This window comes from Rhodococcus sp. DMU2021, from assembly GCF_019641445.1.
Lineage (GTDB): Bacteria > Actinomycetota > Actinomycetes > Mycobacteriales > Mycobacteriaceae > Rhodococcus > Rhodococcus pyridinivorans.
Window position 1 is genome coordinate 57,361 of record NZ_JAIFKB010000007.1, and the last position, 56,610, is coordinate 113,970.

Annotated in this window: 55 protein-coding genes and 1 pseudogene (2 of these 56 cut by a window edge); 29 read left to right on the top strand and 27 right to left on the bottom strand. The window is 68.0% G+C overall.

Features of this window, described 5'->3' with window-relative positions:
- The 4 genes from K3M35_RS12375 to K3M35_RS12390 all read right to left on the bottom strand — a co-directional run.
- On the bottom strand, positions 1–492 hold the 5' end (the start) of the coding sequence (locus K3M35_RS12375; RefSeq protein ID WP_308257073.1) for a GMC oxidoreductase. Its footprint begins 870 nt before the window's first position; 492 of the gene's 1,362 nt are visible here — the first part of the coding sequence; its start codon is at positions 490–492; the stop codon falls past the left edge of the window.
- Positions 493–588: 96 nt separating this feature from the next.
- Entirely contained in the window at positions 589–1,473 is an 885-nt protein-coding gene (locus K3M35_RS12380) for a metal ABC transporter permease (protein ID WP_006550474.1), read from the bottom strand.
- Complete coding sequence (locus tag K3M35_RS12385) at positions 1,470–2,333, bottom strand: metal ABC transporter ATP-binding protein (RefSeq protein ID WP_006550472.1); 864 nt, start codon at positions 2,331–2,333, stop codon at positions 1,470–1,472. Before K3M35_RS12385 ends, K3M35_RS12380 begins: the two co-directional genes overlap by 4 nt.
- Before the next feature lie 26 nt (positions 2,334–2,359).
- Positions 2,360–3,421 (bottom strand): metal ABC transporter solute-binding protein, Zn/Mn family, encoded by a 1,062-nt coding sequence (locus K3M35_RS12390; RefSeq protein ID WP_033096921.1) that lies wholly within the window; start codon positions 3,419–3,421, stop codon positions 2,360–2,362.
- Positions 3,422–3,590: 169 nt separating this feature from the next.
- Between K3M35_RS12390 and K3M35_RS12395 the strand changes: the two genes are divergently transcribed.
- Entirely contained in the window at positions 3,591–4,697 is a 1,107-nt protein-coding gene (locus K3M35_RS12395; RefSeq protein WP_071936215.1) for a LacI family DNA-binding transcriptional regulator, read from the top strand.
- Positions 4,698–4,718: 21 nt separating this feature from the next.
- Here K3M35_RS12395 and otsB read toward each other — a convergent pair whose 3' ends face one another.
- Entirely contained in the window at positions 4,719–7,295 is a 2,577-nt protein-coding gene (otsB, locus tag K3M35_RS12400) for a trehalose-phosphatase (RefSeq protein ID WP_039583886.1), read from the bottom strand.
- A gap of 161 nt (positions 7,296–7,456) precedes the next feature.
- Positions 7,457–8,116, bottom strand: a complete 660-nt coding sequence (gene kstR / locus K3M35_RS12405; protein WP_006550468.1) for a cholesterol catabolism transcriptional regulator KstR — start codon at positions 8,114–8,116, stop codon at positions 7,457–7,459.
- Positions 8,117–8,205: 89 nt separating this feature from the next.
- Here kstR and K3M35_RS12410 point away from each other — a divergent pair, with 89 nt between their 5' ends.
- The 10 genes from K3M35_RS12410 to K3M35_RS12455 all read left to right on the top strand — a co-directional run bounded on the left by K3M35_RS12410 (position 8,206) and on the right by K3M35_RS12455 (position 19,526).
- Complete coding sequence (locus K3M35_RS12410; protein WP_220666482.1) at positions 8,206–10,353, top strand: acyl-CoA dehydrogenase; 2,148 nt, start codon at positions 8,206–8,208, stop codon at positions 10,351–10,353.
- Positions 10,354–10,420: 67 nt separating this feature from the next.
- On the top strand, positions 10,421–11,464 hold the full coding sequence (locus K3M35_RS12415; protein WP_220666483.1) for an acyl-CoA dehydrogenase family protein: 1,044 nt from the start codon (positions 10,421–10,423) through the stop codon (positions 11,462–11,464).
- Entirely contained in the window at positions 11,449–12,600 is a 1,152-nt protein-coding gene (locus K3M35_RS12420; protein ID WP_220666484.1) for an acyl-CoA dehydrogenase family protein, read from the top strand. Before K3M35_RS12415 ends, K3M35_RS12420 begins: the two co-directional genes overlap by 16 nt.
- Positions 12,601–12,629: 29 nt before the next feature.
- Positions 12,630–13,649 (top strand): bifunctional MaoC family dehydratase N-terminal/OB-fold nucleic acid binding domain-containing protein, encoded by a 1,020-nt coding sequence (locus K3M35_RS12425; protein WP_006550464.1) that lies wholly within the window; start codon positions 12,630–12,632, stop codon positions 13,647–13,649.
- Positions 13,646–14,050 carry a MaoC family dehydratase gene (locus K3M35_RS12430; protein ID WP_220666485.1) on the top strand — a complete coding sequence of 135 codons (405 nt, stop codon included), beginning with the start codon at positions 13,646–13,648 and terminating at the stop codon, positions 14,048–14,050. The genes K3M35_RS12425 and K3M35_RS12430 overlap by 4 nt, the downstream gene beginning before the upstream one ends.
- Positions 14,047–15,216 (top strand): lipid-transfer protein, encoded by a 1,170-nt coding sequence (locus tag K3M35_RS12435; RefSeq protein WP_220666486.1) that lies wholly within the window; start codon positions 14,047–14,049, stop codon positions 15,214–15,216. The genes K3M35_RS12430 and K3M35_RS12435 overlap by 4 nt, the downstream gene beginning before the upstream one ends.
- Positions 15,217–15,295: 79 nt before the next feature.
- On the top strand, positions 15,296–16,702 hold the full coding sequence (locus tag K3M35_RS12440; protein ID WP_006550461.1) for a DUF2252 domain-containing protein: 1,407 nt from the start codon (positions 15,296–15,298) through the stop codon (positions 16,700–16,702).
- 115 nt (positions 16,703–16,817) lie between these two features.
- Positions 16,818–17,654 (top strand): mycofactocin-coupled SDR family oxidoreductase, encoded by an 837-nt coding sequence (locus K3M35_RS12445; RefSeq protein ID WP_197481867.1) that lies wholly within the window; start codon positions 16,818–16,820, stop codon positions 17,652–17,654.
- Positions 17,655–17,748: 94 nt separating this feature from the next.
- On the top strand, positions 17,749–18,726 hold the full coding sequence (locus K3M35_RS12450) for an ATP-binding cassette domain-containing protein (RefSeq protein ID WP_071936221.1): 978 nt from the start codon (positions 17,749–17,751) through the stop codon (positions 18,724–18,726).
- An 11-nt stretch (positions 18,727–18,737) separates the two neighbouring features.
- Positions 18,738–19,526: an ABC transporter permease gene (locus K3M35_RS12455; RefSeq protein ID WP_170318477.1), complete on the top strand. Its 789-nt coding sequence runs from the start codon at positions 18,738–18,740 to the stop codon at positions 19,524–19,526.
- Between the two features lie 27 nt (positions 19,527–19,553).
- On the opposite strand, the gene K3M35_RS12460 is transcribed toward K3M35_RS12455, so the two are convergent.
- The 7 genes from K3M35_RS12460 to K3M35_RS12490 form a co-directional block, all read right to left on the bottom strand.
- Positions 19,554–20,168: a flavodoxin family protein gene (locus K3M35_RS12460; protein ID WP_019290163.1), complete on the bottom strand. Its 615-nt coding sequence runs from the start codon at positions 20,166–20,168 to the stop codon at positions 19,554–19,556.
- Positions 20,169–20,218: 50 nt separating this feature from the next.
- Entirely contained in the window at positions 20,219–21,277 is a 1,059-nt protein-coding gene (locus K3M35_RS12465; protein ID WP_231413001.1) for a S9 family peptidase, read from the bottom strand.
- Positions 21,278–21,338: 61 nt separating this feature from the next.
- Entirely contained in the window at positions 21,339–23,084 is a 1,746-nt protein-coding gene (locus K3M35_RS12470) for a cholesterol oxidase substrate-binding domain-containing protein (RefSeq protein WP_024102878.1), read from the bottom strand.
- 34 nt (positions 23,085–23,118) lie between these two features.
- The gene (locus K3M35_RS12475; protein ID WP_220666487.1) at positions 23,119–23,979 is read right to left on the bottom strand and encodes a MaoC/PaaZ C-terminal domain-containing protein; all 861 of its coding nucleotides are present in this window, start codon (positions 23,977–23,979) and stop codon (positions 23,119–23,121) included.
- A 41-nt stretch (positions 23,980–24,020) separates the two neighbouring features.
- Positions 24,021–25,733 carry a 3-oxosteroid 1-dehydrogenase gene (kstD, locus tag K3M35_RS12480; protein ID WP_220666488.1) on the bottom strand — a complete coding sequence of 571 codons (1,713 nt, stop codon included), beginning with the start codon at positions 25,731–25,733 and terminating at the stop codon, positions 24,021–24,023.
- Between the two features lie 178 nt (positions 25,734–25,911).
- Entirely contained in the window at positions 25,912–26,274 is a 363-nt protein-coding gene (locus tag K3M35_RS12485; protein ID WP_220666489.1) for a hypothetical protein, read from the bottom strand.
- Positions 26,275–26,276: 2 nt separating this feature from the next.
- Positions 26,277–27,425: a Rieske 2Fe-2S domain-containing protein gene (locus K3M35_RS12490; protein WP_006550451.1), complete on the bottom strand. Its 1,149-nt coding sequence runs from the start codon at positions 27,423–27,425 to the stop codon at positions 26,277–26,279.
- A 191-nt stretch (positions 27,426–27,616) separates the two neighbouring features.
- On the opposite strand from K3M35_RS12490, the gene hsaA reads away from it, so the two are divergent.
- From hsaA to hsaB, 4 genes are read left to right on the top strand one after another with little or no spacing between them, the layout of a single operon-like run.
- Positions 27,617–28,792, top strand: a complete 1,176-nt coding sequence (gene hsaA, locus K3M35_RS12495; RefSeq protein WP_006550450.1) for a 3-hydroxy-9,10-secoandrosta-1,3,5(10)-triene-9,17-dione monooxygenase oxygenase subunit — start codon at positions 27,617–27,619, stop codon at positions 28,790–28,792.
- Between the two features lie 8 nt (positions 28,793–28,800).
- Positions 28,801–29,676: a 4,5:9,10-diseco-3-hydroxy-5,9,17-trioxoandrosta-1(10),2-diene-4-oate hydrolase gene (gene hsaD / locus K3M35_RS12500; RefSeq protein ID WP_064061707.1), complete on the top strand. Its 876-nt coding sequence runs from the start codon at positions 28,801–28,803 to the stop codon at positions 29,674–29,676.
- Positions 29,677–30,576, top strand: coding sequence for an iron-dependent extradiol dioxygenase HsaC (hsaC, locus tag K3M35_RS12505; RefSeq protein WP_019290158.1), 900 nt, complete (start codon positions 29,677–29,679; stop codon positions 30,574–30,576).
- Positions 30,576–31,163: a 3-hydroxy-9,10-secoandrosta-1,3,5(10)-triene-9,17-dione monooxygenase reductase subunit gene (hsaB, locus tag K3M35_RS12510; RefSeq protein ID WP_016693305.1), complete on the top strand. Its 588-nt coding sequence runs from the start codon at positions 30,576–30,578 to the stop codon at positions 31,161–31,163. The genes hsaC and hsaB overlap by 1 nt, the downstream gene beginning before the upstream one ends.
- Before the next feature lie 90 nt (positions 31,164–31,253).
- Here the strand turns inward: hsaB and K3M35_RS12515 are convergent, their stop codons facing one another.
- Positions 31,254–32,201 carry a PRC-barrel domain-containing protein gene (locus K3M35_RS12515; protein ID WP_220666490.1) on the bottom strand — a complete coding sequence of 316 codons (948 nt, stop codon included), beginning with the start codon at positions 32,199–32,201 and terminating at the stop codon, positions 31,254–31,256.
- Positions 32,202–32,382: 181 nt separating this feature from the next.
- Between K3M35_RS12515 and K3M35_RS12520 the strand changes: the two genes are divergently transcribed.
- Positions 32,383–33,624: an aspartate aminotransferase family protein gene (locus K3M35_RS12520; RefSeq protein WP_220666491.1), complete on the top strand. Its 1,242-nt coding sequence runs from the start codon at positions 32,383–32,385 to the stop codon at positions 33,622–33,624.
- Positions 33,625–33,646: 22 nt separating this feature from the next.
- Entirely contained in the window at positions 33,647–34,141 is a 495-nt protein-coding gene (locus tag K3M35_RS12525; protein WP_019290153.1) for a DUF3830 family protein, read from the top strand.
- A gap of 65 nt (positions 34,142–34,206) precedes the next feature.
- Here K3M35_RS12525 and K3M35_RS12530 read toward each other — a convergent pair whose 3' ends face one another.
- The gene (locus K3M35_RS12530; protein WP_220666492.1) at positions 34,207–35,577 is read right to left on the bottom strand and encodes an amidase; all 1,371 of its coding nucleotides are present in this window, start codon (positions 35,575–35,577) and stop codon (positions 34,207–34,209) included.
- A gap of 32 nt (positions 35,578–35,609) precedes the next feature.
- Complete coding sequence (locus K3M35_RS12535; RefSeq protein ID WP_050993520.1) at positions 35,610–36,524, bottom strand: D-2-hydroxyacid dehydrogenase; 915 nt, start codon at positions 36,522–36,524, stop codon at positions 35,610–35,612.
- A 140-nt stretch (positions 36,525–36,664) separates the two neighbouring features.
- Between K3M35_RS12535 and K3M35_RS12540 the strand changes: the two genes are divergently transcribed.
- From K3M35_RS12540 to K3M35_RS12550, 3 genes are read left to right on the top strand one after another with little or no spacing between them, the layout of a single operon-like run.
- Entirely contained in the window at positions 36,665–37,405 is a 741-nt protein-coding gene (locus K3M35_RS12540; protein WP_006550441.1) for an Asp/Glu/hydantoin racemase, read from the top strand.
- Positions 37,406–38,146 carry a hypothetical protein gene (locus K3M35_RS12545; protein WP_006550440.1) on the top strand — a complete coding sequence of 247 codons (741 nt, stop codon included), beginning with the start codon at positions 37,406–37,408 and terminating at the stop codon, positions 38,144–38,146.
- Entirely contained in the window at positions 38,133–38,828 is a 696-nt protein-coding gene (locus tag K3M35_RS12550; RefSeq protein WP_033096905.1) for a GntR family transcriptional regulator, read from the top strand. The genes K3M35_RS12545 and K3M35_RS12550 overlap by 14 nt, the downstream gene beginning before the upstream one ends.
- A 6-nt stretch (positions 38,829–38,834) precedes the next feature.
- Here the strand turns inward: K3M35_RS12550 and K3M35_RS12555 are convergent, their stop codons facing one another.
- On the bottom strand, positions 38,835–39,440 hold the full coding sequence (locus K3M35_RS12555; RefSeq protein WP_220666493.1) for a TetR/AcrR family transcriptional regulator: 606 nt from the start codon (positions 39,438–39,440) through the stop codon (positions 38,835–38,837).
- Positions 39,441–39,523: 83 nt separating this feature from the next.
- Here K3M35_RS12555 and K3M35_RS12560 point away from each other — a divergent pair, with 83 nt between their 5' ends.
- On the top strand, positions 39,524–40,147 hold the full coding sequence (locus K3M35_RS12560; protein WP_006550437.1) for a hypothetical protein: 624 nt from the start codon (positions 39,524–39,526) through the stop codon (positions 40,145–40,147).
- 13 nt (positions 40,148–40,160) lie between these two features.
- Here K3M35_RS12560 and K3M35_RS12565 read toward each other — a convergent pair whose 3' ends face one another.
- The 8 genes from K3M35_RS12565 to K3M35_RS12600 all read right to left on the bottom strand — a co-directional run bounded on the left by K3M35_RS12565 (position 40,161) and on the right by K3M35_RS12600 (position 47,789).
- Positions 40,161–40,898: an acetoacetate decarboxylase family protein gene (locus K3M35_RS12565; protein WP_006550436.1), complete on the bottom strand. Its 738-nt coding sequence runs from the start codon at positions 40,896–40,898 to the stop codon at positions 40,161–40,163.
- Between the two features lie 70 nt (positions 40,899–40,968).
- Positions 40,969–41,844 carry an aldo/keto reductase gene (locus tag K3M35_RS12570; protein WP_220666494.1) on the bottom strand — a complete coding sequence of 292 codons (876 nt, stop codon included), beginning with the start codon at positions 41,842–41,844 and terminating at the stop codon, positions 40,969–40,971.
- Between the two features lie 94 nt (positions 41,845–41,938).
- Positions 41,939–42,163 (bottom strand): hypothetical protein, encoded by a 225-nt coding sequence (locus tag K3M35_RS12575; RefSeq protein WP_006550435.1) that lies wholly within the window; start codon positions 42,161–42,163, stop codon positions 41,939–41,941.
- A 38-nt stretch (positions 42,164–42,201) separates the two neighbouring features.
- Positions 42,202–43,251, bottom strand: a complete 1,050-nt coding sequence (locus K3M35_RS12580) for an acyl-CoA dehydrogenase family protein (protein ID WP_006550434.1) — start codon at positions 43,249–43,251, stop codon at positions 42,202–42,204.
- Positions 43,248–44,219, bottom strand: coding sequence for an acyl-CoA dehydrogenase family protein (locus K3M35_RS12585; RefSeq protein WP_064061674.1), 972 nt, complete (start codon positions 44,217–44,219; stop codon positions 43,248–43,250). Before K3M35_RS12585 ends, K3M35_RS12580 begins: the two co-directional genes overlap by 4 nt.
- Entirely contained in the window at positions 44,216–45,376 is a 1,161-nt protein-coding gene (locus K3M35_RS12590) for an acyl-CoA dehydrogenase family protein (RefSeq protein ID WP_220666495.1), read from the bottom strand. Before K3M35_RS12590 ends, K3M35_RS12585 begins: the two co-directional genes overlap by 4 nt.
- A complete protein-coding gene (locus K3M35_RS12595) occupies positions 45,376–46,245 on the bottom strand; it encodes an enoyl-CoA hydratase (RefSeq protein ID WP_019290144.1) in 870 nt (289 codons plus the stop codon). The genes K3M35_RS12590 and K3M35_RS12595 overlap by 1 nt, the downstream gene beginning before the upstream one ends.
- Positions 46,242–47,789, bottom strand: coding sequence for a FadD3 family acyl-CoA ligase (locus tag K3M35_RS12600; protein ID WP_220666496.1), 1,548 nt, complete (start codon positions 47,787–47,789; stop codon positions 46,242–46,244). The genes K3M35_RS12595 and K3M35_RS12600 overlap by 4 nt, the downstream gene beginning before the upstream one ends.
- A 44-nt stretch (positions 47,790–47,833) precedes the next feature.
- Here K3M35_RS12600 and K3M35_RS12605 point away from each other — a divergent pair, with 44 nt between their 5' ends.
- The 8 genes and pseudogenes from K3M35_RS12605 to K3M35_RS12640 all read left to right on the top strand — a co-directional run bounded on the left by K3M35_RS12605 (position 47,834) and on the right by K3M35_RS12640 (position 55,055).
- Positions 47,834–49,042 (top strand): acyl-CoA dehydrogenase family protein, encoded by a 1,209-nt coding sequence (locus K3M35_RS12605; protein WP_033096895.1) that lies wholly within the window; start codon positions 47,834–47,836, stop codon positions 49,040–49,042.
- Positions 49,039–49,854 carry an SDR family oxidoreductase gene (locus K3M35_RS12610; protein WP_006550429.1) on the top strand — a complete coding sequence of 272 codons (816 nt, stop codon included), beginning with the start codon at positions 49,039–49,041 and terminating at the stop codon, positions 49,852–49,854. Before K3M35_RS12605 ends, K3M35_RS12610 begins: the two co-directional genes overlap by 4 nt.
- A 34-nt stretch (positions 49,855–49,888) precedes the next feature.
- Positions 49,889–50,500: a TetR/AcrR family transcriptional regulator gene (locus K3M35_RS12615; RefSeq protein WP_006550428.1), complete on the top strand. Its 612-nt coding sequence runs from the start codon at positions 49,889–49,891 to the stop codon at positions 50,498–50,500.
- A 9-nt stretch (positions 50,501–50,509) separates the two neighbouring features.
- Positions 50,510–51,658 (top strand): acetyl-CoA C-acetyltransferase, encoded by a 1,149-nt coding sequence (locus K3M35_RS12620; protein ID WP_217579205.1) that lies wholly within the window; start codon positions 50,510–50,512, stop codon positions 51,656–51,658.
- A gap of 124 nt (positions 51,659–51,782) precedes the next feature.
- On the top strand, positions 51,783–52,052 hold the full coding sequence (locus tag K3M35_RS12625) for a DUF2277 domain-containing protein (RefSeq protein ID WP_006550426.1): 270 nt from the start codon (positions 51,783–51,785) through the stop codon (positions 52,050–52,052).
- 118 nt (positions 52,053–52,170) lie between these two features.
- Entirely contained in the window at positions 52,171–54,489 is a 2,319-nt protein-coding gene (locus tag K3M35_RS12630; protein ID WP_220666497.1) for a carbon starvation CstA family protein, read from the top strand.
- Entirely contained in the window at positions 54,486–54,668 is a 183-nt protein-coding gene (locus K3M35_RS12635) for a YbdD/YjiX family protein (protein ID WP_019290138.1), read from the top strand. The genes K3M35_RS12630 and K3M35_RS12635 overlap by 4 nt, the downstream gene beginning before the upstream one ends.
- Before the next feature lie 15 nt (positions 54,669–54,683).
- Positions 54,684–55,055 (top strand): annotated as a pseudogene (locus K3M35_RS12640) (hypothetical protein).
- An 18-nt stretch (positions 55,056–55,073) separates the two neighbouring features.
- Here K3M35_RS12640 and K3M35_RS12645 read toward each other — a convergent pair.
- Together K3M35_RS12645 and K3M35_RS12650 are read right to left on the bottom strand one after the other, a co-directional pair.
- Positions 55,074–55,700, bottom strand: a complete 627-nt coding sequence (locus tag K3M35_RS12645) for a response regulator transcription factor (RefSeq protein WP_213932482.1) — start codon at positions 55,698–55,700, stop codon at positions 55,074–55,076.
- A protein-coding gene (locus K3M35_RS12650) for a sensor histidine kinase (protein WP_220666498.1) crosses the window boundary here: on the bottom strand, positions 55,697–56,610 show its 3' portion. 301 nt of this gene lie beyond the right edge of the window; only the last 914 of its 1,215 coding nucleotides appear in the window; its start codon lies off the right edge, out of view; the stop codon is at positions 55,697–55,699. The genes K3M35_RS12645 and K3M35_RS12650 overlap by 4 nt, the downstream gene beginning before the upstream one ends.

Consider the following 56,610-nt stretch of genomic DNA (forward strand, 5'->3'; position numbering starts at 1 on the left):
ACCCGAACCGTCGGTGTAGGCCGGGGCCATCTCGTCGCGGAGTTCGGCGAGCGCGTAGTCCCAGTCGATCGGCATCGGGATCTTGTCGATCGGGAAGCCGGCCTTCCGCGCACGGTCGGCGAAGATGCGCGAGGTCGCGTAGTTGGGGCTGTCGACGAGTTCGTCGGGCGCCACGGCCAGGTGCAGCATCTGCGCGACGCGCGGGTAGTGGACGCGGTCCATGCGCGCCCAGTCGAGTTCGTTCGGGAAGTGGGCGTTGAACACCGCTTCGTCGGGTTGCAGCGTCATGCCCTGGTAGACGAGCGACCCGCCGCCGACACCGGCGGCGCACAGGGCCGTCATGTTCTCGCCGACGCACGCCTCGACCAGACCGGTGTAGGGCTCGAAGGCGAGGTGACGACCGAACACCTCGGGGTTCGACCGGTGCCACAGGAACCGCTTGTCGGGGTTGTCGATGCGAAGGAACGACGCGTGACGTGCTGCACTCTCCACCCCCCGATGTCTGTGACGTCCCGTTACTGGAGCAACCTCGGGAAACTGGGCGGACGTCGAGGAGCGCGTCAAGATCACGTCCCGACGGGCCGTGAATCAGGCAGTTGCAGCGACCCGCCCGGAACCACGTCGGTTGCGGGCGGTGCCGATCACGCGGCAGATCATGTAGATGACGAACGCGATCGTCGTGATGAACGCCGAGACCGGCACGCCCGGCGCCAGCGCGAGCAGGATGCCGCCGACCGCCGAGATCTCCGCGAAGACCACAGACAGCACCGTGGCGGCGAGCGGCCCGCTGACCACCCGGGCCGCCGCGGCGGCCGGGGTGATGAGCAGTGCCATCACCAGCAGCGCGCCGACGATCTGCACACCGAGTGCGGCGGTGACACCGACGAGCACCGCGAACACGATCGACAATGCGCGCACCGGGACGCCGCGTGCAGCCGCGACCTCCGGGTCGGTGCTGGCGAACAGTAGCGGACGGTAGATCACCAGCAGCGTGAGGATCACGACGGCAGCGCACGCGGCGAGCAGGGCGATGCCGGTACCGCCGGGCGCCACGATCTGACCGGTGAGCAGCGAGAAGGCGGCGCCGGTGCGTCCGTCGTAGGCCCACAGCAGCAGGACGGCGAGACCGAGTCCGAAGGCCATCACCACGCCGATGACGGAGTCGCGTTCGCGGGCACGTGTCCCCAGGACCCCGAAGAGGATCGCGGCGATCACGGCACCCGCGACCGCACCGATCCCGACGGAGACCCCGATGATGAGCGCCGCCGCGGCACCGGTGAGCGACAGTTCGGAGGTGCCGTGGACGGAGAACGCCATCTGACGGCTGATGATCAGCGGGCCGATCACTCCGGCGAGCAGACCGAGGATCGCACCGGCGACGAGCGCCTGCTGCACGAAGTCGTACTGCAGGAGTTCGACGGTGGTCTCCACGTCGAACATCCGCCCGAGGGCGTCGGTGAACTTGCTGCTCATTCGTGATCCTCGTGATCGTGGTGGACGCCTTCCCCGGGGCGCAGTCCGCCGGCGCTGCCGAGCGCGTCGATGGCGTCGCCGGTGCCGACGACCACCAGGCGGCCGCGCATCTCGAGCACTTCGACGTCGGTGCGGTAGAGCTCGGAAAGCACCTGCGAGGTCATCACCTCGGCGGGGGTGCCGATGCGGAACTGGCCGTCGACGAGGTACAGCACGCGATCCACCAGCGGCAGGATCGGATTGATCTCGTGGGTGACGAACAGGACGGAGGTGTCGTGGTCGCGGCGGCGGCGGTCGATGAGCGCCGACACCAGGTGCTGGTTGGCGAGATCGAGACTGAGCAGCGGCTCGTCGCACAGGAGTACGCGCGGATCTCCCACGAGCGCCTGCGCGATACGCAGCCGCTGCTGCTCACCACCGGAGAGCGTGCCGATCGGGGCTCCGGCATAGGTCTCTGCGCCGACCTGAGCGATCGCGTCGTCGACCGCGACGCGGCGCCGCCGGCGCGTGCGCAGGCCGGTGCCCCAGCGATGTCCGTCCATGCCGAGGCCCACGAGATCGCGTCCCCGCAGCGGGACGCCCTCGTCGAGAGACTTCTGCTGCGGCACGTATCCGACGTGCGAGTTCCCGGTCCGGACGGCCTGCCCGGCGATGGTCGCGGTTCCGGAGGTGAGCGGGAGCTGGCCGAGCAGCACCTTGAGCAGCGATGTCTTGCCGGCACCGTTCGGTCCGAGCACCGCCAGGAACTCGCCGGGTTCGACGACGAGGTCGAGTCCGTCCCAGAGGACCCGATCGCCGAATGCCAGCCGGGCATCGCGGAGTTCGACTGTGGGCGTGCGGTCGGATGGAGGAGGTGTCACCGGAGTCCGTGTTCTCGATCGGATGGTCAGGAGGCGGTCTCGAGCGCGGCGGCGAGGGTCTCGGCGGTCCGGGCCTGCCACTGAATGTAGTCGACACCTTCGGGCAGGGTTTCGAAAACCTCGACCACGGGGACGCCCGACGACTCTGCTGCCGTGCGCATCTCGCGGCTGATCCGGTCCTCGGTCTGCGGGTTGTAGATCAGGACGCGAACCTGCTTGTCGACCAACAACTGCCGTGTCGCCGCGATCGCCGCCGGGGACGGATCGGTGCCGTTCTCGATGGCGTTGGTGAAATCCGGGGGAGTGATGTCGTCGAGCGTCGCGGCCGAGACGAGGTAGTGGCCGATCGTCTCGGTCTGGGCGACGGGTGCGTCGCCGTGTGTGTCGGCGAGCTTGTCGACAACATCCGCGACGTAGTGCAGGTTCTCGTGGAAGCCCGCGGCGTTGGCCTCGTAGACGGCGGCGCCGTCGGGGTCGAGTTCGGCGAGCTGCTCGGCGACGGCGTGCGCGACGGCGTCGGCGGTCGCGAGGTCGTACCAGACGTGCTCGTTGATGCCGCCGTGGTCGTGACCCTCGTGCGAGTGCCCGTCGCCGGCGTCGGACACCTCACCGCTCTCGTGCGAGTGGTCCTCGGAAACGGTTGTCTCCGAGTCGCTCTCGATGGCGTCGTCGGTGCCGTCCTCGTCGCCGTGATCGTGTCCGGCGTGCAGATCCGAGTACGCGCCGGATTCGAACAGGGCGAAGGCCTCCACGACTGCAGGCTTGTCCCCGGTGGCGCCGAGGATGTCGTCGACGAATTGGTCGTAGCCACCGCCGTTGTAGACGACGAGCGAGGCGTCGGAGATCGCCGCGGCGTCGAGGGGGCTGGCCTCGTAGGAGTGCGGGTCGGCGTTCGGTTCGGTGATGAGCGAGCGGACCTCGATGCGGTCTCCGGCCACCGCCTGCGCGATCGACCCCCACACGTTCGTGGAGGCGACGACGCTGATCTCGTCGTCGTCGGCGCCGGAGGTATCGGTGCCGCACGCGGCGAGGGCGGTCGCGCAGGCTACGGCGGCGGCTGCGAGGGCCGTGCGGGAGGACAGTCGCACAGTTCTTCTCCTGAGGATCGGCGGTCTTCGACGAACGGGGTCCGGAACGACCGAGCGACCGACCCAAACGTTATTGGTAACCGTTACCGTTCCACTTTAGCGGACGACACCGAGCCCTCCTACCATCCCTGGGTGGTCGTGACCATGGACACAGGACTACGGTCCTCTCATGTCCAGGTCTCGTCAGCCGCGCCGACAGGCGACCCTGGCGTCGATTGCCGCCGAGTTGAAGATCTCCCGCACCACGGTCTCGAACGCGTACAACCGCCCCGACCAGTTGTCCGCCGAGCTACGCGAACGTGTCCTCGAAGTCGCCAAACGACGCGGATATGCCGGCCCGGATCCGATGGCGCGGTCGCTGCGCACCCGCAAGGCAGGAGCCGTGGGGGTCCTGCTCACCGAAGCGTTGAGCTATTCCTTCCGGGATCCCGCCGCCATGAGTTTCCTGTCGGGACTGTCCGAGGCCTGCGAAGCGGCCGGACAGGGACTACTGCTCATCCCCGCCGGACCGGGCCGGACCGACGACGAGGCCGCACAGGTCGTGCACCGCTCGTCCGTCGACGGCTTCGTCGTCTACTCGGTCCCCGCCGAGGACCCCTATCTCGCTGCCGTGCTCGAACGGCACCTCCCGATCGTCGCGTGCGACCAGCCGCGCGGGCTCGAGAACACCCCGGTGGTGGGCATCGACGACCGGCGGGCGATGCGCGATCTCGCCGCCCACCTCATCGAACTCGGCCACCGCCAGATCGGCATGTTGTCGATGCGCCTCGGCCGCGAACGGCACGACGGGGTCGTCGACCTGTCGACCCTCGAATCCGGCGCCTTCCACGTGCAGCGCGAACGCATCCGCGGCGTCCAGGACGCCATGAGCGCCGCAGGGCTGGCCCCCGAATCGCTCACCGTCGTCGAGCGCTACACCCACACCGCGGAGGACGGCCTGTCCGCCGCGGCGCAGATCATGCGCATGAACCCGCGGATCACCGCGCTCGTGTGCACCACCGACGTGCTCGCGCTCGGCGCTCTCGCCTGGGCCAATCAGATGGGTCTCGACGTGCCCGGCCACCTGTCGATCACCGGCTTCGACGGCATCGACGAAGCGATCCGCGAAGGCCTCACGACCGTGAGGCAACCGCAGAAGGACAAGGGGCGGCGCGCAGGCGAACTGCTCCTCGCCGCCCCCTCGCACTCCGGTGTGCCCGCGCTCGAGACCCTGGGGACCCAGCTGTGGTTCGGTGCCACCTCGGGTCGGGTCGAGAGCGAGTGGTACGCCGAGTGACCGAGCGGCCCCGCTCGTAGCTCAGTGCTGCCGGTCGCCCGTGGCCTTCGCGCCCGACAGCAGCTGGGCGCAGCGCAGCAGACCGATGTGACTGTACGCCTGCGGGTGGTTGCCCAGCGCACGCTCCGCGACGGGGTCGTACTCCTCGCTGAGCAGCCCGGTCGGTCCGGCCGCCGCGACCAGCTGCGCGAACAGCGCCTCGGCGTCGTTGCGCTGCCCGACCAGCAGGTAGGCCGCGACCAGCCACGCCGCGCACAGGTGGAAGCCGCCTTCGGCGCCCGGCAGGCCGTCGTCGCTGTGATAGCGGTAGACGGTCGCGCCGCTGCGCAACTCCCGTTCGGTGGCCTGCACGGTCGCCCGGAACCGCTCGTCCTGCGGGTCGACGAGTCCGGTGAGGCCGATGAACAGGGTGGCCGCGTCGAGATCGGTGCCGTCGTAGGCCGAGGTGAACGACTGGACCTCGTCGTTCCAGCCCTTCTCGGTGACCTCCTCGGCGATCTCGTCGCGCAGCGCCGCCCAGCCCTCGCCGGCGGTCCGGCCGAACTTCTCGGCGAGCGTCAGTGCCCGGTCGACGGTCAGCCACCCCATGACCTTCGAGTACACATGGTGGCGGGGTGCGTGGCGGATCTCCCAGATGCCGTGGTCCGGTTCGAACCAGCGCCGTTCGACCGCGGTGACCATCGAGCAGACGAGCTCCCAGTCCCGGTCGGTGAGGGCACGGTCGTGGGACACGCCGCGCGACTCGCGGCTGTGCGCGAGGTCGGCGATCAGGTCGACGATCGGGCCGAAGACGTCGAGTTGCACCTGCTGGTTCGCCGCGTTGCCGACCCGCACGGGCCGCGAACCGGCGTATCCGGGAAGCGAGTCGATCACGGCCTCGGGCGGCAGCGGTCCGCCGGCGAGCGTGTACAGCGGGTGCAGACGTTCGGGGCCCGGCACGGTCTCGAGGACGCGGTGGACCCAGTCGAGATAGTTCTCGGCCTCCTCGAGGGATCCGACCCGCACGAGCGCCTGCGCCGTGAGCGCGGCGTCGCGCAGCCAGCAGTAGCGGTAGTCCCAGTTGCGGACACCGCCGATCTCCTCGGGGAGCGAGGTGGTCGCCGCGGCGAGGATCGAGCCCGTCGGACCGTGGACCAGCCCCCGCAGGGTGAGCGCCGAACGCTTCATGAGATCGGGCTTGAGCGGCGGCAGCTCGAGCTGGGACGCCCACGTGTGCCAGTAGGCCTCGGACTGTGCCCGACGCTCGACCTCCGGCACCGGGTGCTCATCGAGATCGTCGGTGCCGCAGCGGAGTTCGAGGATGATGTCGTTCTCGGTGGGGTCGACCACGGCGTGGGCCGTCTGGTGCACGCCATCCGTGGTGATGTCCCACCGCACGCCGGGGGAGCGCAGGACGTAGGGCTCGTTGAAGCCCATGACGCGGATGCCGTCGTCCTCGACCTCGAGGGTGACCTGTCCCTGTCCGAACTCCGGTCGCGGGGCGAAGGTCACCACCGCGCTCGCGCGCCCGGTGATCACGCGCGTGAGGTCGGTACGGCCGGCCTCGACGTCGTGCGGGAGGTAGTCGATCACCGCGAGCGACGCCCACCGGGTCACCACCGTCATCGTCGAGTCGACGTAGCGCTGGCTGAGCGGCAGCGCCTGGCGGGTCGGGCCGATGGTGAAGTGACCGGCTGCGTCACCGCCGAGGAGGTGGGCGAACACCGCCGCGGAATCGGGTTCGGGGTGGCACAGCCAGGTGATCGTGCCGTCGGGGGTGACGAGTGCCTTCGAGCGGGGGCTCGCGAGCATGGTCAGGCGTTCGATCGGCGCGACGTGGGCGCCGGACAACCAGGTGCGACGTTCCTCGAGCAGGAACGCGAGTGCGGCGATGACCTCTTCGCTGGTGCGGACGCGGTACTCGGCGGCGGTGTCGCCGTCGCCGATCTTCACCCCGACGTCCGGGCCCTGCAGCGAACGGAAGGCCTTCTCGTCGGTCACGTCGTCGCCGAAGAAGACCGCCGCGCTGGCGGCTTCCTGGTGGCGGATGACGTCGAGCGCCTTGCCCTTGTCGGTGGGCACCACGGACAACTCGATGACTGCCTTGCCCTCGGTGACCTGCACACCGGGCTGGAGCGCGAGGCCGCTGCGCACGAGATCGAGGGCCTGCTCGGCATCGGCGGGAGAGGCGTTGCGCACGTGCAGCGCGGCGCTCGCGGGCTTGGCCTCCACCTGCACGCCGTCGAACCGGGATGCCACCGAGTGCAGTCCCTCGACGATCGTGGCGAGGAGGTCCCTCGCGTCGGGATCGATCTCGTGGACGAATCCGATGTCGAACTCGGAGCCGTGGCTGCCGACGAGTTTGACCTCGACCGGCAGGCGCGACAGGGCGGCGAGATCCTTGAGAGCGCGTCCCGAGATGACGGCAGCGGCCGTCGACGGCAGAGCGGCGAGGCCCCGCAGCGCCCGCACCGCATCGTCGTGCGGGTAGGCCTTCTCGGGATCGCTCACGATGGGGGAGATGGTGCCGTCGTAGTCGGTCGCCACGAGCAGGCGGGGCGTCCGCGCGACAGCCACCAGAGCACGTCGAAGGTCAATCGGAAGATCGTGGGCACTCACCTGCTCCACGTTAGGTCAGAGTGGGGCACGAATCCGACCCGGTGGGTATCGCGACCACGTGTTTCCGGTTACAGGAAGCGGCGGATCGGACGTCGGGCTTCCGGCGCGAGCGCCGCGGGGCTTCGGACGCGAGCGCCGCGGGGCTTCGGACGCGAGCGCCGTCAGGCTTCCGACGCGACCGTCTTCGGCACGCGCGAGCCGTCGCCGAGCAGCAGCTCCACCGTCAGTTCGAGCCGGCGGGCGACATCGGTGGCCGACGAACGGCGCGTGAGCCAGGCGACGAGATTCGACAGCCACACGTCGCTGATGACGCGTGCGATGGCGAGTTCTTCCTCGGTGGGCTCGCCGTCGTTCATGGCCCGTGCGAACAGTCGGTCCATGAGGGTGCCCACCTGGTCGACCTCGGCGGCGGCGGAAGCGTCGGCGAACATGAACGCCCGTGTCATGGCCTCGGTGAGCAGGGGATCGCGCTGCATGGCCTTGGTGATCAGGCCCAGGATGAGGTGCATGCGCTCGAGGGGGCTGTGGCCGGGTGGGATCCGGCCCTTGCCTTCGATGCGGGCGAATTCACGGCCGAGGGCGGAGACCAGCAGGTGGACCTTGGACGGGAAGTATCGGTAGAGGGTGCCGACCGCGACGTCCGCGCGTTCTGCCACCGCCCGCATCTGCACGGCCTCGTAACCACCCTTCGACGCGAGCGCCAGGGTGGCGTCGAGAATCCGCTTGCGCCGTTCCTTCTGGGCATTGGAACTGAGATCGTCCTCGGTGAGGGCGGTCAGAGTTCCGTGTCCGTTGGCACGGGAGCGGGACGGGGTGGCCATAGATTCGTTTCCTCACGCCTTGACTCTGAATCGGTGCCATATTAGAACACGTTCTAGCAATGATGTCATTCGGAAGGGCGGAAACCGCTGTGAGTATCGCCACGACCGAGGAGCAGCGGGCCGTTCAGGCATCTGTCCAGGCCTGGTCACGTGCCGTAGACCCCATGTCGACGATACGTCGCGCAAGCGACGCGACGTGGCGCGACGGCTGGTCCTCCCTCGCAGAACTCGGAGTCTTCGGCGTCGCCGTCCCGGAGGAGGCGGGCGGCCTCGGCGCGACCACCGTGGACCTGGCCGTCATGCTCGAGCAGGCCGCCTACGAACTCGCACCGGGCCCGATCCTGACCACCGTCGTGGCCGCCCTCGTGTTCGGCCGTGCCGGTGAGACCGTCGCCAAGACGACGGAACGGCTCGCCGAGGGTGAGGTCCCCACCGCGCTCGCTCTCGACTCGGCCGTGACCGCGGAGCCGGCGGGTGACGGAGTCCTGCTGCGCGGTGAGGCCGGACCGGCCGTGGGTGCCGAAGCCGGGATCGCCGTGCTCGTCCGTGTCGCGGGTGAAGGTGATCCGGCCGTCGAGAGCTGGGCGCTCGTCGAGGCCGATGATCCGGGTCTGCACATCGAACCGCTCGAGACCATCGACGCCTCCCGCGCGGTGGCCCGCGTCCGCCTCGACGACGCGACGGTCCCGGTCGATCGGGTCGCGACCGTCCCGGCCGGCTTCGTGCGCGACCTGACCGCCGGCCTCGCCGCCGCGGAGCTGGCCGGTCTCGCCGGCTGGGCGCTGACCACCGCCGTCGAGTACGCGAAGATCCGCGAACAGTTCGGAAAACCGATCGGTTCGTTCCAGGCCGTCAAACACATCTGCGCCGAAATGCTCTGCCGCACCGAGAAGATCCGGGCCGTGGCCTGGGATGCGGCGGTCACCGTCGACGCGCAGCCCGACGAACTGCCGATCGCGGCGGCGGCCGCCGCAGCGATCGCACTCGATGCCGCGGTGCAGACCGCCAAGGACGCGATCCAGGTGCTCGGCGGCATCGGGTTCACATGGGAACACGACGCACACTTCTATCTCCGCCGTGCGGTCGCCACCCGCCAGGTGCTCGGCGGTTCCACCGCGTGGCGCTCGCGGCTGACGACCCTGGTCCGCGACGGCGCGCGCCGTCACCTCGGTATCGACCTGTCCGATCACGAGGAGAAACGCGCGCGGATCCGTGCGGAGGTCGAGAAGATCGCCGCCGCACCCGAATCCGAGCGCCGTGTCGCCCTCGCTGAATCGGGCCTGCTCGCGCCGCACTGGCCGCCGCCCTACGGTCGCGGAGCCGGCGCCGCCGAACAGCTCGTCGTCCAGGAGGAGCTCGCCGCCGCCGGCATCGAACGTCCCGACCTCGTGATCGGCTGGTGGGCGATTCCGACCGTCCTCGCACACGGAACACTCGAGCAGATCGAGCGTTTCGTGATGCCCACCCTGCGCGGCGATGTGGTCTGGTGTCAGCTGTTCTCCGAACCCGGCGCCGGCTCGGACCTCGCGGCGCTGCGCACGAGTGCCGAGAAGGCCGACGGCGGATGGGTGCTGCGCGGGCAGAAGGTGTGGACCTCGCTCGCACAGCAGGCGGACTGGGCGATCTGTCTCGCCCGCACCGACCGCGACGTCCCCAAGCACAAGGGCATCACCTACTTCCTCGTCGACATGAAGTCGGCGGGCATCACGATCTCGCCGCTGCGCGAGATCACCGGCGACGCGTTGTTCAACGAGGTCTTCCTCGATTCGGTCTTCGTGCCGGACGACTGCGTGGTGGGCAATCTCGGCGACGGCTGGAAGCTGGCCCGCACGACCCTCGCCAACGAACGCGTCGCAATGGGGGGCAAATCGTCGCTGGGGCCGCGCATCGAGGAACTGCTCGAACTGTCGACCCCCGGCGATCCCGTCGCCGAGGACCGCATCGCGACGCAGATCGGGGAGGCGACGGTCGGTTCGCTCCTCGATCTGCGGGCGACCCTCGCGCAGCTCGAAGGGCAGGATCCGGGCGCCGCGTCCAGCGTCCGCAAGCTCATCGGCGTGCGGCAGCGGCAGGACACCGCCGAGCTCGCCATGTGTCTCGCGGGCGAGGCCGGCTGGGTGGAAGGTCCGCTCACCCGGGAGTTCCTCAACACCCGGTGCCTGACGATCGCCGGCGGAACCGAGCAGATCCTGCTCACCATGGCGGCCGAGCGGCTCCTGGGCCTGCCGCGCGATTGAGCGGTCCTTCCGCAGGGCGCCGGGGAGTGCTACAACTAGAACACGTTCTATTCGAAGGTGGGTGACGGTGGACTTCGCACGTGACGAGACACAGGAGGAAATCGCCGGTGTGGCGGCCGGTCTCCTGAAACGCGGCCTCACCGACGACGCGTTGTGGGCCGCGCTGGCCGACGCCGACCTGCTCTCGCTCGCTCTGCCGGAGCGTCTCGGCGGGTCGGGCCTCGGGCTCGGCGAGGTCGCCACCGTGCTCACCGAGATCGGACGCGGAGCCGCGCAGACCCCGGCCCTGGCCACCCTCGGCCTGGGCGTGCTGCCGATCCTCGCGCTCGCCTCCGAACAGCAACAGGACGACCTGCTCGCCGGCGTCGCCGGAGGAGCCGTGCTCACGGCCGCGCTCGGCGAACCGGGGCGCGCCTTCCCGGAGCAACCGGCCGCCACGGCGGTCGCCACCGACGGGGGCCACGCGGTCACCGGTTCGTTCGTCGCCGTGCCCTACGCCGATCGGGCACGCGTGGTGCTGCTGCCCACCGACGCAGGCGTGGTCGCGGTGGCTCCCGACGCCGTGGGCATGACCCTGCGTTCGAGCCCCACCTCGACCGGCTCTCCCGAGTTCTCGGTGCGCGCCGACGGCGCCGTGGGTGTCCTGCTCGCCGAATCCGGCACCGACGCTGTGACGATGCTCCACCGGATCGCGCTCGCCGCCGTGGCGGCCTTCGCCGACGGACTGCTCTCCGGGGCAACCGAACTCACGGCGAAGCACGTCAGCGAGCGGCACCAGTTCGGCAAGCCGCTCGCGACCTTCCAGGCCGTCGCGCAGCAGATCGCCGACGTCTACGTCACCGCCCGCACCCTGCACGTCGCGGCGCTGTCGTCGGTCTGGCGCCTGGCCGAAGGTCTCGACGCCGCGGACGATCTCGACATCACCGCCTACTGGATCGCCGCCGAACTGCCGCCGGCCATGCGGGTGCTGCACCACCTGCACGGCGGCGTGGGTGTGGACGAGACCTATCCGCTGCACAAGTACTCGTCGACCGCCAAGGACCTCGCCCGGTTGCTCGGCGGCGCCTCGTACCGACTCGACCTCGTGGGGGCCCGGTGTTCATCGATCTGACCGACGACCAGCGCGCACTGCAAGCCGAACTGCGGCGCTACTTCAGCAGCCTCGTCTCACCCGAGGAGGCTGCGATCATGCGCACGGAGCGGCACGGCCCCACCTATCGCGAGGTCGTGCGTCGCATGGGCAAGGACGGTTGGCTCGGCGTAGGCTGGCCCGTCGAGTTCGGCGGCCGCCGCTTCGGCGACGTGGAACAGCAGATCTTCGCCAACGAGGCCGTCCGCGCCGACGTGCCGTTGCCGAGCGTCACCCTGCAGACCGTCGGCCCGACCCTGCAGGTCTACGGGACCGACGAACAGAAGCGAAAGTTCCTGCCCGCCATCCTCGCCGGCGAGGTGCACTTCGCCATCGGCTACTCCGAACCCGAGGCCGGTACCGACCTCGCCGCCCTGCGCACCACCGCCGTCCGCGACGGCGACCACTACATCGTCAACGGACAGAAGATCTTCACCACCGGCGGGCACGACGCCGACTACATCTGGCTCGCCGTCCGCACCGGCCCCGCCGACTCGCGTCACCGCGGCATCTCCGTGCTCATCGTCGACACCAAGGATCCCGGCTTCAGCTGGACGCCGATCATCACGTGCGACGGTGCCCACCACGTCAACGCCACCTACTACAGCGACGTACGCGTTCCCGTCGAGATGCTCGTCGGCGAGGAGAACAAGGGCTGGAAGCTCATCACCACCCAACTCAACCACGAACGCGTCATGCTCGGCCCGGCCGGTCGCGTCGCCGGCATCTACGACCGGCTCGTCGAATGGGTCCGCGCCCACGAACTCCGGGACCGCCCCGAGGTGCGATGCGCACTCGGCGAGATCCACGCGACCTGGCGACTCAACGAACTGCTCAACTGGCAGGTCGCGGCGAGCAGCAACGACGCCGTCGACATCGCCGATGCCTCGGCGACCAAGGTGTTCGCCACCGAGCGGATCCAGCGCGTCGGGCGCCTCGCCGAGGAGATCGTCGGTGCCTTCGGCGATCCGGCCGACGACGACACCGCCGATCTGCTCCGCTGGCTCGACATGATGGCCAAACGCAATGTCGTCATCACCTTCGGCGGTGGCGTCAACGAGGTGATGCGCGAACTGGTCGCCACCGCCGGTCTGGGCATGCCGCGGGTCCCGCGGTGAGGCAGGAGAATTCGGTGACACAAGGTTCGGTGACACGAGATGCTCGGGGGAGGATCCCCGAGGAGATCCGGCAGGCGGCCGAGAAGGTCCGCGGCGACGGCCCGTCCGCGCCGCGACCCGGCCGCGATCCGGTGAACATGCCGATGATCCGCAACTGGCTCGAGGCGATCGGCGACGACAACCCGATCTACACCGACGAGACCGCGGCGATCGCAGCCGGTCACGGTGGTCTCGTGGCCCCGCCCGCGATGGCGCAGGTGTGGACGATGCGCGGCCTCGGCGCCGAACGCGAGAAGGACGACCCGCTCGGCCGGATGACGCAGATCCTTGACGACGCCGGCTACACCTCGGTGGTCGCCACCAACTGCGACCAGATCTACCACCGCTACCTGCGCCACGGCGAGCAGGTGACGATCGAATCCACCCTCGAGGACGTCGTCGGCCCGAAGCGGACCGGGCTCGGAGAGGGATGGTTCTTCACCACCCGCAACCTGTGGAAGGTCGGCGACGAGGTCGTCGCCGAGATGCTCTTCCGCATCCTGAAGTTCGCACCGCCGTCGAAGGACGAGCGCGCGGAGACGTCGGAAGACCGGCCCACATCCGCGGTACCCGACGATCTCGACCCCACGCGGATGCTCCGCCCGTCCGTCTCCCGCGACACGCAATTCTTCTGGGACGGCGTGGCCACCCACGAACTGCGCATCCAGCGACGCCCCGACGGCACCCTGCAGCACCCACCCGTCCCGGCGCTCTGGCTCGACAAGTCGGAAACCACCGACTACGTCGTATCCTCCGGTCGCGGAACGGTGTTCAGCTTCGTCGTCCACCACGCGCCCAAGGTGCCGGGGCGGCAGGTGCCCTTCGTCGTCGCGCTCGTCGAACTCGACGAGGGTGTCCGGATGCTCGGTGAACTCCGCGACGTCGACCCTGGACAGGTACGCATCGGGATGCCGGTCGAGGTCACCTTCCTCGACTTCCCCGGCGACGACGAGACCGGCGGGCAGCCGTGGACGCTGTACGCCTGGAAGCCCCTCGAGGAGGACGTGTGAACACCCCGACCGTCACGACGGGCGAGAGCCTGCCCTCCCTCGAGATCCACGCCGATCCCACCTTCATCGTGTCGACGTCCCTGGCCACACGCGACTTCCAGGACGTGCACCACGACCGCGACAAGGCACAGCAGCGCGGATCGAAGGACATCTTCGTCAACATCCTCACCGACACCGGCCTCGTGCAGCGCTACGTCACCGACTGGGCCGGCCCCCGCGCGGTGGTGAAGTCGATCTCGCTGAGACTGGGTGTGCCCTGGTACGCCTACGACACCCTGACCCTCTCGGGTACCGTCGCGTCCGTCGAGGACGGACTGGTCACCGTCGACATCACCGGCACCAACAGTCTGGGCAAACACATCACGGCCACAGCCACTGTCGTGATCGGAGGCACCGCATGAGCGGCCTGTCGGGTGCAGCGGCGATCGTCGGCATCGGCGCGACCGACTTCTCGAAGGACTCCGGCCGCAGCGAACTCCGCCTCGCGGCCGAAGCGGTGTGCGCCGCCCTCGACGACGCGGGACTGACCCCGGCCGACGTCGACGGTCTGGTCTCGTTCACGATGGACACCAACACCGAAGTGGCCGTGGCCCGTTCGGTGGGCATTCCCCACCTGAAGTTCTTCTCCCGCATCCACTACGGCGGCGGTGCGGCGTGCGCGACGGTGCAGCAGGCGGCGATGGCCGTCGCGACCGGCGTGGCCGACGTGGTGGTCGCGTACCGGGCGTTCAACGAGCGGTCCGGCGCGCGGTACGGGCAGGTCAACATTGACCTTGCCGCACAGGTGAATTCGTCGGGAACCGACAACGCGTTCTCCTACCCGCACGGGCTGAGCACACCGGCCTCGTTCGTCGCGATGGTCGCGCAACGCTACATGCACGTCTCCGGTGCGACGAGCGCCGACTTCGGCGCCGTGGCGGTCGCGGATCGGGCGCACGCCGCCACGAACCCGAAGGCGTTCTTCCACGGCAAGCCGATCACGCTCGAGGACCACCAGAACTCGCGGTGGATCGCCGAGCCGCTGCACCTGCTCGACTGCTGCCAGGAATCGGACGGCGGCGTCGCGATCGTCGTCACCAGCGCCGAGCGGGCGAAGGACCTGAAGCAGACCCCAGCGATGATCGCGGCCGCGGCGCAGGGGAGCGGACCCGATCAGTACATCATGACCAGCTACTACCGGGACGGGCTCACAGGCCTGCCGGAGATGGGCATCGTCGGCGACCAGTTGTGGGAGCAGGCGGGCATCGGGCCGCAGGACATCGCCACGGCCGTGCTCTACGACCACTTCACCCCGTACGTGCTCATGCAGCTCGAAGAACTCGGTTTCTGCGGCCGCGGTGAGGCCAAGGACTTCGTCGCCGACGGCATCCAGGTGGGCGGACGGCTACCGATCAACACGCACGGCGGTCAGCTGGGCGAGGCCTACATCCATGGCATGAACGGCATCGCGGAGGGCGTACGGCAGATCCGCGGCACGGCCGTCAACCAGGTCGACGACGTCGACCACGTCCTGGTCACGGCAGGAACAGGAGTTCCGACCTCAGGGCTGGTGCTGTCGCGGTCCTGACGCCGTTTCCCTCTCAGGGGACCGCAGGCCTGCCTACTATGAAGGCCCACACTCCGGTGATATCCCCGTGGGAGGACCCATGTCGGTCACGGACGGACATGTCGTGCATCCGACTCGCGAACAGCGGGTCCAGAACGGTCTCGCCGCTCGGAGGGGCACTCCCGTCGAGTCGCTGGCCGATCTCGGGGAGTCGTCCCGGGATCCGATCGCGCTGCTCGAGAGTCAGGCGCAGTCGCGCGTCCCCCAGCTCGTTCCGGTCCGGTACGGCCGCATGGCGACGTCGGCGTTCGCGTTCTTCCGCGGTGCTGCACTGGTGATGGCCGACGATCTGTCGCGCACATCCGACAGTGGTCTGCACACACAGCTGTGCGGCGACGCCCACGCGAGCAATTTCGGCCTGTTCGCGACTCCGGAACGGAGAACGGCCTTCGACGTCAACGACTTCGACGAAACCTATCCGGGGCCGTTCGAATGGGACGTCAAGCGCCTGGTCGCAAGCCTCGAGATCGCCGGTCGCGACAACGGGTTCACCGCGAAGGAACGCCGGAAGATCACCCGGGCATGTGCCGCAGAGTACCGCGAGACGATCTGTAGGCAAGCGCAACTCGGAAATCTGGCCGTGCGGTACTCCCACCTCGATCCCACGACCGAGATAGCGGGGTTGGGTGGCCTGCTGGATGCGAAGATGGAGAAACGCACGCGGAAAGCGCTCGACAAGGCCTCGCGCCGCGACAGCCTCCAGGCACTGGAGAAGCTGACCACCATCATCGACGGTCACCGCCGGATCATCAGCGATCCGCCGCTCATCGTGCCCGTCGAAGAGGTCTTCGCCGACCTCGACGCCGAGGCGATCTACGACGAGTTGTACGGCCGTGTCCGTTCGTACCGGGCGACACTACAGTGGGACCGCCGAGTCCTCCTCGAACAGTTCGAACTGGTCCAGGCCGCGCGGAAGGTCGTCGGAGTGGGCAGTGTCGGCACGCGGGCGTGGATCCTCCTGCTGCGCGGTGCGGACGACGACGATCCGTTGTTCCTGCAGGCGAAGGAGGCCCAGCGTTCGGTGCTGTCGTACTACGTCGACGGTCCGACCTTCCGGAACGAGGGCGAACGGGTCGTCAACGGTCAGCGGCTGATGCAGTCGGCGAGCGACATCTTCCTCGGCTGGCAGCAGGGCGCCGGGGCCGACGGGGTGAACCGGGATTTCTATATCCGTCAGCTCCGCGACGGCAAGGGTTCGGCGGTGATCGAGGAGATGGTGCCCAAGGGCCTGAAGCTCTACGGCCGACTCTGCGGCCGAGTCCTCGCCTTCGCCCATGCGCGGGCCGGCGACCGGATCGCACTGGCGGCCTATCTCGGCACGGACGAGGAGTTCGACGAGGCGGTCTCGTCGTTCGCGGTGGCCTACGCGGACCGCAACGAACGCGACCTGCAGGCGCTGCACGACGCCATCGAACAGGGACGGGTGAAGGCCCGGACCGGGCTCTGATCCCCGTCTGATTCGTGCCTGCTCCCCGGGCATGTCCGCTGTCCGGGAATCACCCATCCGTCCTTTCGCTCGGCGCGGTACAAGGGAGGCGATCACGCGCCGACGGAAGGACGTCATGATGGGTTTCGAGGGCAGGGTCGCATTCGTGACGGGAGCGGCGCGGGGCCAAGGACGCTCGCACGCCGTCGCATTCGCCGAGGCAGGCGCCGACGTGGTCGTCTGCGACCGGTGTTCCGACTCACCGGTGGTGGGATATCCGCTGGCGACCGAGGAGGACCTCGCGGAGACGGTGCAACTCGTCGAGGCGACCGGTCGCCGCGCCGTCTCTGCGACACTCGACACCGCCGACCGCCCGGCGATGGACGCGCTGGTGGCCCGTGCCCACGCCGAACTCGGGAGGATCGACATCGCGGTCGCCAATGCCGGGGTGTCGGTCGCGGCACCGGTGTACCGCATGCCGCAGGAGATGTGGGACGAAGCGATCGCGTCCAATCTCACCGGGGTGTTCAACACCGTCGCCGCGGTCACGCCGGGGATGATCGAACGCGGCTACGGTCGTATCGTCACGGTGTCGTCGATGCTCGGCCGAGCGGGCAACACCAACATGGCCGCGTATGCGGCGTCGAAGTGGGGCGTGATCGGCCTGACGAAGAGCGCGGCCCTGGACCTCGCGCAGAACGGCATCACCGTCAACGCCGTCGCCCCGGGCAACATCTCCACGCCGATGATCCACAACGACGCGCTCTACGGGATGCTGCGGCCCGACCTCGAACATCCGACCGCCGACGATGTCGCTCCGGTGTTCACCTCCCTGCACGCACAACCGGTGCCGTGGCTCGACCCGGCCGAGGTCACCCGTGCGGTTCTGTTCTTCGCCGACGAGGCGTCCGCACACATCTCCGGCACCGTGCTGCCGATCGACGCCGGCAACGCCGCCCGGGTGACGGGCTGAGCGATCCTCCCGGCGGAGCGATGAGAAAATCCGTCGAACCGTGTCGGTCTCTTCGTGCACACTGTGCTCACCACCACAGTCAGGGGAGAAACTGATGGCCGACGCCATAGTTGCAGAAGGACTGATCAAGACATACGGGCAGCTCAGAGCGCTCGACGGGGTGGATCTGCGAGTGCCGGAGGGGACGGTCACCGCGCTGCTCGGGCCCAATGGGGCCGGAAAGACCACCACGGTGCGGGTGTTGACGACACTGCTCGTCCCCGATGCCGGTCGCGCCGAAGTGGCGGGATACGACGTCCTCACCGAGGCGCGAAAGCTCCGCTCCAGGATCGGAGCATCGGGGCAGTACGCGGCGGTCGACGAGTATCTCACAGGCTTCGAGAACCTCGAGATGGTCGGCCGGCTGTACCACCTCGGCGCCAAACGCAGTCGCCTCCGGGCACGCGAGTTGCTCGAACAGTTCGATCTCGAAGAAGCGGGCGATCGCCCGGTCAAGGGTTATTCGGGCGGTATGCGACGCCGCCTCGACCTCGCCGGTGCGCTCGTCGCCGATCCTCCGGTGCTGTTCCTCGACGAACCCACGACGGGTCTCGATCCGCGGGCCCGCCTCGGGTTGTGGGACGTCATCGACACCCTCGTGCAACGCGGCACGACGCTGCTGCTGACGACGCAGTACATGGACGAGGCCGAACGCCTCGCCGACGACATCGTCGTGATCGATCGGGGCACGGTCATCGCCCGCGGCACGGCCGACGAGCTCAAGAGCCGCGTCGGTGGCGAACGCATCGAACTCGCCGTGACCGACACCGATCAGCGCGACCGCGCGGTTCGCGAGCTCGAATCGGTGGCGTCCGGGGAGGTCAGGGTCGAGCGCAGTACCGGCCGCATCACCGTGCCGGTCAGCGGCGACTCGGGCGGCGGAACCGACGGGCTCGTGACGGCGCTCGGGAAGCTGTCGGCCGCGGGCATCCGGGTCTCCGACGTCGCACTGCGGAAACCGACCCTCGACGACGTGTTCCTCACGCTCACCGGTCGCGGCACGGACGAGAAGGTCGAGGAGGCGGTGTCGTGAACACACTCGAGATGGTCGCATCCGACGGCCTGACCATTGCCAAGCGCAACATGATCAAGATCAAGCGTGTGCCGGATCTGCTGGTCTTCACGACGCTGTCGCCGATCATGTTCGTGCTGCTCTTCGCATACGTCTTCGGCAGCGCGATCGACGTTCCCGGCGTCTCGTACCGGGAGTTCCTCATCGCAGGCATCTTCACCCAGACGGTCATCTTCGGATCCACCTGGACGGGCCTCGGGATGGTCGAAGACCTGCAGAAGGGCATCATCGACCGGTTCCGGTCGCTGCCGATGGCCCCGTCCGCGGTGCTCATCGGACGCACCAGCACCGACGTGCTGATCAATGTGCTCAGCCTCGTGGTGATGTCGTTGACCGGTCTTCTCGTGGGGTGGCGGATCAACACCTCGGTCGGTGAGGCGCTCGCCGGCTACCTGTTGCTGTTGTTGTTCGCCTACGCCCTGTCGTGGGTGATGGCCGTGATCGGCATGTGGATCCGCACGCCCGAGGTCTTCAACAACGCGAGCTTCATGGTGATCTTCCCGCTGTCGTTCATCGCCAACACGTTCGTCGACCCGTCGTCGATGCCGACGGTGCTGCGCGTCATCGCCGAGTGGAATCCCATCTCGGCCGTCACGCAGGCGGTCCGCGAACTGTTCGGCAACACCAATCCCATGGTGCCGCCCCCCGACGTGTGGCCCCTGCAGAATCCGGTCCTCGCGTCGCTGATGTGGACAGCGTTGATGCTGATCGTGTTCGTGCCGTTCGCGATCCGCAGGTACCAGAAGGCCGTCAGCCGCTGACCGTCGGCGTCCGGCCGGCGGGTGGGTTCATCCCGGGTAGGGCGCGTACTGGCGCTGACGCAACAGCGTCGCCAGGTGCACGGCGTTGCGGGCGACGGATTCGGTGGTCGAGCGCACCGCTTCGGGGATCTCGTCGAGATCCTTGAAGTCGGTGCCCGACATCGCCTCGCCGTTCCAGTAGGTCGAGCCCTGCGCAGGGATCGAGAAACCGATGTCGTTGAGGCTCTGGAACAGGTCGGCGACGATCTTGTGCGCGCCGTCCTCGTTGCCGACGACTGCGGCGATCCCGACCTTGCCCACCATGCGTGGACGGTTCTCGTCGTCGGTGTTCGACAGTTCGGCATCGAGCCGCTCGAGGACGCGCTGGGCGACGCTCGACATGTGTCCCACCCAGGTCGGTGTGGCGACGAGCAGGATGTCGGCCGAGACGATGCGCTCGACGATCTCCGGCCATTGATCCCCATCGCCCATGTCGGCTTCGACACCGGGCTTGACGTCGAAGTCGACGACCCGGACGGTTTCGACGCTGACGTCGTGCTTCGACAGTGCGTCGAACACGTGCGCCACCATCTTGTCGGTGCTGGACTCGGCGGGGGACGGCTTGAGCGTGCAGTTCAGGGCCACGGCGTGCAGTGCTGTCATGTGCCCGGGATACCCGAGTTACACCACGACAATCACCTACAACACGACAGTCAGCGACCGCGTGCGGCCGCCCAACTGTCGATCGCCGCCGAGAACTCGAACGAGGTGGGCAGCAGCGCCACCTGGTCGGCCGGGCCGGGCTGCAGCGGGCCGAGTTCCTCGAGACTGTGGTTGGCGGTGGTGAAGTGCTCGAACTGCAGGTCGGTGTGGGCGAGGGCGTTTCGCAGCGGCTCGACCTGCGCGCAGTTGATGTTCAGGTCCTTGTCGGAACAGGTGAGCAGCACCGGGGTGTCGGCCGCCAGCTCCGCGGCGAGCTCAACCGGGTCGAGCTGGTCGGACTCGAAGAGGAACTTCGCGTTCGCGGGGTTCATGCCGAACTGCGCGAGGATCGGGTGCAGATCGGTGGGGAAGGCCCCGGTCGTCCGCAGCGACTCGACGGCACGCGGCAGGTCGGCCCGGACCGCCTCGCCGTCGGGGCCGAGCTGTCCGGAATCCACCACGGCATTCAGCTGGGCGGTCAGCAGGTCCAGGTAGCGCATCGGCAGCGGAGCGAGAAGTGCGAAGCCGCTTCCGATACCGCGATCGGCGAGTGCGAGCGCGGTCAGTGCACCCTCGCTGTGTCCGAGGACGAGGATCTCCTCGGGGGAGATTCCGGTGTGTTCAGCGAGCAGACGCACCGCGGCTTCGGCGTGGTCGACCTGCTCGGTGAAGCCGTACTCGCCGATGGTCTCGACCGTGTAGGACCCGAGGCCCGTCTCACCGGCCCCGATCTTGTCGAAGCGCAGGCTCGCGATGCCGTGGGCGGCGAGTGCGTCCGCGGTGCGCACCAGGGTGTCGGCCGCCCAGCCGGGCTGGTTGCCGTTGCGATCGGTGGTGCCGCTGCCCGGGAGCAGCAGTGCGGCGGCCACCGCGGCTCCGTCCGGGTTGCGGAGGCTGCCGTGGAAGGTGGTGCCGTCGGCCTCGAAGGTCACCGGGGCGTCGGTGCCGTTCGACACGGCGACCGAACCCGTGTCGGGAAGGGCCACCGCGGTTCCCGCGAGTGTCACACCTCCCGCGAGAACCAGCACGGGCACAGCAGCAGCACCGATCCACCTTCGCACGTTCCGCATGGTGCGAACCCTAGCAAAGGACTGCGCTGTGCCCGTGGTGAGCGAGGACGCCCGTGGGAGATCAGGGGAGCAGGGTGTCGATGAAGGTGTTGCTGAAGACCCGATGCGGATCGAGACGGTTGTAGACCGCGCGAGCCGAATCCCAGTTCTCGTCCGAGGGAACACCTTCCCGGTAGGTGTCGGGCAGGCCCTGCGTCAGGATCTGCTCGTCGGTGTACGGCAGGTCGGGACCGAACGCCCAGCCCTTCGACCATTCCGGCCGGAAGGTCGAGTCGCTTCCGTTGTACCGCTGCCGCATCCACTGCTCCATCTCCCGGTAGAAGGCGAACATGCCGGGAGTTCCCGGGACACCGAGAACGTTGAGCCAGATGGCGGTGTCCCATTCCGGGTGGTCGGGACGCGGGCGGGTCGACGCGATCGTCGGCGGTCCCGCCGACGGGACGAGGACGTCCTCCGGCCGATCCAGTCCGCAGCACCGGATTTCGACCGGACCGTTGAGAGGGAACTGTCCCAGGCTGCGGTAGTGCTCGATGCGCTCGGAGAACCAGTGCGCGAAGTCGTGGATCACGTTGGCGATGTTGGCGCGGTTCGTGAGCACCGCACCGCCACCCTCGGTCAGTCGCAGGGTGGTCGCCTTGATGTAGAACTGCAGATCCTTCGACCAGCCCCAGATGTCGGACGATCCCGTCGCTGCGAGACCGGCCACGGTCACGCCGTAATAGGTCTGACCGAAAGCCGGTGCGATCGAAGTGTTCCCGGCCGTGATGTGCCCCAGCAGGTCGGTGATCGGTTCGGGCACGTTGTCGGAGAACGGGTAGTTGTACGGCCCGGTGACCTCCCGCGAGGTGGCCGGCTTCTCCGGTGCGAGCGACCACACCTTCATCCACGGACGTTCCGTGAACGGATACCAGATCGCCTCGGCCCGCCCCGCCGAATCGACGAACGACTCGAAGGTCCGACCCGGCGAACCGGCGGGGGAGAACAGTTCCTGCCAGGTGATGTCGGTGAAGGACTGGCAGCGCATGCGATAGTTCGGTCCGGCCTGCAACGTGACGGACGTGATGAACGTCCGGCCGAGATGCGTGAGCAGCGGGGTGATCTCGGGATCGGCGCGGGTGAAGGTACGCAGTGCGTAGGCGCTGCCGTCCCACACGACGGCGGTCAGTTCGGTCACGAGATTGCTCAGCGACCCGAAGGTGTGACCGGGGAGGGTGGATTCACCGTTGGCGGGCAGGGCGGCGCCGTGCGCGTTGACGGCGAGCGCCCCGGCGATCGACAACACGCCGGGCGCAGGAAGATTCGCGAGTCCGAGACCGTGGTCCTGCAATGCAGTGGTGATGACGTCGAGCGTCGCGCCGGGACCTGCCGTGACGGTCGCGGGGGAGCCTCCGGGGTTCACCTGGACCCAGTCGAGATGGAGCATGGTGTCGGCGAGGATCACCCGGTCGACGGGTGCGCCGTTGACGATCGTCAGCGGTGTCCAGCCGTGCATGGCCCCGCGCGGACGGATGGTGTATCCGTTCTCGTGCGCCCAGTTCACCAGGCGCACCACGTCGTCGGGGGTGCGAGGCGCGCAGGTCCAGATGGCGTCCAGCATGATCTCCTTGGACCAGTTCTGGTACGCCTGCTGGTAGAGATCGATGCCGTCGGGGAACACCGGGGGAGTGGGGAGCGTCGAGGCCGCGGACCCGGAGGGGACGGCATGTACCGGGGTCCATCCACCGAGGGCGGAGACCGCCAACGCACCGGCGCCGGCCGCGAGGAAACCGCGCCGCGACAGGCGCGGCGACGAATCACGAAGTGTCATGTTCGAATGTCGCTCTTTCGGGAGGGCGTGGCGATCACGCCACGGTGAGTACCACGTCGGCCAGGGCAGGGGCGAGATCGCGTTCGATGACGGAGACGGTCACGAGTTTGCGGTCGCCGTCGTTCCACACGCGCACCCGGAGGGTCTCGCCGGGGAAGACCACACCGGCGAACCGGGCGCGGAATCCCTTCACGCGCGATGCGTCGGCGTCGAGCAGACCGTCGGTCACCGCCTTGCACACGATGCCGTAGGTGCACAGCCCGTGCAGAATTGGTGCCGGGAAGCCCGCCGCGGATGCGAACTCGGGATCGGAGTGGAGGGGATTGCGGTCGCCGCACAGGCGGTAGAGCAGCGCCTGCTGTGGAAGGGTCGGCACGTCGAACTCGGTGTCCGGTTCACGATCGGGATACTCCACCGACTCCGACGGGCCGCGCTCGCCGCCGAAACCACCCTCACCGCGGGCGAAGATCGACGACCGCGCGGTCCACAGGGGATTGCCGTCGAGATCCTCGGTCACCGATTCCTGCACGACGACCGCGGCCTTGCCCTTGTCCCACACCTCGGCGATGCGGGTGACCGTGCGGCCCTTGCCCGAAGCGGGGATGGGCGCGTGCACGGTCACCTCCTGGCTGCCGTGGACGACCTTGGCGAGATCGATCTCGATCCCGGGGAACGAGACCTTCGGCGGCTCGACCTGGTGGAAGGTCGCGGCGACGGTCGCGAAGGTGGGGGGTACCTGGGGACCCCTGTCCCGGAGGTAACGCAGTTCACCCGCGTCGGTGGGATGGGACCCGGCACCGATGCCGAGGTTGTAGAGCTGGACATCGGTGCTGCTCCACTCGAACTCCTGAGCGGGCAGTTCGGCTCCGACGGCAACCGAGGGATCGATGGGCACGGGGTACTTCCTTTCTACGGCTCGAACGCGAGTCGATCGGGTCACACGGTGTCGGCGGATTCTCGCAGCTCTTCGGCACGTTCGTCACGCGTGCGGTCCAGGATGTCCAGGGCCGCGAGATAGCCGAAGGTCATCGCCGGTCCGATGGTGGCGCCGGGCCCGGCGTAGGTGTGACCCATGACCGGGGAGCTGGCGTTACCGGTCGCGTACAGGCCGTCGATCACGCTGCCGTCCTCGCGCACCACCCGGCCATGGACATCGGTGACGAGCCCGCCCTTGGTGCCGAGATCGCCGGGGACCACCTTGAACGCGTAGAACGGGGCCTTGTCGACCACGCCGAGGCTCGGATTCGGCTTGTTGCGCGGATCCCCGTAGTAGTGGTCGTAGTGGGATTCGCCGCGGCCGAAGTCCTCGTCCTTGCCGGCCCGGGCGAAGCCGTTGAACCGCTGCACCGTCTCGGTGAGGGCGTCGGCCGGTACCCCGATCTTCTCGGCGAGTTCGGCGACGGAACCGGCCTTGACGAGCACCCCGGCCTCGAGCCACCGGCGGGGGAAGGGAGTGCGGGGGGTGATGCCGGCGAAGGTGTAGCGGTCGCGGTAGCGCTGATCGAGGATCAGCCAGCTGGGGATGTTCTCGCCCGGTCCCTCGCCGCGGCCGTGCTTGCCGCCGTACATCGCATGCGTCGCTTCGACGTAGGGCGCCGACTCGTTGACGAAACGCTTGCCTGCGGCGTTGACCATGAGGCACCCGGGGAGGCTGCGTTCCGACAGTGCGAACCACGGGCCGCCGGTGAGAGTGAAGGACGGTCCCCACCAGGCATCGTTCATGAAATCGACTGCGGCGCCCAGCTTCTGTCCGGCGCGGATGCCGTCTCCGGTGTTCGCCTTCGCGCCCACGGTCCACTCGGTGCCGATCGGCTGACGCTGGTACTGCGCCCGCATCTCGGCGTTGTGCTCGAAACCGCCGCTTGCGAGGATCACGCCCTTGCGGGCACGGATGACGCACTTCTCGCCGTTCGCGACCACCTCGACGCCGCGCACGACCCCGTCTTCGACGACGAGGTCGGTGAGCGCCGTCTCCAGTAGCAGGGGCACACCGGCGTCGCGCAGACCGATCCGCAGCCCGGCCATGAGCGCCTGGCCTCGGACGAGCAGGTGCTTCTTGGTGATGTTCGCCCAGACGAACCGAGCGCCGACCCGCATGGCGCGAACCGGTCCGCGCGGATTCCGCATGAGCAGGTTCAGCCACTTGTAGTCGGCCTGGGTGATGACGAAGTTCTTGGGAGCTCGGGCGTAGTCGGGTTCGAGGAGAGCGAGATCCTCGCCGAGACGGCGGCCGTCGAAGGGCGTCGGTTCGACCGAACGGCCACTGGGACGTCCGCCCGGCGCCTCGGGGTAGTAGTCGGAATAGCCCGGTACCCATTGCAGTTCGAGGGCGCTGTTCTTCAGGACGAAGGAGAGCATCTCCGGTCCGCGATCGATGTAGGTGTCGATCTTCTCGGCAGGTACGCCGTCGCCGATGATGCTGTGGAGGTACTTCCGGGCTTCTTCGGGGGTGTCGTCCACCCCGGCGGACTTCAGCGCCTCGTTGTTGGGAATCCACACACCGCCGCCCGATCGGGCGCTCGACCCGCCGTAGCGCGACGCCTTCTCGATCAGGACCACGTCGGCGCCCTTGCGGGCTGCGGTGATGGCGGCGGTCATTCCGCCGGCACCGCTGCCGACGACAACGATGTCGTACTCCTGCTTCGTCATGTAGAACACGTTATAGAAATGGCGGTGCCGAGTCCATCCCCGAATGCGAAGAGTCCTGGACGTGAAGCGAAGACGCGGTGACGCCGACACTGGAACGCGATATCGCCGGCCGACGACGAGCGACGGCACCGTCCGATAGGGACGGTGCCGTCGCGGGGTCGATCGGGGTCGGAATCGGTCAGGTGGGTGATCCGTCCGGTACGGGAAGGGTGCCGTCGAGCACGGCCCGGTCGATGCTCTCCCGGAGCCGCGGACACCCTTCGCGCGGTGTGATGGACGAGCCTCGGAGCGAGGCGGTCTCGCGGAAGGTCGGGCACACGGTGTCCGGATCCTCCTGCCACTGCACGCTCGTGTGCGACAGGCTGTTCTTGCGCACCAGCACGCAGGTGTCGCACTCGCGGCACTGCACCTCGTGCTGACCCGAATCCAGATAGTTGATCTTGTCGATCGCGGTCTGGGCGGCGACGGCCTCGGCCCGCTCGGGCCACTGGGAGAAGTCCGGGGACTTCGCCCATCTGCTCCGCCGGGTCGAGGCACTCATCGTCACACCTCCGCTTCCTGCTTGCCCTGTTCTTCCTCGCGCTTCTTACGCTCGAGATTCTCGGCGACCTCCTTCTCCCAGGCCTCGTTGGCCTTGGCGGTGTCGACCTCGAACTCGAAGCGGCCCGTCATCTTCTCCGTCACGTCGGCGACGTCGACGTAGAACTGCTCGTACCAGCGGCGGAGCTGGTAGACCGGACCGTCCTCATCGCACAGCAGGGGATTGTCGATCTTTGTCTTGTTCTTCCAGATCTCGACGTCCTGCAGGAAGCCCTCGCCGACACCCTCGGTGAGCTTGGCGGCCAGCACGTCGGACTGCTCGGGTGACATGCCCTGCGGCTTCTTGACGATGATGCCGTACTGCAGCATGAACGAATCGTGCGTGATCGGGTAGTGGCAGTTGATCAGCACGGATTCGGTCTGGTACCCACCGTAGTTGTTCTTCAGCGGATTGATCATGTAGGAGGGGCCGTAATAGGCCGCGTACGACTCGAGCGTCGACTCCAGCCCGTACTGCGTCGCCATACCCTTGTCCGGCCGGCCGCGGGTGTTGAGGTACTGCTCCGCGATGTGCCCCTCGAAGACGTTCTTGAAGAACGTGGGGAAGGCGTAGTGGATGTAGAAGAAGTGCGCCATGTCGACGACGTTGTCGATGATCTCGCGACAGTTGGAACCTTCGATCCGGATCTGGTTCCAGGTCCAGTCCGTCCACTCGTCCGAGCCGTACTGCTCGATCTCGGGGATGGTGACCTCCGGAGGCGGGGTGTTGCCCTCGGGGTCGTTCCACACGAACAGCTGGCCGTGCTTCTCCATCGTGATCCACGAACGGGTGCGGGCCAGCGGGGGAACACGCTTGGCGTACGGGATGTCCGTGCACTTGCCGTTGCCGCCCCAGCGCCAGTCGTGGAACGGGCACGCAACCGAATCGCCCTTGATCTCGCCCTGTGACAGGTCGCCGCCCATGTGGCGGCAGTACGCGTCGAGCACCTTCGCGTCGCCGTTGCTGTCGGCCCACACCACGAGTTTCGTGCCGAAGGCCTCGACGGCGTGAGGCTTGCCGTCCTTGAACGTGCGACTGAGGCCGAGGCAGTGCCAGCCTCGCGCGAAACGCGTCCGGACCTCTCCGACGTCGATCTCGCGAATCTGTGCCATGTCCGCTCACTTCCCTCCGGAAATCTCTTCTAGAACACGTTATAGAATTCGCGTCCCGAGGGGAAGGGTTCGGGGACTTTGGTCCCGCCACAGAGATTGTCTACCTGCGGGTGCGGCGCGTCTCGACACGAATAAGAACATGTTCTAGTCTCGGTACAAGCGATCAATTCCTGAACAGACGGGAGCGTCCAGTGGGTGACCACGACAGCCACGAGGTACTGCAGCGGATCGACGCTCTGCTGCCCACGCTGCGAGAACGTGCGCAGGAGGCCGAGAATCTGCGCCGGGTGCCCGACGACTCGATCAAGGAGCTCCAGGAGGCCGGCTTCTTCAAACTTCTGCAACCGGCCCAGTGGGGTGGATACGAGGCCGATCCCGTCACCTTCTTCACCGCGGTGCGCAACATCGCGAGCGCGTGCGGCTCGACCGGATGGGTCTCCGGCATCATCGGCGTCCACAACTGGCACCTCGCACTCTTCGACCAGCAGGCCCAGGAAGAGGTCTGGGGCGACGACACCGACGTCCGCATCTCCTCGTCCTACGCGCCCATGGGTGCCGGTGAGGTCGTCGACGGCGGATACAAGGTCAACGGTGCGTGGGCCTGGTCGTCCGGATGCGACCACGCGAGCTGGGTCGTCGTCGGTGGCCCGGTCATCAAGGACGGCCGCCCCGTCGACTTCGGCAGCTTCCTGATCCCTCGTTCCGAGTACGAGATCGACGACGTGTGGCACGTGGTCGGTCTGCGCGGCACCGGATCCAACACGATCAAGGTCAAGGACGTCTTCGTCCCGCGCCACCGCTTCCTCAGCTTCAAGGCCATGAACGACCTCGCCTCGCCCGGGCTCGAGCGCAACACCGCACCCGTCTACAAGATGCCGTGGGGCACCATCCATCCCACGACCATCTCGACGCCCATCGTCGGCATGGCCTACGGCGCGTACGAGGCGCACGTCGAACACCAGGGCAAGCGTGTCCGTGCGGCGTACGCCGGCGAGAAAGCCAAGGACGATCCGTTCGCCAAGGTGCGCATCGCCGAGGCCTCCAGCGACATCGACGCGGCCTGGCGCCAGCTGTCGGGCAACGTCGCCGACGAGTACGCCCACCTCCTCGCCGGCGAGGAGGTTCCGATGGAACTGCGGCTGCGGGCGCGTCGCGACCAGGTCCGCGCGACCGGCCGTGCAATCACGTCGATCGACCGTCTCTTCGAGAACTCGGGTGCCACCGCACTCGCGGACGGCACACCCATCCAGCGTTTCTGGCGCGACGCGCACGCCGGTCGTGTGCACGCCGCCAATGACGCCGAGCGCGCCTACGTGATGTTCGGTGCCGCCGAGTTCGGTCTGCCGATCACCGACACGATGGTCTAGGGGTGGATGTGACCGCAATCGACGAGATCACCTACGAGTCGACCTCCCGTTTCGCGCAGGTCCGCGACGACCTGCGCCTGCACTACCACGAGGCCGGTGTCGGCAACGACACCACGATCGTCCTGCTCCACGGCGGTGGCCCGGGCGCGTCGTCGTGGTCGAACTTCGCCAGGAACATTCCGGTGCTGGCACAACGGTTCCACGTGCTCGCCGTCGACCAGCCCGGCTACGGCAGGTCCGACAAGCCGACCGAGCATCCGCAGTACTTCGTGCACAGTGCGTCCGCGCTGAGCGACCTGCTCGACACGATCGGGATCACCGACCGCGTCCACCTCCTCGGCAACTCGCTCGGTGGTGGTGCCGCCGTGCGGTTCGCGCTCGACTACCCCGAGCGCGCAGGGCGACTCGTCCTCATGGGGCCGGGTGGGCTGAGCGTCAACCTGTTCGCACCCGACCCCACCGAGGGGGTCAAGAATCTCGGCCGGTTCTCGTACGAGCCCACCCGCGAAAATCTCGAGGCGTTCCTGCGGATCATGGTGTTCGACCAGTCGCTGATCACCCCCGAGCTCGTCGAGGAGCGGTTCGCGTCGGCGAGCACCCCCGAGTCGCTCGCTGCGGCGAAGGCGATGGGGAAGTCGTTCTCCAGCGCCGAATTCGAGAAGGGGATGCTCTGGCGCGACGCCTACAAACTCCGTCAGCGGGTACTGCTGATCTGGGGTCGCGAGGACCGCGTCAACCCGCTCGACGGTGCACTCGTCGCACTGAAGATGATCCCGCGTGCACAGTTGCACGTGTTCGGTGGATGCGGCCACTGGGCCCAGCTCGAGAAGTTCGACGAATTCAACCGCCTGACAGCGGATTTCCTCACGGATGGAGTCGAATAGATGAGTATCCGGTCGCTGGCATATCTCCGGATCGGCGCCACCGACGTCCCGGCCTGGCGCGAGTACGGACTCAAGGTCCTCGGCATGATCGAGGGCAAGGGCACCCACGCCGACGCGCTGTACCTGCGGATGGACGACTTCCCGGCCCGGCTCGTCATCGAGCCGCACGAATCCGACACGCTGCTCGTCTCGGGCTGGGAGACCGCGAACGCCGCCGATCTCCAGTCGGTTCGCGACAGTCTGTCCGCGGCAGGCGTCCCGTTCAAGGAGGGCACCGCCGAGCAACTCGCCGATCGTCGCGTCGACGAACTGATCGTCTTCCAGGATCCGTCGGGCAACACCCTCGAGGCGTTCCACGGTGCCGCCCTCGAACACCGCCGCGTCGTCAGCCCGTACGGGCACAAGTTCGTCACCGGCGAGCAGGGTCTCGGGCACGTGGTGCTCTCGACCCGCGACGACGAGGAATCGCTGCGCTTCTACCGCGACGTGCTCGGTTTCCGCCTGCGTGATTCGATGCGGATGCCTCCGCAGATGGTCGGCCGGCCCGCCGACGGAAAACCGGCCTGGCTGAGGTTCTTCGGATGCAATCCGCGCCATCACAGCCTCGCCTTCCTGCCCATGCCCACCCCGTCGGGTATCGTGCACCTGATGATCGAGGTGGAGAACTCCGACGACGTCGGTCTCGCCCTCGACCGCGCACTGCGGAAGAAGGTCAAGATGTCGGCGACGCTCGGTCGCCACGTCAACGACAAGATGCTGTCCTTCTACATGAAGACCCCCGGCGGATTCGACGTCGAATTCGGTTGCGAGGGGCTGCAGGTCGAGGACGACGACTGGATCGCCCGTGAATCCACGGCCGTGAGCCTATGGGGCCACGACTTCTCGGTGGGAATGCAGTAATGACCGCGCCGGAGGCCGGAGAGAACGGTGCGATCGACCCACGGGCCTTCCGCACCGTGCTCGGGCAGTTCTGCACCGGCGTCACCGTCATCACCACCACCGAGGACGACGGAACGCCTGTAGGATTCGCGTGCCAGTCGTTCGCAGCGTTGTCGCTCGACCCGCCGCTCGTATTGTTCTGCCCCACGAAGCAGTCGCGGTCGTGGGCGGCCATCGAACGAGCGGGCCGCTTCTGCGTCAACGTCCTTGCCGAGGAACAGCAGGAGACCTGCGCGCGGTTCGGTTCTCGCGAACCCGACAAGTTCGCCGGACTCGACTGGACGCCCTCCCCGTTGGGCTCACCCGTCCTGACGGGCTCGCTTGCGCACATCGATTGCACGGTCGAGACGGTGCACGACGGGGGAGACCACTGGGTGGTCTTCGGTCGCGTGTCGTCGCTGAGCGAGGTGCGCGACGAGAAGGAACGCCCGCTGCTCTTCTACCGCGGGCAGTACACCGGGATCGAACCGGAGAAGACGACGCCGGCGCCCTGGCGCGACGACCTCGAAGCGTTCCTCACCTCTGTCACGGAGGACACCTGGTTGTAGATCGCAGGACCGTACCGCGCGACACGTGGTACCGCACGACGAAGCCGGGACGACCACATCGATTGTGGTCGTCCCGGCTTCGTGTGTGGATCAGGAACGGTCGGCGCCGGTCGCGTCGTCCGGTTCCTCCTCGTAGTACTCCGTGGTCACGACGCGGCGCACCAGGCGCGGCTTGCGCGGCCGGTCGGCGTCCTCGCCGCCTGCCGTGTCCGTCTTCGCATCGGCCGTGCTCGTGTCGGCCGACGGCGGCGGCGTGAAGTGCGCCGGCCCCGTCGGTCCCGGACCGACGATCTCCTGATCGCTGCCGCTGTCGCTGCCGGGAGCTGCGTGGCGGGCGGTGTCCGCCGCCGAGTCCGCGGTCCCGGACGGTGTGGACGAGTCCGCGGTCCCGGACGGTGTTGACGGCGTCGACGCGGTATGCCCCGGCATCGAGTGCTCGAGCGATTCGTCCCGCTGGCCCTCGCTCGGCCGGTAGTTGCCGGCGATCTCCTCACGCGCGACGTCGGGCGGTGTCGGTGAGGGCCCGGTTCCCGCCGATGTGGTGGTGCCGTACGTCTCGCCGGTGTGCGGCGTCCCGGTGCCTCCCGGTCCGCCGGCCGCGCCACCGACGAGGCCACCACCGGCTGCGCTCCGCTCGCCGAGGCCGCTGCGGTCGTCGGTGAACCCGGCCCGATCGTCCGTGAATCCGCCCTGATCGCCGGTGGATCCACCCCCTGCAGGGGTGTCCCCGAACCGGCGGTAGTAGCGGTACAGCTCGTCCTCCTCGAGCGGGGTCAGCTCACCGTTCTCGTCGATGTTCGGGGCGCCGGTGATCGTGTCCTTGTCGAAGGGCAGGCGCACTCCGGTGCTGTCGAGCACGGCTTCGTCGATCGGGGCGAAGTGCCGGCGCGTTCCGAACAGACCCGTGACGACGGTGATCCAGGCGGGTCGGCCCGTGTCGTTGTCCAGGTAGACCTCTCCGACGCGTCCGAGCTTGTCACCGTCCGGCCCGTACGCGGTGGCGCGAGCGAGGGTGTCGATGTCGTCGTTGCTGATCATGATGTCCTCATCCGTGGGCGATGCGGCTTCCTGCTGTGCGGATGCCCTGCGGTGCGAGTGACGAAACGCTGCCGTTACACCGCTCGCCGTTGCGTCGACCATCCCCGCGTGTTATCCATATTGTCAACAATCCGACAACCGGCACGAGGGTTCGCGCCCTCGGCTGTTCGGAGGGATCGTCATGACCCGTCTTTCACCCCGCCTGCTGCAGGCAACGCCCGTCACCGTCGACCACGCCGAGGGGTGCTACATCCACGGCACCGACGGACGTCGGTATCTCGACTTCACCGCCGGCATCGGCGTCACGAGTACCGGCCACTGTCACCCGCACGTCGTCGAGGCCGCCCGCCGGCAGATCGGCTCGCTGATCCACGGGCAGTACACGACCGTGATGCACCGGCCCCTGCTCGAACTCACCGAACGCCTGGGCACGGTGCTCCCCGAAGGACTCGACTCGCTGTTCTTCGCCAATTCGGGCAGCGAGGCAGTCGAGGCGGCGCTGCGTCTGGCCCGCCAGGCGACAGGGCGACCCGGAATCGTCGTCTTCCACGGCGGTTTCCACGGCCGTACCGTCGCCGCCGCCACGATGACCACCTCCGGAACCCGTTTCTCCGCAGGGTTCTCGCCGCTCATGGGCGGTGTACACGTCGCTCCCTTCCCCACGGCCTATCGCTACGGCTGGTCGGAGGAGGAAGCGACCGATTTCGCCCTGCAGGAACTGGACTACCTGTTCGCGACCCTCGTGGCGCCGGACGAGATCGCGGCCTTCGTCGTCGAACCGGTCCTGGGCGAGGGCGGTTACGTCCCCGGCAACACCAGGTTCTTCCAGGGACTGTGGCAGCGGGCCGACGAACACGGCATCCTGCTCGTCTTCGACGAGATCCAGACCGGATTCGGGCGGACCGGAAAGTTCTTCGGGCATCAGCACTTCGACGTGCGACCCGACATCATCACCATCGCCAAGGGCCTCGCGAGCGGTTTCCCGCTGTCGGGTATCGCCGCCTCCGAGGAACTCATGGAGCGCGCCCGTCCGGGATCGCAGGGCGGCACGTACGGAGCTAATGCGGTCTCCTGCGCGGCGGCCGTGGCCACTCTCGACGTGATCGAAAAGGAGGGGCTCGTCGACAACGCCGCCGCACGTGGACGTGAACTGCTCTCCGGTGCACGGGAGAACACGATCGACGCCATCGGCGACGTGCGCGGCCTCGGCCTCATGGTGGGCCTCGAGTTCACTACCGACGGAGCACCCGACCGGGAGCGGGCGTCCGCAGCGCAGCAGCTCGCCGCGCAGAAGGGGTTGCTGCTGTTGACCTGCGGTGCGCACATGAACGTGGTGCGCATGATCCCGCCGCTGATCGTCACCATCCGGCAGATCGAGGATGCGCTCGGGATCTGGTCCGAGGTCCTCGCCGAGGTCCGATAATCCGTCGAACGAGGGAGTCCGCGTGGCCCGATACATCACGATCACTCTCGACAAGCGCGACATCACGTGCAGAGCACGGCTTCTCGACGACGAGGCGCCGCTCACCTGCGCGGCGGTGTGGGACGCCCTGCCGCAGAGCGGTTCGGCGTTCCACGCCAAGTACGCCCGCAACGAGCTCTACACCCTCGTCCCGAGGATCACCGCGGCACCGCACCGGGAGAACCCGACGGTGACGCCGATCCCGGGGGATGTGTGCCTGTTCGACTTCGAACCGTGGGAGATCGGTAATCCCGCATACGGTTACGAACCCGGCTCGCAGGCCCATGCGCAGCAGGGAGCGACCGATCTCGCGTTGTTCTACGGCCGGAACAATCTGTTGCTCAACGGCGATGTGGGCTGGGTGCCGGGCAACGTCTTCGCGACGATCGAGGATGGCCTGCCCGAACTCGCCGTCGCGTGCAACGACCTGTGGATCCAGGGGGTCGTGGGGGAGACGCTGAGCTTCGCACGCGCATAGACGGGCACCGCACGGGAACGGCACCGCACAGACTGTGCGGTGCCGTTCCCGTGCAGACCTCTTCTTCAGCTCAACGCGTACTCGGCGAATCGCGCGACGGCGAGCAGCAGATCGTCCGAGTGCCGCGGCCCGACGATCTGCAGACCCACGGGCAGACCCGCCGAGGTGGTGCCCACAGGGATGCTGATGGCCGGCTGCTGCGTGAGATTGAAGGGATAGGTGAACGGGGTCCACTGCGGCCACGAGGTCAGCGACGAATCCGGAGGCACGTCGTGGCCGGCCTCGAAGGCGGGGATCGGCATCGTCGGGGTGATCAGCACGTTGTACCTCTGGTGGAAGATCCCCATCGTGATGCCGACCGCCGCCGCGACCGCGCGGGCCTCGAGATAGTCCACGGCACCGAGTTGTTCGCCGTGGGACCACACGCGTCCGAGACCGGGGTCCACCTTGTCGCGCGTGCCCTCGGGGAAGGTCTTCAGCATCGTCGCTGCGCCTGCCGCCCAAAGGTTCTCGAAGGCATCGAGCGGATCGGGGAAACCGGGATCGGCGGCGGTCACGCGCAGCCCGGCTTCGTCGAGGACGCGGACCGCCCGGTCGACGATCTCACCGACCTCGGGGTCCACGTCGACGTAGCCGAGGGTCCTGGAATAGGCGACGTCCATCCCCACCACCTCGCGGTTGAGGCCACCGCGGAAGGTCGTCAGCGGCGGCGCAAGGGCCGTCGGGTCCCGGGGATCGGGCAGCGCGAGGATGTCGGTGAGCAGCGCCGCGTCCTCGACCGTCCGGGTGATCGGCCCGGCGTGCGCGAGCGGCCCGAACGGGCTGGCGGGGAAGATCGGGATCCGGCCGTGAGTGGGCTTGAAACCCACCACGCCGCAGAACGATGCGGGGATGCGGATACTTCCCCCACCGTCGGTGCCGACGGAGCACGGACCGAAGCCGGCCGCGACCGCCGCCGCGCTGCCACCGGACGAGCCACCGGCGGTCTTCGTCGTATCGACGGGATTCGTGGTCACCCCGTACAGGGCCGAATCGGTCACCGCCTTCCACGCGATCTCCGGGGTGGTGGTCTTGCCCACCAGCACCATTCCGTCCTCGCGCAGCCGGGCCGCGACCGGGCTGTCGACGTTCCAGTCCTGGTTCTCGTCGATGGCCTGCGAGCCCCGCAGGGTCGGCCATCCGTCGGTGAGGAAGACGTCCTTGATCGAGATGGGGACCCCGTCGAGCAGGCCCTTCGAATAGCCGGTCCGCCACCGCTCCTCGGAGCGGCGTGCCTGGTCGAGGGCCTTCTCCTCGTCGACGAGGCAGAACGAGTTGATCTCGCGATCGTGCGCCGCGATCCGATCGAGCACGGCCCGTGTCACCTCGACGGGAGACAACTCGCCCGAGGAGAACGCCGACACGAGTTCGACGGCGGTCATGTCTGTGGGCTCCATCGTGCCTCCTTCTCGTCGGACGATGCCGACTCTCACGCGCCGGGCACGTAACCCAGCTTCTTGTCCACCACGTTCCGAAGAGGTTCGCCACTGCGGTGACGGTGGAAATTGTCGATGAAGACGTCCACCAGCGCATCGCGCCAGCCCACGAAATCCCCCGAATTGTGCGGGGTGATCGAGACGTTCGGCATGTCCCAGAGCAGATGGTCCTCGGGGAGCGGCTCGACGTCGAGCACATCCAGTGCGGCACCGGCGATGGCGCCCGACCGCAGTGCCTCGACGAGGTCGTCGGTGCGCACGAGTTCGCCCCGCCCGACGTTGACGAAGCGGGCCTGCGACTTCATCGCGGCGAACATCCGGGCGTCGAACAGGTGCCGGGTCTGCTCGGTGAGAGGCGCGGCCACGACGACGAAATCGGCGTCGGCGAGGGCGCCGGGAAGATCCGCGGTCGTGGTGACGGTGCCGAAATCGGGGTCGTCGTCGCGAGGGCGCCGGCCCGAGCCTCGGACCGTCATCCCCACGGCCGAGAGCAGGCGTGCGATCGCGCGGCCGATCGGACCGGTGCCGACGACGAGCACGGAGCGACCGGCGATGCGTTCGGACTCGCGGTGCTTCCAGATGTGCTCGCGCTGGAGCCGCAGGGATTCTGGGATGTCCTTGGCGAAGGAAAGTATCTGGGCGAGTACGTATTCGGCGATCGCCCCGTCGAAGACTCCGCGGGAATTGGTGACGACCACGTCGCTGTCGCGCAGGTCGGGGAACATGAGGGCGTCGACCCCGGCCGCGGCGACATGGATCCACTTCAAGGAGGTCGCGGCGTGCCAGGCCGCGGGCAGGGCGTCGGTGAGGAAGTCGTACGCGAAGAGGATGTCGGCGCCGTCGAGTGCGTCGGCCAGGCCGGCGGCGTCGGTGTAGCGCACCGTGGCGTGTTCGGCCACCGGGGCCATCCACGCACGATCCGGCACGGCTTCGGCATGAAGCACTGCAACGACCGGCTGGGCATCCACGTTGACACCGTAAGAGCGCCTCGTATTATTGTCAACAATCCTCAAGGCTGAGGGAACTCTTGACGAAGCCGAGGGACCGTATGGAACTGAACATTCCCGAATTCGAAGGTCCTCTGGCTCAGCGGGGCATCGGTGTGATCGCCCCCTTCGATCTCGCCCTGGAACGAGAACTGTGGCGATGGGCGCCGCTCGAGGTCAGTCTGCACCTCGCTCGAACCCCCTACGAGCCGGTGCCGGTCAGCCGTGCCATGGCCGAGATGGTCTCCGACCGGCGGCACCTGATGGTCGCGACCCGCGACGTGCTGTCGGTGGAACCGGAAGTCGTTGCGTATCTGTGTACCTCGGGCAGTTTCGTCAACGGGGTGGCCTACGAGAAGGCCCTGTGCGACGCGATCTGCGGGGCGGGCGCACCGTGCGCGGTCACGACCTCCGGAGCGCTGCTCGAAGCCCTCCGCGCACTCGACCTGACCCGCATCTCGGTGATCACCCCCTACGACCGGGAGCTCACCGACCTACTGCGCGACTTCCTGAACGAGGCCGGAACCGATGTCGTCCGGTCGTCGCATCTCGGGCTCGGCGGCGGCATCTGGAAGGTCAACTACCGCACCATCGCCGAACACATCATCGGGGCCGATACCCCCGAGTCGCAGGCGATCTTCGTCAGTTGCACCAACCTGCCGACCTACGACCTGATCGCGCCGCTCGAACGGGAACTCGGCAAGCCGGTCCTCACGGCCAACCAGCTCACCATCTGGGCGTGCCTGGGACGGATGAAGTTGCCCATGACCGGGCCGGGAAAGTGGTTGAGAGGAGTGTTCTGAATGCATCGTGACCGTCCGACCATCGGGATCGTCTACCCGGATCATGCCGCCGAGGACGACTACCCGTTCGCCGCCGAACTCCTGGGGGTGAATCTGCCCGTCGCCCACATCTACGGAACCGATCTGCACGCCGTTCCCGAACTCCTCGACCTCGGGAGCCCGGCCAAGCTCGCCGGGGGAGCGGCGCAGTTCGCGGACGAGCCCCTCGACGCTCTCGTGTGGGCGTGCACGTCGGGCAGCTTCGTGTACGGACCCGAGGGGGCACGCACCCAGGTCGAGCAGCTCTCCCGGGACGCGGGAGGCGTGCCCACGACCAGCACGAGCATCGCGTTCGTCGCCGCACTACGGGCGCTCGGAGTCGGCCGGGTGGCCGTGTCGGCGAGTTATCCGCGGGACGTCGCCGAACTGTTCGTCGCCTTCCTCGCGGACGCCGATGTCGAGGTCGTCTCGCTCGCCGACGCCGGCATCGACACCGCCGCCGAGGTCGGCACCCTGACCGACGAGGCCGTCCTCGAATTCGTGAGGACCAACGATCATCCCGACGCACAGGCGGTCCTCGTGCCCGACACCGCGATGCACACGCTGCGGATCATGCGGGAACTCGGGAAGGAGACCGGCAAGCCGGTGCTGACCGCCAACCAGGTCACCGTGTGGCACGGCCTGGAACTGGCCGGATATACAGTGGAATGCCCGGAGCTGGGCTCACTGTTCGAGGAGGATACCGATCATGGTGCTCGGTGATCTGGAAGATCTACGTCCTGTCACCCGGCCGTCCACGGCCGAGCTCATCGCCGAACAGATCCGGTCGGCCATCGTCCGGGGTGCGCTCGGTCCCGGGGAACAGCTGGGGGAGGCCGAACTCGCGGCGCACTTCCAGGTCTCCCGGGGCCCGCTGCGAGAAGCCATGCAGCGGTTGCTGTCCGAAGGTCTGCTCTACAGCATCCGCAACCGGGGCATCTTCGTCACCGAGCTCACCTTCGACGACGTCGTCGACATCTACCGCAGCCGCTGGGTCATCGAGGGCGGTGCCCTCGACCTGGTGCTGGAGGGCCGTCGCGAACAGACGTGGAAGGCCCTCGAACCGGCGATCGAGGAGATGCGCACCGCCGCCGAACGCGAGGACGCCACAGGTGTCTCGGACGGCGACCGGCGTTTCCACGAGATCCTCGTGGCCAGTGCCGACAGTCCGCGGCTCGTGCGGGCAGCCCGCACGCTGCTCGTCGAGACGCGGATGTGCCTCGGCGCGTTGCAGACCACCTATCCCGACCTGCACGTGCAGGTGGACGAGCACGTCGTGCTGCGGGAGGCGATCCGCACCGCCGACCGGGAGGAGGTGCGGCGTCTGCTCGACGAGCACCTGCACGACACGGTCACCCGGCTCCGCGAGCGTCAGAACGTCGACGGCGTGATCGCGTCCGGCTGATACGGCTCAGCCGGGAGGGGTGAACGACGACAGGGCCGTTGCGGCGATGTTGCCGCCGGCGTCCTCCGACGCCAACCGTCCTGCCGCGACTTCGGTTGCGGCACAATGGACCAGGCTGTGCAGGACCGACGCCAGCCAGGACGACGACAGGTCGGTGCGGAACGTCCCTTCGGCGCGACCGCGCTCGATGAGGGCGGTCGCGCGGGCAAGCAGGCCGTCGTGTGCGGCGCGTACGTCCTCGGCGGGAAGTGCTTGTTCGGCCGCCGCGAGCAGTGCCCCCGCGTCGGCGGTCAGCGACCACGAGCCCGCGATGAGGCGGTGAAGGGCGTCGCGGGGGTCGCCCGTGAGGTCGATCCGGTCCACGGTCTGTTCCGCCTCGGTGAGCGCGCGCTGCACCACGGCGGTGACGAGTTCTGCGCGAGTGGGGAAGTGGCCGTAGAGGGTGACACGCCCGACGCCTGCCGCCTTGGCGATCTCCCCGATGCTCGCGTCGGGGTCACGACTCAGTGCGATGCGCGCGGCGTCGAGGATCGCCTCGATGTTCCGCTCGGCGTCCGCACGTTTCCTGGTGCGAAGCGATACGGGACGGCGGGATGTCTCGTGGGTGGTCACGGATCCTCCTCTTGTCGAACACTGATGTTCAGGTTACGCTGACCATCAACTCGAACATCACTGTTCAACTTAGGCGGATCCTCATGACGAGCTCCGACATCACCATCGTCCCCGTCGATCGACCTGCGACCGGCATCGACCCGAAGGCGCTGCTACGAGGGGTGCTGCGCCGGTGGCCGAGCCTCGTCGCAGTCGCCCTCGCCGCGTTCGTCCTCGCGGACGGGGGCACCGACTTCCCGGCGATCCTCACCGGCGCGGCACTGGTCTATCTCGGTGCCGCCGTGCTGGGTCGTCGCAGCGCGGCTTGGCCGCTGTTCCTCGGCGCCGTCGCGCTGATCGGCGTCGGCAAGGTCGCCGTCGTCGCGTTCGGGGTGCCGGTCGAGATCACCGTGGTGATGGTTGCGCTCGGTGCCGCGGGCGCCGTCTACGGACTCGCGCGCACCCCGGCCGGCCGGGCGATGCTCGTCGGGCCGTCGACCGTGGCCATGCTGGGTTTCGGTGCCGTCGCGGTGGCCGCGGTGACGGTCACTCCCGTCCCGGCGGGCGTGATCGTCGGGCTCGGACTGCTCGGTCACGCCGCGTGGGACTACCTTCATTTCCGCCGGAACACCGTGGTCGCCCGCTCGCTCGCGGAGTTCTGCGGTGTGCTCGACACCCTGCTGGGTGTCGCGGTGATCGTCCTCGCCGTCTCGGGCGCGCTCTCCTGAGTCCAGGAGAGTCTCAGACGACGGTCGCGTTGCCGAAGATCATCCGCAGATCGGCGATCGACGACGAGGTCAGTGCGCGTCGGGGCAGACCGAGCGACCGCAGTTCGTCGGCGATCGGATGCGTCCCCAACCGTAGGGTCGCGCCGCCGAGCCGGGTGCGCACGCCGCTCGGATTCATCTCCCAGGTCGTGCAACGGGTGACGTCGTCGATGTGCGAGTAGGCGGCGAGCGAGGCTGCAAGGCCGTTGCCCGGCACCGGAAATCCGGGCGCCACCGCCAGTTCGGCGATCAGCACTCCGTCGGCGGAGACCGAACCGCGCTTGGTGCTGCTGTCGTGGTCGGCGTCGAAGTCGGCGAGGGTCTTCGGGAAACCCCAAATGCCGCGTCCCGCCGCAAGAGTGAAGTCGCCGTCGACGGGCAGATGGTGGATGAGCGCACCGGCCTGCCCGCCGACCAGGCTCCGCCAGTCGCCGACGATGCCGTCGCCGCGGTTGTGATGGTTGCGGACGAGGAAGCACACCCCGAACTCGTTGTACGGGCCGAGGTCCCCGTCGACGTAGTCCACGAAGACGAGCGTGCAGATCCCGTGGCCCGGGCGGTACTGCAGGATCTCGAGCCCGGTGCGGGCGACGAGTTCCTGCGCGGGGCGCACGGGAACCGAGAACATCCCCATGAACGCCGTGGCCGTTCGGACCTGCACGGGCATGGTGACCGGCTTGCCCAGCACCACATGCGTCGTCGTCTCGCTCATCGCTGCCTTCCGGAAGTCGGACGTGCGTACCCCGACAATGAGAACACGTTCCAGTTCCGGGGGGAAGGGACTAGGAAGGAGCGCCGATGTTCATCTCGTCGGGATGCGCGCCCACCCGCGTGCCGTCGTCGAGCGTGTCGAGTTCGCTGAGGTCGAGCTCGTCGAGTTCGAAGTCGACGACGTCGATGTTCTGGGAGATGCGCTGCTCGTGCACCGACTTCGGGATGACGATCAGCCCGTTCTGCAGATGCCAGCGGATCAGCACCTGCGCGGCCGACTTGCTGTGACGATCGGCGATGCGGGTGACGATCGGGTCGACGAGCAGGGTGTTCGGCTTCGAGTTCGGACCCCACCCCGAGTTGCTCGTGCCACCGAGCGGGCTCCACGACTCGACGGCGATGCCGTGCTCGGACGCGAACCGGCGGATCTCCTGCTGCGGCAGGTGCGGATGCAACTCCACCTGATCCACCGCAGGCAACAACCCGCCACGATCGACGAGCAACTGCAGGTGGTGCGGTTCGAAGTTGCACACCCCGACCGCCTTCGCGCGCCCGGACTCGGCGATCTTCTCGAGGGCGTCCCAGGTGCGCAGGATCCGTTCGCGGTCCTGCAGCGGCCAGTGGATCAGGTAGAGGTCGACGTACTCGGTGCCCAGCTTCTTCAGGCTCGTGTCGAATGCCTTCAGTGCCGGCTCGTAACCCTGATCGGCGTTCCACAGCTTGGTGGTGACGAAGATGTCCTCGCGCGGCACCGACGACGCGGTGAGCGCGCGGCCGACGCCTTCCTCGTTGCCGTAGGCCGCGGCCGTGTCGATGTGCCGGTAACCGGCCTCGTCGATCGCGTATCGGACCGCGTGTTCGGTCTCGTCGTTGGTGGCCTGCCAGACTCCCAGGCCCAGCTGCGGGATCGTCGTTCCGGAATTCAGCGTGATCGTGGGAGGTGTCATCTCTCCGACGTTAGCGAGCCGCCGCGTCGGGCGCGAGTGATCCCGGACGATCGGGTGCTCTCCGGCCCGCGGGCTCCGAGGACGGGTGTCGAGTTCATCCGCCGGACGCCGGGGGACGGCAGGCGAGCAGCGCCGCCCACGTATCGACCTCCCGTCGGCCCGTCAGCCGCACGACCGGCAGATCGGGACATTGTGCGAGCGCGGTGAGGACGCGGTCGCGGTACCCACCGTGGGTGCGCGGTGAACTCCTCGACGTCCCCGCCACGAGGACGCGGCGGGGACGCACGGGGAGTGGAACCGAGGAATCGAGGAGGCGCATCACCGATCTTTCGCAGGGATCGCCGCCGACGATATTGCTCAGGCCGATATTGCGCTCAGGTACTCGCGCGGTTGCCCGAACAACTGGGCGCTGCCGTGCGCCCGCTTGAAGAACAACTGCGCGTCGTGCTCCCAGGTGATCGCGATCCCGCCGTGCAGCTGCACGGCCTCCGACGCGACCTGTTGGAAGGCTTCCGAACAGTAGATCTTCGCGGCGTACGCGTCCTGCGGATCCTGCGACAACGCAGCCGCATACGACATCGATCGCGCCGTCTCCACGAGCGCGTACATGTCGGCCATGCGGTGCTTGAGCGCCTGGAACGACCCGATTGCGCGACCGAACTGCTTGCGGTTCTTCGCGTAGTCGACGGTCAGGTCGAGCACCGCTTGCGCGGCACCCACCTGCTCGGCCGACAGGGCGATCGCCGCGGACGCCCGCAACCGGTCGACGAGATCGTCGGACGATGACAGGCGACGACCGGTCACCGCCGAGAACGACACCTCCGCGAGGGAACGCGTGGGATCCATCGTGGGCACGCGGCGCCGCGACACCCCGTCGGTCTCCGGATCGACCTCGAACAGGCCGACCGTGTCACCGTCGGCGGCGAGCACGAGCAGGGTGGACGCGATGTCGCCGCCGAGCACGTAGTGCGCGGTTCCGGTCAGCACGTTGCCCTCGGCGCTCACGCCGGGACGCTGCCAGCCGGTGGCCGACGCCCAGCACACCGCGACGACCTCGCCGGCCGCGATGCCGGGGAGCAGACGCGCCGCCGCGTCGGCATCACCGGACAGCAGCACGGTCTGCGCCGCGAGCACCGCCGACCCCAGGAACGGTGACGGGGTGAGCGTGCGGCCGAGTTCCTCGAGCACCACGTGGGCCTCGACCCACGAGGCGCCCACACCGTCGTACTCCTCCGGAACGGCGAGGGCTGCGACCCCGACCTGCTCGACGAGCATCGTCCACAGTTCGTCGTCGTACCCGCTGCCGGTCGTGATCGCCCGCCGGACGGCAGCCGAATCGGAGTGCTTGGCGAGCAGGGTACGCACCGAGTCCCGCAGTGCGGCACGATCTTCCGTCTCGAACGTCATGACGCCTCGCTCTCGAGTGCCGCGACCACGCGTGCCCGGTGCTCGTCGGGGGTGCCCCACGCGGTGACGAGCGCGCGGACCTTCGTGATCCACAGCGACAGATCGTATTCCTGGGTGTAGCCGATCGCGCCGTGCACCTGCAGTGCCGTGCGCGCGGCGAGATAGGCGGCGTCGCCGCACGCGACCTTGGCCGCCGAGACGTCCCGGGACGCAGTGGACAGCTCGTCGCGGACGGCGATGGCCGCACCGTGCAGCAGCGGACGTGCCATCTCCAGCGCGACCGCCACCTCGGCGAGATGGTGCTTGACCGCCTGGAAGGAGCCGATCGCGCGGCCGAACTGCTTGCGCTGCTGCGCGTACTCGACGGTGGTGTCGAGCAGAGTCCGGCCCAGGCCTTGGAGCTGAGCTGCAGACGCGAGGACACCGATGTCGAAAGCCGCAGCGGTATCTGTGGATCCGAGCGACTCGCCGACGGTGAGCGAGGCGAGCGTGCGCGACCGGTCGACCGACTCGCGCGTGTCCCCGGCGGTGCCCATCGAGACGGTGCCGTCGGCGACGTGCAGCGCGAGGTCGGCGACGTGGGCGTCGACCGCGTACGGCGCGTGGGGGAGCATCGCGACGGTGGCGAGCGATCCGGCGGCAAGCGGGCCGAGACGCTCGGGTGCCACGGCGGCGAGCAGAACCGGTGCCACCGCGACGGTTTCGACCACCGGACCGGGTACAGCGTGGCGACCGAGCTGTTCGACGGCGACGACGAGATCGACCGCGTCGGCCCCGAGGCCGTCGTGCTCCTCGGCAACGAGCAGACCGTTGACGCCGGTCTCGGCCAGTCGCTCCCACACCTGCAGACCCGGTGCCGTGTCGCCGCTGTTCCACGCACGGATCACCTGCGGCATATCCGACTTGGTGAGCAGGGCGTCGATACTGGACGCGAAGTCCTCATGGGACTCGTCGAGTGCGAATCTCATCGATCACCCCTCGGAAGGCCGAGCAGCCGCTCGGCAATGACGTTCTTCTGGATTTCGTTGGTACCGGCGTAGATCGGGCCCGACAGCGAGAACAGGTAACCGTCGGTCCAGCCGTCGACGAGTTCGGCGTCCACACCCTGCAGGTCGAGCGCCGTCTCATGCGTGGCGATGTCCCACTCGGACCAGAACACCTTGTTGATCGACGATTCGGCGCCGAGCTGTCCGCCCGCGGTCAGGCGCGTGACGGTCGCCCAGGTCGACAGCTCGTAGGCGCGCGCCCCGATCCACGCGTCGGCGACGCGGTTGCGCAGCGCGGTGTCGCCGTGGAGATCGGACTCGCCGTAGGCGCGCAGCAGCCGGTCGGTGGCCGCCAGGAATCGGCCCGGCGCACGCAGCGACAGACCGCGCTCGTTGGAGGCGGTGCTCATCGCGACCCGCCATCCTTCGTTCACCGCACCGATCACACCGGACTCACCGGGACGCTCCGGGTCGTCGGGGACGAAGACGTCCTCGAGGAAGATCTCTGCGAAGCCCGGCTCACCGTCGAGCTGCGGGATCGGTCGCACGGTGACGCCCTCGGCCCGCAGGTCGAACATGAAGTAGGTGATGCCCTTGTGCCGCTGGGCCTCCGGGTCGGAGCGAAACAGACCGAAACCCATGTCGGCATAGGACGCCCGCGAGCTCCAGGTCTTCTGGCCGTTGAGCAGCCAGCCGCCGTCGACTTTCGTGGCGGTCGAGCGCAGCGACGCGAGGTCGGAGCCGGACTCGGGTTCCGACCAGGCCTGGGCCCAGATGTCGTCGGCCCGGGCCATGCGCGGCATGATGCGGGCGAGCTGTTCGGGGTGGGCATGCTCGAACAGGGTGGGGGCGAGCAGGAAGATGCCGTTCTGGCTCACCCGGCCGGGCGCACCGGCGCGGTAGTACTCCTCCTCGAACACGACCCACTGCTCGAGGGTCGCGTCGCGGCCGCCGAGTTCCTCGGGCCAGGAGACGACCGACAGGCGTGCATCGGCGAGGGTCCGTTCCCACTGCCGGTGTTCCTCGAAGCCCTCGGCCGTGTCCATCGACTCGAGCGGCGTCGTGGGGACGTTCTCGGCGAGGAAGGCGCGTACCTCGTCGCGGAACGCGAGGGTGGCGTCGTCGAGCTGCAGATCCACTACTTCGCTCCTTCCACCGGACGAGCGCTCGCGGCCATCGACTTGGCGTTCATGCCGCCGAGCGAGTCGGCGCCGACCTCGGCGTTGTGCGCGTGCGCGAAGTGGTGCAGGCCGAAGACCGAGTCCATGCCGTTGCGCATGCCCATCTGGTCCTCGCACTGGTTGACGGCGCGCTTGGTGAGCGCGAGCCCGAAGCGGGGCATCTCCGCGATGCGGGCGGCGAGGGCGAGGGTCTCGTTCTCGAGTTCCTCACGCGGCACGACGCGGCTGACCATGCCCACCTCGTAGGCGCGCTGGGCACTGAAACGGTCACCGGTGTAGAGGATCTCCTTCGCGAAGCGCGTTCCGAGGATCCACGGGTGCGCGAAGTACTCGACACCCGGGATGCCCATGCGGACTACGGGATCGGAGAAGAAGGCATCCTCGGACGCGACGATCAGGTCGCACACCCACGCCAGCATGAGACCACCGGCGATGCAGGCGCCCTGCACCGACGCGATGGTGGGCTTGGGGATCTCGCGCCAGCGGCGGCACATCCCCAGGTAGACCTCCATCTCACGGGCGTAGCGCTGGTCGCCGCCGGGCTTGTCGACGTGGTCCCACCACATCACGGCCTTGTTGTCGTAGTGGACGTGGTGGTCGCGGCCCGGGGTGCCCAGATCGTGGCCGGCGGAGAAGTGCTTGCCGTTGCCGGCCAGCACGATCACCTTGACCTCGTCGTCCTCGACGGCCCTCTCGAAGGCGGCGTCGAGCGCGTAGGTCATGACCGAGTTCTGGGCGTTGCGGTAATCGGGTCGGTTGAGAGTGACGATCGCGACGCCGTCGCGCACCTCGTAGGTGACGACATCGGGCTCGAACGGGACGGTCATGACTTCTCCTCACGCAGAACGTTCTTCAGTACCTTGCCGGACGGGTTTCGGGGCAGCGCATCGATGAACCGAACCGATCGCGGCGCTTTGAAGTTGGCGAGTTTCTCTCGGGCGTACGCGATCACGTCGTCCTCGGTGAGCGGATGTCCGTCCAGCGGGACCACGAACGCCCGGCCGACCTCACCCATGCGCTCGTCGGGGACACCGATCACCCCGACCTCGTGGACTCCCGGCAGGCGCAGCAGTGCCGCTTCGACCTCCGCCGGGTAGACGTTGAATCCGCCGCTGATGTACATGTCCTTGAGACGATCGGTGATGTCGAGATAGCCGCGTTCGTCGACGGTCCCGACATCGCCGGTGTGCAGCCACCCGTCCTCGTCGATCGTCTTGGCCGTGGCCTCGGGATCGTCGAGATAACCGAGCATGACGTTCGGGCCGCGCAGCAGGATCTCGCCCTTGTCGCCGATGCGCACCTCGAACTCCGCGGTGGCGCGTCCGGACGAGGTGGAGACGGTGACGGGATCGTCGTCGGTGCGGCACATCGTCGCGACGACCGCCTCGGTCTGCCCGTAGGCGGTGAGCACCGCGTCGAAGCTCAGTTCGTTCTGCATGCGCTCGACGAGGGAGACGGGCACGGGTGCGGCGCCGGTGACGGCGATGCGCAGGTTGCTCAGGTCGTACTCGCCGCGCCGCGGGTGGTCGAGGATGGACTGGTAGATCGTCGGGGCGCCCGGGAGGACGCTGATGCGCTCGGCCGCGACCATCGCCATGACCTTCTCTACGTCGAAGGTCGCGAGGGGGATGACGGTGGAGCCCTCGAGCAGTGCGGCGACGAAGCCGGCCTTGTACCCGAAGCTGTGGAAGAACGGGTTGATGATCAGGTAGTTGTCGTCGATCGTCAGTTCGGCGCACTCAGCCCACGCCTGCGCGACACCGATGCACTGACGGTGGGCGCTGAGCACGCCCTTGCTGCGGCCGGTCGTGCCCGAGGTGAACAGGATGTCGGAGACGTCGTCGGGGGTCACGGCCGCGGCGCGCGCGTCGGCCTCGGTGCGGGCGGCGTCGGTGGCGGAGGACAGGAAGTCCGCCCACTCGACGACCCCGTCGATCGGCGCGTCGTTCCCGCCCAGCGGGACCCGCACGGTCGTCGGGATCGACAGTTCCGGAGCGGCCTTGCACAGTTCGGTGTAGCGGTCGGTACCGAGGAAGTCGCCGACCACGACGAGGGCCTCGGGGCGGACGCGCTCGACGACGTCGGCGGCCTCGTTTCCGGTGTAGCGGGTGTTGAGGGGTACGACGACCCCGCCGGCCCAATGTGTACCCAGGGCAGCGATCACCCAGTGGAACGTGTTGGGTGACCAGATGACGACGCGCGCACCGCGTTCGACGCCGCGGGAGACGAGCGCCGCGGCGACATCGCGGACGTGGTCGCGCAGTTGTGCGAAGGTCAGCCGGGTGTCGCCATCGGCGATCGCGAGCAGGTCCGGCCAGGTGTCGGCGGCACGTACGAGTGCGGCCGGAGTGGTTCTCGGTCGTGTGTTCACAGAGCTCCCTACCTAGCAATTGCTTGGTAGGTTATCGTACGGATGTGCACGAGAGCGAGAGCCAGGAAAATGCGGAGTTCGCAGCCACCGTCCGACAGTGGCTCGAAGACAACCTGACCGGCGAATTCGCCGAGCTCAGAGGCAAGGGCGGACCCGGAAGCGAACACGAGTTCTTCGAACAGCGACTCGCGTGGGACCGACATCTGGCCGCTGCCGGATGGACCTGCATCGGCTGGCCCACCGAGTACGGCGGGCGCGGCGCGAGCATGGATCAGCGCGTGATCTTCCACGAGGAGTACGCGAAGGCGAACGCGCCCGCGCGCGTCAACCACCTCGGTGAGGAACTGCTCGGCCCCACCCTCATCGCGTTCGGGACAGAGGAACAGAAGCAGCGCTTCCTACCCGGGATCCGTAACGTCACCGAACTGTGGGCGCAGGGCTACTCGGAACCGGGAGCCGGCTCCGACCTCGCCAACGTCTCCACCACCGCCCGCCTCGAGGGCGACAAGTGGGTGATCAACGGTCAGAAGGTCTGGACGTCGCTCGCACACGTCGCACAATGGGCCTTCGTCGTCGCGCGGACGGAACCCGGTTCGACCCGCCATCACGGCCTGAGCTTCCTGCTCGTGCCCCTCGACCAGCCCGGCGTCACGGTGCGGCCCATTCAGCAGCTCACGGGCACCTCCGAGTTCAACGAGGTCTTCTTCGACGACGCCGTCACCGACGCCGACCTCGTCGTCGGTGCCCCCGGCGACGGGTGGAAGGTCGCGATGGGTCTGCTGACCTTCGAACGCGGCGTCTCCACCCTCGGGCAGCAGATCGGCTTCGCCCGCGAACTCGACGGCATCGTCTCCGTCGCCGAGAGCAACGGTGCGATCGACGATCCGCACCTCCGCGAACGCATCGCCCGCGCGCGGATCGAACTGCGGGTCATGCGTGCCCACGCCCTGCGCACCCTCGGCGACGCCGACCCGGGTCAGGCCTCGGTCGCGAAACTGCTGTGGGCGAACTGGCATCGCGACCTGGGGCAACTCGCCATGGACGTGCAGGGATCGTCATCGCTCGTCGGCCCCGATCACGACCATGCCGGAAATCCCTCCGACATCACCGATCCCGAACATCTCGAGCTCGCGGAATGGCAGCGGCTGTTCCTGTTCACCCGCGCCGACACCATCTACGGCGGATCCAACGAGATCCAGCGCAACATCATCGCCGAGCGCGTGCTCGGCCTTCCCCGGGAGGCACGTCCGTGACCGCAACACCCCGTCCCGCATCCCCGCTCGCGACCCCGCCGGTCGAGACCCCCGGCCACGGACTGCTCCGCGACAAGAAGGTCGTGGTCACCGCCGCCGCCGGTACCGGCATCGGATTCGCCACCGCGCGTCGCGCGCTGCTCGAGGGCGCCGACGTGCTCGTCTCCGACTTCCACGAGCGCCGGCTCGGCGAGTCCGCGGAGAAGCTCGCGGCCGAGTTCCCCGAACAGCAGGTCGCGACGATCGTGTGCGACGTGTCGTCCACCGAACAGGTCGACGCCCTCATCACCGGCGCCGCCGACCGGCTAGGGCGCATCGACGTGCTCGTCAACAACGCTGGACTCGGTGGCGAGACGCCCGTCGTCGAGATGACCGACGAGGAATGGGATCGCGTCCTCGACATCACCCTCACCAGCACCTTCCGCGCGACCCGCGCGGCACTGCGCTACTTCCGCTCGGTCGACCACAACGGCGTGCTCGTCAACAACGCGTCGGTACTCGGCTGGCGCGCCCAGCACTCGCAGGCGCACTACGCGGCGGCGAAGGCCGGCGTCATGGCCCTGACCCGCTGCTCCGCGATCGAGGCCGCCGAATACGGCGTGCGCATCAACGCCGTCGCCCCGTCCATCGCCCGACACCCCTTCCTCGCGAAGGTCACCAGCGAGGAACTGCTCGACAACCTCGCCGCCGGTGAGGCCTACGGCCGCGCCGCCGAGGTCTGGGAGGTCGCGGCGACCATCGCGATGCTCGCGAGCGACTACACGACCTATCTGACCGGCGAGGTCGTGTCGGTCTCCTCCCAGCGCGCATGAACCCGCTCTCGGTCGGCTTGAAAGGATGTCCGTCATGACTCCCTCACGCGACGACACCTCCAGCAAGTCCGGACGCCGCGCGGAACTGCTCGACATCGCAGCCGACCTGTTCGCGTCGCGCGGTGTGCGGGCCACGACCGTGCGCGACATCGCCGACGCGGCGGGAATCCTCTCCGGCAGCCTCTACCATCACTTCGATTCCAAGGAGTCGATGGTGGACGAGATCCTGCGGGCCTTCCTCGACGACCTGTTCGACCGGTACCGCAAGATCGTCGCGTCGGGTCTGCCGTCCCGCAAAACCCTCGCGGCACTCGTCACCACCTCCTACGAGGCGATCGACCGGTCGCACGCCGCGGTGGCGATCTACCAGGGTGAGGCCAAGCATCTCGAGGGCGACCGCTTCGCCTACATCGGCGAACTCAACACCGAGTTCCGCGACCTGTGGGTGGGCGTGATCGAACGCGGCGTCGCGGACGGTTCGTTCCGGCCCGACGTCGACGTCGAACTGGTCTTCCGGTTCCTGCGCGACACCGTGTGGGTGGCCGTGCGCTGGTACCGGCCCGGAGGCTCCCTCAGTATCGATCAGGTTGCCCAGCAATACCTTTCCATCGTTCTCGACGGACTGTCGAACCAGAATTCTTCGTAAGGAGACATCATGACCGAGGCCTACATCGTCGACGCGGTGCGCACCCCCATCGGCAAGAAGAAGGGTGGGCTCGCGGACGTGCACCCGGCCGACCTGGGCGCGCACGTGATCAAGGCGCTCGTCGAGCGCACGGGCATCGACCCCGCCGACGTCGACGACGTGGTGTTCGGTTGCGTCGACGCCATCGGCGGCCAGGCCGGCAACATCGCCCGCACCGCGTGGCTGGCCGCCGGCTACCCGCAGCACGTGCCCGGCGTGACCGTCGACCGTCAGTGCGGGTCGAGCCAGCAGGCCCTGCACTTCGGTGCCCAGGCGATCCTCAGCGACACCGCGGATCTCATCGTCGCCGGTGGCGTGCAGAACATGACGCAGATCCCGATCTCCGCGGCCATGATCGTCGGGCAGCAGTACGGCTTCGACACCCCCTTCGGTGGGTCGAAGGGCTGGACGGAGCGCTACGGCAGCGACGAGGTGTCGCAGTTCAAGGGTGCCGAGATGATCGCCGAGAAGTGGGACCTCAGCCGCGAGGAACTCGAGAAGTGGGCGCTGCAGAGCCACGAGCGCGCCAAGGCCGCCATCGCCGAGGGACGCTTCGAGAACGAAATCGTCCCCTTCGGTGACGCCACCGTCGACGAAGGCCCGCGCGAGACCAGCCTCGAGAAGATGGCGTCGCTGCAGACCCTCGTCGAGGGCGGACGCCTGACCGCCGCCGTCGCCAGCCAGATCTCCGACGGCGCATCCGCGGTGCTGCTCGCCTCCGACGAGGCCGTGAAGAAGTACGGCCTGAAGCCCCGCGCGCGCATCCACCACCTCAGCGCCCGCGGCGACGACCCGATCTTCATGCTCACCGCCCCGATCCCCGCCACGCAGTACGCCCTCGAGAAGGCCGGCCTGACGATCGACGATATCGACCTCATCGAGATCAACGAGGCCTTCGCGCCCGTCGTCCTGGCGTGGATCAAGGAGATCGGCGCCGACCCGTCGAAGGTCAACGTCAACGGCGGCGCGATCGCCCTCGGCCACCCGCTCGGCGCGACCGGCACCAAGCTGATGGCGACGCTGCTCAACGAGCTCGAGCGCACCGGTGGTCGCTACGGCCTGCTCACCATCTGCGAGGGTGGCGGGACCGCCAATGCGACCATCATCGAACGCATCTGACCCACCCCCTTCACATCCGCGCGCCCGTTCGTCATCCGCTGCTGCGATCGCCGCAGCGGACGGACAGCGGGCGCGCGGAAGCGAACGTATGGTCCGGTCCGGAGGTGACGTCTACCCTCGAAGCATGTGCCGGAACATCACGGAGCTGCGGGGGCTCGAGCCGGCTGCGACCGCCGAGGAGATCGAAGCGGCCGCACGGCAGTACGTCCGTAAGGTCAGCGGGATCCACAAACTCTCCGACGCCACCCGGGAGCCGTTCGAACAGGCCGTCGCCGAAGTGACCGCGACGACGACGAGATTGCTCGCGGCCCTTCCCGAGCGGCGGCAACCACCGCCGTCGGTGCCGCCGCTACGTCGGCCCGAGGTGCAAGCCAGGATCGCCGCACGCGGCTGATCGATTCCGGTTCGTTCGTCGACGCGCGCGGGTAGCGTGACGCTGGTCGAGATTCGAGCACGTTCGAGGCCCGTCGCGACCTCCGCGGGTCTGCGGGCGAGCCTGGTGAGGAGCCGATATGGCTGTGGACCCGGCGCCGCCGACCGGCAGCGAGGTGGAATATCTCCGGACCGACCCCGATCTTCCACCGGTCGGTGTCGTCGACCGGACACCGATATCACCCACCGCGAGGATCGTCTTTCTCGTGCTCGCGATTCTGGGGGCGGTCGCCTGGTCGATCATCGCGCTGGTCCGCGGCGAGGAGATCAACGCGGTCTGGTTCGTCATTGCCGCCGTGTGCACCTATCTCGTCGCCTATCGCTTCTACGCGAAGTTCATCGAACGCAAGATCGTGCAGCCACGCGACGACCGTGCGACACCTGCCGAGGAACTCGAGAACGGCAAGGACTACATGCCGACGGACCGTCGGGTGTTGTTCGGCCACCACTTCGCCGCCATTGCCGGCGCGGGCCCGCTCGTCGGCCCGGTGCTCGCCGCCCAGATGGGTTATCTGCCCGGCACGATCTGGATCATCGTCGGCGTCGTCTTCGCCGGTGCGGTCCAGGACTTCCTCGTCCTGTGGATCTCCTCGCGCCGCCGCGGACGCAGCCTCGGCCAGATGGCCCGCGAGGAACTCGGGCCGATCGGCGGCGTCGCGGCGCTCATCGCGGTCTTCGTCATCATGATCATCCTGATCGCGGTGCTGGCATTGGTGGTCGTGAACGCGCTCGCCGACAGCCCGTGGGGCCTGTTCTCCATCGCGATGACCATTCCCATCGCACTGTTCATGGGCGTCTATCTGCGCTACCTGCGACCCGGCAGGGTCGCGGAGGTGTCGCTGATCGGCGTCGTTCTGCTGCTCGTCGCGATCATCGCGGGTGGCTGGGTCGCCGAGACCGACTGGGGAACGAACTGGTTCACCCTGTCCCCGGTGACGATTTCGTGGCTGATGATCGCCTACGGATTCGCGGCGTCGGTGCTGCCGGTGTGGTTGCTGCTCGCCCCGCGCGACTACCTCTCGACCTTCATGAAGGTCGGCACGATCGTCCTGCTCGCGATCGGGATCCTCGTCGCACGACCGAACCTGGAGATGCCCGACATCACGTCGTTCGCCATCGACGGTGACGGCCCGGCCTTCGCGGGGTCGCTGTTCCCGTTCCTGTTCATCACCATCGCGTGTGGTGCACTCTCGGGTTTCCACGCGCTGATCTCCTCGGGGACGACACCGAAGCTGATCGAGAAGGAGAAGCAGATCCGGCTCATCGGCTACGGCGGCATGCTCACCGAGTCGTTCGTCGCGATCATGGCGCTGGTCACCGCCTGCATCATCGACCAGCACCTGTATTTCACGCTCAACGCTCCGGCCGCCGTGACCGGAGGCACTCCGGAGACCGCCGCCGCCTACGTCAACGGTCTCGGGCTGGGGTCGCCCGACATCACCCCCGAACAGATCTCGGCGGCAGCCGAATCCGTCGGGGAGGAGTCGATCATCTCTCGCACCGGTGGCGCACCGACGCTCGCGTTCGGCATGTCCCAGGTGCTCAGCGACCTGTTCGGCGGCGACAGCCTCAAATCGTTCTGGTACCACTTCGCGATCATGTTCGAGGCGCTGTTCATCCTCACCACCGTCGACGCGGGAACGCGTGTCGCGCGGTTCATGCTGTCGGACTCGCTCGGCAACTTCGGCGGTCCCGCTCGCCGCTTCAAGGATCCGTCGTGGCGACCCGGTGCGTGGTTGTGCTCTGCGGTCGTCGTCGGTCTGTGGGGTGCGATCCTGCTGATGGGCGTCACCGACCCGCTGGGCGGCATCAACACGCTCTTCCCACTGTTCGGCATCGCCAACCAATTGCTCGCCGCGATCGCCCTGACGGTCGTGCTCACCATCGTCGTGAAGAAGGGACTGGTGAAGTGGGCGTGGATCCCCGGCGTGCCGCTGGTGTGGGATTTGATCGTGACCATGACGGCGTCGTGGCAGAAGATCTTCTCCGGCGACCGCGCGGTCGGGTACTGGGCGCAGCACCGGGCCTTCGTCGACGCGAAGAACTCCGGCGCAACCACTTTCGGTTCGGCGAAGACTGCCGACGAGATCGACGCCGTCATCCGCAACACGTTCATCCAGGGCACGTTGTCGATCGTGTTCGCAGTGCTCGTGCTCATCGTGGTCGCCGCAGGAGTAGTGGTGTGCATCAAATCGGTCCGGGCCGGAGGTATGCCCACCACCGAGACACCCGACGTGCCGTCGAAGATATTCGCGCCCGCGGGTTTCGTGCCGACCCCGGCCGAGAGGGAACTGCAGAAGGAGTGGGACGAACTGATCGCATCGGGCAAGGTCCGCGCCCCGGGCGCCGCACACACCCATGCCTCGCGGCATCGCGACGGGGACGGAGGTGGGTCGTGATCACAGCACTGCGTCGGGCGTGGTGGTGGATCGGTGCCGTCATGGGCGACCACGACTACGCGAGGTACGTCGAACTGCACCGCCGGCAGCATCCGGATCGACCACCGCTGAGCGAACGCGACTACTGGCGTGAGCGGCACGCTGCAGCGGATGCGAACCCGGGAAGCCGATGCTGTTGAGCGGGGAGGTCGGGCATGACGCCGTACGAATCGATCCGCGTCGAGACGCGCGATCGGGTAACGACTGTGATCATGGCCCGTCCCGAGCGCCGGAACGCGGTCGACGGTCCGATGGCCGCCGAACCGGCCGACGCGCCTCGTGCTCTCCAAACCGGTGATCGCGGCGGTGGAAGGCTACGCGGTTGCCGGTGGACTCGAACTGTCACAGTCTTCCCACAGACCTGCATGCGCAACGACCGCCGCTCGGTCTACGAACAGTTCGGCCGCTCCGAATCCGAGGCGCTCGGATTCGTATTCGCCCTCGGTATGGAGTCCGTCGGAAGTGACACGGTCGGAGGGGCCGCGCGGTTCGCGTCCGGGGAGGGCCGACACGGTTCGTTCTCCTGACCCGATCCTCGACACCGATCACACGATCAGGCCCCGCTCGCGCGCCGCGACCACTGCGGCGGTGCGATTATCCACCTCCAATTTGGTGAACGCGTGCACCAGATGGGATTTCACGGTTGCCTCGCTGACGAAGAGCTGTTTGGCGATCGCACGATTGGACAACCCTTCGGCGACCAGCGACAGCACTTCGATTTCACGGGCGCTGAGGTCGGCGCGGGGCTGCTGCATGCGGCGGTAAAGGCGCTGGGCCACGTCCGGGTCCAGGACGGTCTCCCCACGGGCCGCCGCGAACACCGATTCGATCAGCACTTTCGGGTCGGTGTCCTTGAGGAGGTAGCCCGCCGCACCGGCTTCGACCGCGCGCAGAATGTCCGCGTCCGTGTCGTAGGTGGTGAGTACGACGACCCTCGGCGGATCGGCCGCCGTCAGGATCCGGGCGGTCGCCTGCGCCCCGTCGATCCCCGATCCCAGACGCAGATCCATCAGCACCACATCGGGTTTCGCGGCCGACGCCGAAGCCACGGCTTCCTCACCCGACGATGCTTCGGCGACCACCACGATGTCATCGTGCGACGCCAGCAACGCGCGCAGTCCCGCCCGTACCACCGGGTGATCGTCGACGAGCAGTACACGTACCGCACTCATGCGACCCGCCCGACCGGAAGGGTTGCGGCAACCGCGGTTCCGTCTCCGGGTGCCGATTCCACGACGAGTGTGCCACCCAGTTCGGCCAGTCGTTCCCGCATCGACCGTAAGCCGAATCCACCGTCCTGACGTTGATCGAAGCCGATACCGTCGTCGACGATATCGAGCCGTACTTCGTCGGATGCGTAGCTCAATGTCACCCGTACCCGACGCGCCCGCGAATGCAACCGCACGTTGGCGAGAGCACTCTGGGCGACGCGGAGCAAGGCGACGTCGAAGTCCGTCACCAGCGGGATCGGATCGCTGTCGGTGAGTAGGTCACCGGTGATCCCGGTCTGCTGCTCGAGTTGGTCGAGCAGGCGCCGCAACGCGGATTCGAGCGGTGCGGACTCGAGCGCAACCGGCGCGAGCGCGTCGACCACCCGGCGGGCCTCGATCAGATTCTGCTGCGCGGTGTCCGCGATCTGCGCGAAGACCGCCGCAGAATTGTCGGGAGCGCGCTGCCCGGCTCGGGAGAGCAGCAGAATGGACGAAAATCCCTGCGCCAGAGTGTCGTGAATGTCACGCGCGAGGCGGGAACGTTCGGTCAGTGCGCCCGCTTCCCGTTGCAGCGCGACCAATTCGTCCTGCGCCCCGAGCAACTCTCGGTGCGCCTCGGTGAGTTCGTCCACCAACTGCTGTCGCTGCGCGGACTGCCGCACCAACTGTTGGTAGACGACGGCCATTCCGGCGGCAGCTGCCGCCCCGAACACCGGTCCGAGAATCGAGGCAACCGTGTTCGTGGTGCCGTGCCACAGCGTCGCTGCGATCGCTATCGCGGTCAGCATGATCGTCACCGTCAACGCGACCGGAGTGGAGAACAGGGGAAAGCACAGGAAGAACAGGGCGAACGCCAGCCAGACGAAGTTGA

What these genes read in the sequence shown, in the direction of transcription:
- K3M35_RS12380 (WP_006550474.1), bottom strand. Translation starts at nt 1,473, where the DNA reads ATGAGCAGCAAGTTCACCGACGCCCTCGGGCGGATGTTCGACGTGGAG.
- K3M35_RS12395 (WP_071936215.1), top strand. Translation starts at nt 3,591, where the DNA reads ATGTCCAGGTCTCGTCAGCCGCGCCGACAGGCGACCCTGGCGTCGATT.
- kstR (WP_006550468.1), bottom strand. Translation starts at nt 8,116, where the DNA reads ATGGCCACCCCGTCCCGCTCCCGTGCCAACGGACACGGAACTCTGACC.
- K3M35_RS12435 (WP_220666486.1), top strand. Translation starts at nt 14,047, where the DNA reads ATGAGCGGCCTGTCGGGTGCAGCGGCGATCGTCGGCATCGGCGCGACC.
- K3M35_RS12440 (WP_006550461.1), top strand. Translation starts at nt 15,296, where the DNA reads ATGTCGGTCACGGACGGACATGTCGTGCATCCGACTCGCGAACAGCGG.
- K3M35_RS12445 (WP_197481867.1), top strand. Translation starts at nt 16,818, where the DNA reads ATGATGGGTTTCGAGGGCAGGGTCGCATTCGTGACGGGAGCGGCGCGG.
- K3M35_RS12450 (WP_071936221.1), top strand. Translation starts at nt 17,749, where the DNA reads ATGGCCGACGCCATAGTTGCAGAAGGACTGATCAAGACATACGGGCAG.
- K3M35_RS12455 (WP_170318477.1), top strand. Translation starts at nt 18,738, where the DNA reads ATGGTCGCATCCGACGGCCTGACCATTGCCAAGCGCAACATGATCAAG.
- K3M35_RS12460 (WP_019290163.1), bottom strand. Translation starts at nt 20,168, where the DNA reads ATGACAGCACTGCACGCCGTGGCCCTGAACTGCACGCTCAAGCCGTCC.
- K3M35_RS12465 (WP_231413001.1), bottom strand. Translation starts at nt 21,277, where the DNA reads ATGCGGAACGTGCGAAGGTGGATCGGTGCTGCTGCTGTGCCCGTGCTG.
- K3M35_RS12470 (WP_024102878.1), bottom strand. Translation starts at nt 23,084, where the DNA reads ATGACACTTCGTGATTCGTCGCCGCGCCTGTCGCGGCGCGGTTTCCTC.
- kstD (WP_220666488.1), bottom strand. Translation starts at nt 25,733, where the DNA reads ATGACGAAGCAGGAGTACGACATCGTTGTCGTCGGCAGCGGTGCCGGC.
- K3M35_RS12485 (WP_220666489.1), bottom strand. Translation starts at nt 26,274, where the DNA reads ATGAGTGCCTCGACCCGGCGGAGCAGATGGGCGAAGTCCCCGGACTTC.
- K3M35_RS12490 (WP_006550451.1), bottom strand. Translation starts at nt 27,425, where the DNA reads ATGGCACAGATTCGCGAGATCGACGTCGGAGAGGTCCGGACGCGTTTC.
- hsaC (WP_019290158.1), top strand. Translation starts at nt 29,677, where the DNA reads ATGAGTATCCGGTCGCTGGCATATCTCCGGATCGGCGCCACCGACGTC.
- hsaB (WP_016693305.1), top strand. Translation starts at nt 30,576, where the DNA reads ATGACCGCGCCGGAGGCCGGAGAGAACGGTGCGATCGACCCACGGGCC.
- K3M35_RS12515 (WP_220666490.1), bottom strand. Translation starts at nt 32,201, where the DNA reads ATGATCAGCAACGACGACATCGACACCCTCGCTCGCGCCACCGCGTAC.
- K3M35_RS12520 (WP_220666491.1), top strand. Translation starts at nt 32,383, where the DNA reads ATGACCCGTCTTTCACCCCGCCTGCTGCAGGCAACGCCCGTCACCGTC.
- K3M35_RS12530 (WP_220666492.1), bottom strand. Translation starts at nt 35,577, where the DNA reads ATGGAGCCCACAGACATGACCGCCGTCGAACTCGTGTCGGCGTTCTCC.
- K3M35_RS12535 (WP_050993520.1), bottom strand. Translation starts at nt 36,524, where the DNA reads ATGGCCCCGGTGGCCGAACACGCCACGGTGCGCTACACCGACGCCGCC.
- K3M35_RS12540 (WP_006550441.1), top strand. Translation starts at nt 36,665, where the DNA reads ATGGAACTGAACATTCCCGAATTCGAAGGTCCTCTGGCTCAGCGGGGC.
- K3M35_RS12545 (WP_006550440.1), top strand. Translation starts at nt 37,406, where the DNA reads ATGCATCGTGACCGTCCGACCATCGGGATCGTCTACCCGGATCATGCC.
- K3M35_RS12550 (WP_033096905.1), top strand. Translation starts at nt 38,133, where the DNA reads ATGGTGCTCGGTGATCTGGAAGATCTACGTCCTGTCACCCGGCCGTCC.
- K3M35_RS12560 (WP_006550437.1), top strand. Translation starts at nt 39,524, where the DNA reads ATGACGAGCTCCGACATCACCATCGTCCCCGTCGATCGACCTGCGACC.
- K3M35_RS12565 (WP_006550436.1), bottom strand. Translation starts at nt 40,898, where the DNA reads ATGAGCGAGACGACGACGCATGTGGTGCTGGGCAAGCCGGTCACCATG.
- K3M35_RS12570 (WP_220666494.1), bottom strand. Translation starts at nt 41,844, where the DNA reads ATGACACCTCCCACGATCACGCTGAATTCCGGAACGACGATCCCGCAG.
- K3M35_RS12575 (WP_006550435.1), bottom strand. Translation starts at nt 42,163, where the DNA reads ATGCGCCTCCTCGATTCCTCGGTTCCACTCCCCGTGCGTCCCCGCCGC.
- K3M35_RS12580 (WP_006550434.1), bottom strand. Translation starts at nt 43,251, where the DNA reads ATGACGTTCGAGACGGAAGATCGTGCCGCACTGCGGGACTCGGTGCGT.
- K3M35_RS12585 (WP_064061674.1), bottom strand. Translation starts at nt 44,219, where the DNA reads ATGAGATTCGCACTCGACGAGTCCCATGAGGACTTCGCGTCCAGTATC.
- K3M35_RS12595 (WP_019290144.1), bottom strand. Translation starts at nt 46,245, where the DNA reads ATGACCGTCCCGTTCGAGCCCGATGTCGTCACCTACGAGGTGCGCGAC.
- K3M35_RS12615 (WP_006550428.1), top strand. Translation starts at nt 49,889, where the DNA reads ATGACTCCCTCACGCGACGACACCTCCAGCAAGTCCGGACGCCGCGCG.
- K3M35_RS12620 (WP_217579205.1), top strand. Translation starts at nt 50,510, where the DNA reads ATGACCGAGGCCTACATCGTCGACGCGGTGCGCACCCCCATCGGCAAG.
- K3M35_RS12625 (WP_006550426.1), top strand. Translation starts at nt 51,783, where the DNA reads ATGTGCCGGAACATCACGGAGCTGCGGGGGCTCGAGCCGGCTGCGACC.
- K3M35_RS12630 (WP_220666497.1), top strand. Translation starts at nt 52,171, where the DNA reads ATGGCTGTGGACCCGGCGCCGCCGACCGGCAGCGAGGTGGAATATCTC.
- K3M35_RS12645 (WP_213932482.1), bottom strand. Translation starts at nt 55,700, where the DNA reads ATGAGTGCGGTACGTGTACTGCTCGTCGACGATCACCCGGTGGTACGG.